Source organism: Curtobacterium sp. GD1 (assembly GCF_020882855.1).
GTDB lineage: Bacteria > Actinomycetota > Actinomycetes > Actinomycetales > Microbacteriaceae > Curtobacterium.
Genome location: NZ_JAFEVQ010000031.1, coordinates 1 through 42,509, shown reverse-complemented (window position 1 = coordinate 42,509; position 42,509 = coordinate 1). Strand labels below are relative to the sequence as shown.

Genomic DNA, 42,509 nt, shown 5'->3' with positions numbered 1-42,509 from the left:
GCCCCCGCCTCCGTCACCGCCCACGCCGTGGACGCCACCGCCGGCCTCGCCCTCCGCCTCACCGTCGAGATGCTCCCCTCCGGCCTCGTCCGCACCCGCGCCGCCGTCACCAACACGGCCGCCGGCACCTACACCGTCGACGACCTCACCCTGGCCCTCCCGGTCCCGTCGCACGCCCGCGAGGTCCTCGACTTCGCCGGCCGCTGGGGCAAGGAGCGCACCCCGCAGCGCCGCGAGCTCGTCGTCGGCACCCACGAGCGCGAGGGCCGGAAGGGCCGGACGGGCGCCGACGCCGCCACGGTCCTGAGCGTCGGCGTCCCCGGGTTCGGGTTCGCCCACGGCGAGGTCTGGGGCGTGCACACGGCGTGGAGCGGCAACCACCGGCACCTCGCGGAACGCCTCGCCACCGGCCGCCAGGTCGTCGGCGGCGGCGAACTCCTGCTCCCCGGCGAGGTGCGCCTCGGCACCGGGGACAGCTACGAGGGACCGTGGGTGTACGCCGCGTACGGGGACGGCCTCGACGACCAGGCCCGCCGCTTCCACCGGTGGCTCCGCAGCCGCCCGCAGCACCCGAGGACGCCCCGCCCGGTGACGCTCAACGTCTGGGAGGCGGTCTACTTCGACCACGACCTCGCCCGGCTGACCGACCTGGCCGAGCGCGCCGCACGGCTCGGGGTCGAGCGGTACGTGCTCGACGACGGGTGGTTCCGGCACCGTCGCGACGACCACGCGGGCCTCGGCGACTGGTACGTGGACGAGGACGTCTGGCCGGACGGCCTCGGTCCGATCGTCGACCGGGTGCGGGCGCTCGGCATGCAGTTCGGCCTGTGGTTCGAGCCCGAGATGGTCAACGAGGACAGCGACCTCGCCCGAGCCCACCCGGAGTGGATCCTGCAGGCGGACGGACGCCTGCCGGTGCGGTCCCGGGACCAGCAGGTGCTGAACCTCGCGATCCCCGAGGCGTTCGCGTACCTGCTCGAGCGGATGACCGCGATCATCGGCGAGCACGGCGTCGACTACGTCAAGTGGGACCACAACCGCGACCTCGTCGAGGCGGGGCACCTCGGCGGCGGCGCAGCGGTCCACGAGCAGACCCTGGCGGCGTACCGGCTCATGGCGACGCTGAAGGAACGGTTCCCGGCGCTCGAGATCGAGTCCTGCTCGTCGGGTGGCGCCCGCGTGGACCTCGGCGTGATCGAGCACACCGACCGCGTCTGGGTCTCGGACGACATCGACCCGCTCGAGCGCCAGCAGATGCACCGGTGGACGCAGCAGCTCCTGCCCCCGGAACTGCTCGGCTCCCACGTCGCGAGCGGCCGGAACCACACGACCGGCCGGGTGCACGACCTGGCGTTCCGTGCCGGGACCGCGATCGTCGGGCACTTCGGCATCGAGTGGGACCTCGCGCAGGCGACGGACGCCGAGGAGACCGCGCTCGCCGAGTGGATCGCGCTCCACAAGGAGTGGCGGGGGCTGCTGCACGGCGGCGACCTCGTGCGCGTCGACGAGGTCGACGAGACCCGGCTCGTGTCCGGCACGGTCGCCGCCGACAAGCGGCAGGCGCTGTTCTTCTTCGTCAGCACCGGCCGGTCCGAGGTGTCTGGTACCGGCCGCGTCACCTTCCTCGACCTCGACCCGGACACCGCGTACCGGGTCGACCCGGTCGTGGTCGGCGCCGGGCACGGCATCGTGCCGCCCCCGTGGTGGTCGGGAGACCGGGTGTTCCGTGGGCGCGCGCTCGAGACGGTCGGCCTGCAGCCGCCGCTCGTGCCGGCCGACTGCGTGGTGCCGTACCGGCTCACGGCCGTCTGACGGCAGCGGGTCCGGCCACCGCCCAGGAGGCGCGGCTCGGCCCGGCAGCGTCCGCCCGGTCGCGGGGGCGGTGCCGACGTGCCGCTAGGCTTCCGGTCATGCCGCACCCTGGACACGCGACACGTGCGACCCCGGTCTGGGCACTCAAGCTCGCGGTCGTCACCGGACTGGTGGGGGTGGCAGGCGGCATCGCCGGCATCTCGGTGTGGCTCGCGCTGCAGCTCATCCAGTTCGTCGCGTTCGGGTACCCGTTCGGCGGCCACCTCGAGGCCGCAGACGCACCGAGTGCGCTGAACCGCTTCCTCGCCCTCGTCGCCGCCGGCCTCCTGACCGGCGTCGCCTGGTGGGCGCTCCGACGCTGGGGCCGCCCGGTCGTCTCCGTGCCCGCGGCCGTCGGCGGGAAGCGGATGCCCGCCCTCGCGACGGTCGCGAACGCGGGCGTGCAGATCCTGGCCGTGGGCCTCGGCGCCTCGATCGGCAAAGAAGTGGCGCCGCGCGAGATCGGGGCGTGGCTGTCCCAGCTCGTGACGGCACGGGCCGGCCTGACCGCCCGCGAGACGAAGATCCTCGTCGCCTGCGGTGCCGCCGCCGGCCTCGCCGCGGTCTACGACGTCCCGCTCGGGGGCGCCCTGTTCGCGGTCGAGGTGCTGCTCGGCGAGCTCACCTTCGCGACCGCGCTGCCGGCCTTCGCGACGAGCGCGGTCGCGGCGTTCGTGGCACGCCTCGTGATCCCGGACGAGGTGCTCTACCACGTGCCGGCGATGCACCTCTCGCCGTCGCTCCTCGTCTGGGCGGTGGTCGTCGGGCCGGTCCTCGGGTTCGCGGGCGTCGGCTTCGTGAAGCTCACGAACCGGCTGCAGGGCCTCGCGCCGAAGGGGTGGCGGCTCATCGTCGTGCTGCCGGTCGTCTTCGCCATGGTCGGACTCATCGCCGTGCCCTTCCCCGAGATCCTCGGCAACGGGCGGGCGCTCGGTGTCCTCGCGATGAACGCCTCGCTCGAGGACGGCTCCGTCGCCGGGCTCTCGCCGATCCTGTTCCTGCTCGCGCTCGGGGTCATCCGCACGATCACGACCTCGGCCACGATCGGTGCCGGGGCCGTCGGCGGCACGCTCACCCCGTCGATCGCGATCGGCTCCGCGGTCGGCGGTGGACTCGGTGGCCTCTGGCTGCTGCTCTGGCCGACCGACGGGCCGAGCCTCACGGCGTTCGCGTTCATCGGCGCCGCGGCCTTCCTCGCGACGACGATGCGGGCGCCCTTCACGGCCCTCGTGCTCGTCGTCGAGTTCACCCAGCAGGGGACCGACATCCTCATCCCCTCGCTCCTGGCGGTGTCCGGGTCGGTCGCCGTCGGCTACGTGCTCGCCCGCCGACGCAGCGCGCAGATGGTGTGAACACTTCGTCACGATCCGACACACCTGACGGGCCACCGGCCTACGATCGGCCGCACGACGGGGCACCGGGCTCCGTACCGGCGACGAGGAGCAACCGATGGCGGGGTTCGACGACATCACGAAGAAGGCCCAGGACTTCCTGCAGGACAACAAGGTCCAGGACGCCCTGAAGAGCGAGAAGGCCGAGGACATCAGCGACAAGGTGCTCGGCGGTGTCGCCGACGCGGTCAAGAAGGCCACGGGTGGCAAGTACGACGACAAGATCGACGGCGCCCGTGACGCGGCGGACAAGCAGATCGGCAACGAGTGACGCGGTTCCCGCGCACCGCACGGACGGCCCCGGACCACGTGTCCGGGGCCGTTCGCCGTCAGCGGTACCCGTCCGACTGGACTCCGGGCCGCGAGCAGACCACCATTGTGTGGTGACTGTCGTGGCGCCCAACCAACCGCTCACCGAGTCCGAGGTCGAGGCGATCAAACGGGACTTCCCGATCCTCCAGCAGGAGGTGAACGGGTTCCCCCTCGCCTACCTCGACTCCGGGGCCACCGCCGAACGACCCCGCCAGGTGCTCGACGCCGAACGACGCTTCCTCGAGCACGACAACGCCGCCGTGCACCGTGGCGCGCACACCCTCGCCGCGCTGAGCACCGACGCGTACGAGGACGCCCGGGCCACCGTCGCCGAGTTCGTCGGGGCGGCATCATCGTCCGAGGTCGTGTGGACCGCGAACGCCACCGACGCCCTCAACCTCGTGGCGTACGGCATCGCGAACGCGAGCCGCGGCCGTGGGGGACCGGACGCCGAGCGCTTCCGCATCGGACCCGGCGACGAGGTCCTCGTCACCGAGGCCGAGCACCACGCCAACCTCGTCCCGTGGCAGGAGCTCGCCGCGCTGACCGGTGCGACGCTCCGCTGGGTCCCCGTCGCGGACGACGGCACCTGGACGGCCGAGGACGCCGTCGCCCTGGTCTCCGACCGCACGAAGGTCGTCGCCTTCGCCCACGTCTCGAACGTCACGGGCATGGTCGCCCCGGTGTCCGCCGTCGTCGCGGCCGCCCACGCGCAAGGTGCCCTCGTCGTCCTCGACGCCTGCCAGTCCGCACCGCACCGGCCGCTCGACGTGCAGGCGCTCGGCGTCGACTTCGCGGCGTTCTCCGGGCACAAGATGCTCGGGCCGAACGGCATCGGCGTGCTCTGGGGCCGCCACGAGCTGCTCGACGCCCTGCCCCCGTTCCGGACCGGCGGCTCGATGATCACCACGGTGACGATGGAGCGCACCGACTTCATGCCGGCACCCGAGCGGTTCGAGGCCGGCACCCAGCCCGTGTCGCAGGCCGTGGCGCTCGCCGAGGCGGTCCGCTACCTGCAGGGCATCGGCATGGAGCGGGTCCGCGCGCACGAGGAGCACCTGGCCGAGCGCATGCTCACCGGACTCGCCGCGATCCCGGGCATCCACGTCGTCGGTCCGCCCGCCGGCGTGCCGCGGTCCGGTCTCGTGTCGTTCGACGTCGACGGCGTGCACGCCCACGACGTCTCGCAGTACCTCGACGCGCAGGGCATCGCGGTGCGCTCCGGCCACCACTGCGCCCAACCGCTGCACCGTCGGCTCGGCCTCGTCGCCACCAGCCGTGCGAGCACGTACGTCTACACGACCGAGCAGGACGTCGACCGGTTCCTCACGGCCGTCGGCGAGGTCCGCGGCTACTTCGGAGCGACCGCATGAGCGCCCTCGACTCCCTCTACCAGCAGGTCATCCTCGACCACGCGAAGGCCCGGCACGGCGACGGCGAGCTGCCCGACTCCGACGCCGAGCACTTCGAGCGCAACCCCACCTGCGGCGACGAGATCACCGTGCGCGTGCGCCTCGAGCCCGGCACCGACCGCATCGCCGGTCTCGCGTGGCAGGGCGACGGCTGCTCGATCTCGATGGCGTCGGCGTCGGTCCTCACGGACATGGCGGTCGGTCGCACGGTGCCCGAGCTGCTCGCGCTCACCGAGGAGTTCCGCACGATGATGCGGTCCCGCGGTGCGGGCGAACCCGACGAGGACGTGCTCGAGGACCTCGTCGCGTTCCACGGCGTCTCGAAGTTCGTCATGCGGGTCAAGTGCGGGATGCTCGCGTGGGTCGCGGCCGAGGCCGCCGCGCGCGAGGCGACCACGCGCTCCTGACGCGACCGGTCTGCGGTCCAGGAGGCACGATGCGGGCCCGCACCGTCCCTCCCGGACCGCAGTCCCACGTCACGGTTCGTCACCTTCCGCCGTCCGCCCCGGGACGGCACGTACCGTCACGCCCGTGAGCACGAGCAGCGAGCACCGTCAGATCCGGTTCAACGCCTTCGACATGAACTGCGTGGCGCACCAGTCCTCCGGGCTCTGGCGGCACCCGCGGGACCGGTCCCGGCACTACAACGACCTGTCGTACTGGACCGACCTCGCGCAGCTGCTCGAGCGGGGCAACTTCGACGGGATCTTCATCGCCGACGTGCTCGGGACGTACGACGTCTACGGCGACTCGAACGAGGCCGCGCTCCGCACCGGGTCGCAGGTCCCCGTGAACGACCCGATCCTGCTCGTGTCCGCGATGGCGTCGGTGACCGAGCACCTCGGCTTCGGGATCACGGCGGGGACCGCGTACGAGCACCCGTACCCGTTCGCCCGACGCATCTCGACGCTCGACCACCTCACGAAGGGCCGCATCGGCTGGAACGTCGTGACCGGGTACCTGCCGAGTGCCGCGCGGAACATGGGGCAGACCGACCAGCTCTCGCACGACGACCGGTACGACGTCGCCGACGAGTACCTCGAGGTCCTCTACAAGCTGTGGGAGGGCTCGTGGGAGGACGACGCCGTGGTCGAGGACCGCGAGACCGGCGTCTTCACCGACCCCGCGAAGGTCCACCCGATCGAGCACCACGGCACGCACTTCGACGTCCCGGGCATCCACCTGTCCGAGCCGTCGGTCCAGCGGTCGCCCGTGATCTACCAGGCCGGGGCCTCACCGCGCGGCATCCGGTTCGCGGCCGAGAACGCCGAGGCGGTGTTCGTGGGCGCACCGACCGTCGAGCAGCTCGCGTCGACCGTGCGGAAGGTCCGTGACGCCCTGGAGGCTGCTGGTCGCGACCGGTACGCCGCCCGCGTCTACACGTTGCTCACCGTCATCACCGACGCCACCGACGAGCTCGCCCAGGCCAAGTACGAGGACTACCTGTCCTACGCCTCGGAGCTCGGTGCGCTCGTGCTCAACTCCGGCTGGATGGGCGTCGACCTGTCGCAGTGGGACCTCGACGAGCCGCTCGGCGACGTCGAGTCGAACGCGATCCAGTCCGCGGCGGCGAACATCGCGGCGGCCACCGGGTCCGACGGGTCGAAGTGGACGATCCGGGACCTCGCCCGGCACACGGCGATCGGCGGCCTCGGCCCGGTCGCGGTCGGCGGCGGGGCGACCATCGCCGACCGGCTCGTCGAGATCCAGGAGCAGACGGACGTCGACGGGTTCAACCTCGCCTACGCGGTGACCCCGGGGACGTGGGAGGACGTCATCGAGTTCGTCGTGCCGGAGCTCCGTGCTCGCGGCGTCTACCCCGAGGGCTACGAGCCCGGATCGCTGCGGCACAAGCTGCACGGCCGCGGTGACCGGCTGCCGGCGGAGCACCGCGGGGCGTCGTTCCGGGTGGGGCAGTCCGCAGCCGTACGCTGAACGGGTGATCGGGTCGTCGTTCGTCGTGCGTGCCGCCGTCGAGGACGAGGTCACCGCGTGCGTCGACCTGTGGACGCGCGCCGTCGCCACCCGTGACGGTGTGCCCGAGTCGGACGCGGTCCGGGAACGCGCCCGGTCGAAGTTCGCGGTGCCCCGCGTCGCGCTCGTCGTGGCGTCGACGGAGCCGGACCGTGGTGCGGCCGCGGCGATCGCCGGGTTCGCGCTCGTCACCGCTCCGGGGACGGGGCGTCCGGGGGACCCGGAGGACGCGGCCTACCTCTCGCTCCTCGCCGTCGACCCGCGGGCCCAGGGGCACGGACTCGGACGGTCCCTGCTGCTGGGCGCCGTCGCCGAGGCGGGAGCCGCGGGCCACCGCCGAGCCCTGCTGCACGCGCTGGACGACAACGCGCCGGCGCTCCGGCTGTACCGCGGCGCGGGGTTCCGTCCCGTGGGCGCCCCCTTCGCGCACGCGCTGAGCGGGCGGCCGACCCGGGTCTGGATCGCCGACGGCGTCGACGCTGCCGAGGGTGTCGTCGCTGCCGACGACTGACCCGTCAGGACGGCTGAGGCTCCGGCTCCGGCTGGGGAACGGGCAGCGCGTCCGCCGCGCTCGGCCACGGCGCCCACTTCGCCCGTGGTGCGACGAGCAGGTACGGCTGCGGCGTCGGGTAGCTGACGAGTTCGAGCGTCGAGCCCCACGGGGTCCGGGTGTACACGAACCGGTTCCCCTCGCCGACCTCGAGGCCGCGGAGGTCCCGAGGATCCGAGTTGCGGGTGCCCCCGGCTGCCTCGATGCGGGCGAGCGTGCCGTCGAGGTCGTCCGTGTACATCGCGAGGTGCTGCCACCCGAGGTCCGCGGGGTGCACGGGACGGTGCTGGTCCGGTCCGTGGTACTCGAACAGCTCGAGCCCCGGTCCGTCCGGCAGTGCGAGCATCCGCATCGCGCCCTGTGCCATCGTCGACGGGATGCCCAGGTAGCGGTGCGCCTCGGCCGTCGCGTTCGGCTCCTCGGTGCGGCAGCGCATGTCGTACAGCACGACGGCGTCGAACGCCGCCTCGAAGAACGCCGTGGCGGCATCGATGTCCGGCACCGTGACGCCCACGTGGTCGATCCTGATTCCCGCGCTCATGGGCCGATCCTGACATCCGGGCGCCCGCACGTTCCGCCCGGGTGCCGAGGGTGCGGTGCCGATGCGGCTTCCCGCACGCCGCAGACCGGTGAGGTGAGGCTGCCCTCACCGGAAAACCCCTGATCAGGGTAGCCTCACCATGCTGGCGCCGACCCGTGCCGAGTGGCATCCTGGCCCGCATGTCGACCGCTGCGGACCTCGTCCTGCCCTCCACGGACCACGACGCCACGAGCGCCGCCCGGCTCAACTGGCTGCGCGCCGGCCTGCTCGGGGCCAACGACGGCATCGTCTCGGTCGCGGCGGTGCTCGTCGGCGTCGCGGGAGCCGGTGCGGGGACCGGTCCGGTCATCGCGGCGGGCACCGCAGCCCTCGTCGGCGGAGCGGTCTCGATGGCCCTCGGCGAGTACGTGTCCGTCAGTGGTGCCCGTGACGCCCAGCGCACCGGCCAGGCCGCCCACCAGGCCGAGCTCGAGGCGGAGTCGGAGGACGCCGGCACGATCGCCGCCCACTACCGGAGCCTCGGCGTCGACCCGGCCGTCGCGAGCGCCCTCGCCGACGAGCTCGTCCGACCCGAGGTGCGCCGTCGACGGGCAGCGGTCGCGCTCCGCGATGCCGCGGACGAGGTGGTGAGCCCGTGGCGTGCCGCGTGGGTGTCGGCGGCGACCTTCACGACCGGTGCCGCGCTGCCCTTCCTCGCGATGCTCCTCAGTCCCGAGCCCGCCCGCGTGGCGGTGACGGTCGTCGCGGTGCTCGTCGCGCTCGCCGCCACCGGGACGACCGGTGCCACGCTCGGTGGTGCGCCGCGTACGCGGGCGACGATCCGTGTCGTGACCGGGGGAGCGCTGGCCCTGGCCGCGACGTACGCGGCCGGGGCGGTCCTCGGGGCGCACGCGCTCTGAGCCGGCAGACGGCGGTCGGTGTCGGTGTCCGTGTCCGTGTCGGAACGATCGTTCCAGGACGGGCGTCACGACACACGACCGTTACACGGGGGTAACGGGCCGGGCGCAGTGTCTCCGTAGCGTCGTGGCAGAGGCGGGCACCGCTCGCCCTTCCCACTCCTTCGGAGGACGCCATGGCAACAGAGATCCAGCCCCCGGTCGCCGCGCCCCACGCCCCCCGCACGACGACAGCACCCGCCGGTGCCGGCGTCGTCCGCCCCGGGTACGACCCGGCGCTCACCAACGAGGACCTCGCTCCGCTCCGCAAGCAGACCTGGACGAGCTACAACATCTTCGCGTTCTGGATGTCGGACGTGCACTCGGTCGGCGGCTACGTCACCGCCGGGTCGCTCTTCGCCCTGGGCATCGCCAGCTGGCAGGTACTCATCGCCCTGGTGGTCGGCATCCTCATCGTGCAGGTGTTCGCGAACCTCGTCGCCAAGCCGTCCCAGCGCACCGGGGTGCCGTACCCGGTGATCAACCGCGCGGTGTTCGGCGTGCTCGGGGCGAACGTCCCCGCCATCATCCGCGGGCTCATCGCGATGGCCTGGTACGGCGTGCAGACCTTCCTCGCCGCCCAGTCGCTCAACATCGTCTTCCTCAAGTTCATCCCGGCCTCGGCGGGACTCCTCGAGCACTCGTTCCTCGGGCTCTCCGCGCTCGGCTGGATCTCGTACGCCATCCTCTGGGTCGCACAGGGCGCCCTCTTCTGGATGGGCATGGACGCGATCCGGAAGTTCATCGATTGGGCCGGCCCGGCGGTGTACGTCATCATGATCGCCCTCGCGATCTACCTCGTCAGCCGTGCCGGCATCGGGAACATCTCGTTCACGCTGTCCGCCGGTGCGCCGCTGTCGTTCGGCGCGAGCATCCCGGTGATGCTGTCCGCGATCGCCCTCGTGGTGAGCTACTTCTCCGGCCCGATGCTGAACTTCGGCGACTTCTCCCGCTACGCAAAGTCGTTCGACGCGGTGAAGCGTGGCAACCTCTGGGGCCTGCCGATCAACTTCCTGTTCTTCTCGGTGCTCACCGTCCTCTGCGCCAGTGCCACGGTGCCGGTGTTCGGCAAGCTCATCACCGACCCGATCGAGACCGTGCAGGCGATCGGGGCGCCGTTCGCGATCCTCCTCGGCGGGCTGACCTTCGTCACCGCGACCGTCGGCATCAACATCGTCGCGAACTTCATCAGCCCCGCGTTCGACTTCTCGAACGTGGCCCCGCGGAAGATCAGCTGGCGGGCGGGCGGCATGATCGCGGCCGTCGGGTCCGTCCTCCTCACCCCGTGGAACTGGTACGGCAACGACCAGGCGATCCTGTACACGCTGGGGGTCCTCGGCGCCCTGATCGGCCCGCTGTTCGGGATCCTCATCGCCGGCTACTACATCGTCGCGAAGCAGCGCATCGCGGTCGACGACATGTACACGAAGGACCCCGCGGCCCGGTACTGGTACGTCAAGGGCTTCAACCCGAACGCGATCTGGACGCTCGTCGTCACCGGTGCGGTGTCGGTCGCCAGTGCGGTCCTGCCGTCGGCGCTCGGCGTCGTCCCGTGGCTGTCGAACTACAGCTGGTTCATCGGGTGCGCCCTCGGTCTCGTCGTCTTCGTCGGGATGGAGCGCCTCCGTCCGAGCATGCCCGTGCTGGCCGCCGACGACCCGTCCGTCGACGACGGCGCCGCGGTCGGCCGGGCCTGACCGACCGAGCCGTTCAACCCGCACCACCCGCACCACCGGAAGGAACTCGATGCGCATCCGCGTCGTCAACCCCAACACCACCTCCTCGATGACCGCGGCGATCGGCAGCGCCGCCGCCGCGGTCGCCGGGCCCGGGACGATCGTCGAGGCCGTCAACCCCACCATGGGGCCGGCGTCGATCGAGAGCCACTACGAGGAGGCGCTGGCCGTCCCCGGGCTCCTCGAGCAGATCGCGCTCGGCGAGCAGGACGGTGTCGACGCGTTCGTGGTCGCGTGTTTCGGGGACCCCGGGCTCGACGCGGCACGCGAGGTCGCGTCCGGACCCGTCATCGGCATCGCGGAGGCGGCCTTCCACGCCGCCGCGATGCTCGGGCGCCGGTTCGGCGTGGTGACCACCCTGAGCCGGACCACCGGCCGGGCGCACGAACTCGCCGAACGGTACGGGTTCGCGTCGCTCGTGACCGAGGTCCGGGCGTGCGAGGTCCCCGTGCTCCGCCTGGAGGACCCGGACTCGGACGCCCGGGCACTCGTCGTGGAGGAGTGCCGGGCCGTGCTCGCCGGCGGCGCCGACGCCGTGGTGCTCGGCTGCGCCGGCATGGCGGACTTCTGCGCCGAGGTGTCCCGGGCCGTCGGGGCGCCGGTCGTCGACGGTGTCGCGGCGGCCACGGTGCTCGCCGAGTCCCTCGTGCGCCTCGGGCTCACGACCGGGCGACGCGGCGAGTACGCGCCACCCCCGGCCAAGCCGATGGCGGGACTGCTCGCGGGGTTCGAACGCCGGCCGATGGCGGGCGCGACGGTCGGGGCGGGCGCATGACGCGCCTCCAGGGCCCTGCCGGGGACACGACGGCCGCACCCGCACCCGCTGACCTGGTCCTGCGCGCCGGCCGCGCCTGGATCGACGGCGCCTTCCGCCCCGCAGCCGTCGTCGTCCGCGACGGGCGGGTCGATGCCGTCGTGGCCGTGGACGAACCCGTCGACGCCGTCGAGGACCGCACCGTGCCCGACGCGCACGTCCTGCTCCCTGGCCTGGTCGACACGCACGTGCACGTGAACGAGCCCGGCCGCACCGAGTGGGAGGGGTTCGCCTCGGCGACCCGTGCGGCCGCACTCGGCGGCGTCACCACGATCATCGACATGCCGCTCAACTCGATCCCCGCGACGACGACCGTCGAGGCGCTCGAGGTCAAGCGCGCGAGCGCCGCGGGCCGCGTCGCCGTCGACGTCGGGTTCTGGGGCGGTGCCGTCCCGGCGAACGTCGGGTCGCTCGACGGCCTGCACGACGCCGGCGTGTTCGGCTTCAAGTGCTTCACCGCGCCGTCCGGGGTCGACGAGTTCCCGCACCTCGACGCACCGCAGCTGCGCGCGGCGATCGAGGAGGTCGCCCGCATCGACGCCCTGCTCATCGTGCACGCCGAGGACCCCGAGTTCCTGGTCGACCACGCGGCGCTCGGCGGACACTACGAGGACTTCCTCGCCACCCGCCCGGTCGACGCCGAGCGGTCCGCGATCGCCCGAGTGGTCGAGGGTGCCCGCGAGACGGGCGCTCGCGTGCACGTCCTGCACCTGTCGGACGCCGGCGCGCTGCCGATGATCCGCGCCGCGAAGGACGACGGCGTGCGGATCACGGTCGAGACCTGCCCGCACTACCTCGCCTTCGAGGCCGGCACGATCCCCGACGGGGCGACCGAGTTCAAGTGCTGCCCGCCGATCCGCGACGACGCCAACCGCGACGCGCTCTGGGCCGGGGTCCTGGACGGGACGATCGACATGATCGTGTCCGACCACTCGCCGTCCACCGCGGACCTCAAGACCGACGACTGGGGGACCGCCTGGGGCGGGATCGCCGGGCTGCAGGTCGGCTTCCGTGCCGTGTGGACGGAGGCCCTGCGCCGCGGTGTCGCGCTCGAGCAGCTGCTGCCGCACTTCACGACCGGCCCGGCGGCACTCGCCGGCTTCGCCGACCGCGGGCGCATCGCGCCGGGCGCACTCGCGCACTTCGCGGTGTTCGACGCGTCCGCCTCGGCGGTCGTCGACGTGGCCGGGCTCGCGCACCGCAACCCCGTCTCGGCGTTCGCCGGCCTGGAGGCGCGGGGCAGCGTCACCGAGACCTGGTTGCGCGGGCGACTGGTCGCGACCGCGGACGGCGGCGTCACGTCCGTCAGCGGAGCGCTCGTCGACCGACCCGTGCTCGCGGGAACACCGCTGTAACGATCGTTCCGATACGATCTCCACCGGAACGAGAGGACCGAACATGCTCCCTGTGAACCCACCCGCCCGTCTGCTCATGGGACCGGGGCCGATCACCGCCGACCCGCGGGTGCTCCGTGCCCTGTCGACCCCGCTCGTCGGGCAGTACGACCCGTGGATGACCACCACGATGAACGAGACGCAGGAGCTGTACCGGCGGGTGTTCGGCACCACGAACGAGGCGACCGTCCTCGTCGACGGCACCTCCCGCGCCGGCATCGAGGCGGCGCTCGTCTCCCTGCTCGCCCCGGGGGACCGCGTGCTCGTGCCGGTGTTCGGGCGCTTCGGGCACCTGCTCGCCGAGATCGCCGGGCGTGCCGGGGCCGAGGTCCACACGATCGAGACCGAGTGGGGGCAGGTGTTCACCCCGTCGGCGATCGAGGACGCGATCGCGCGGGTGCGCCCGAAGGTCCTGGCGATCGTGCAGGGCGACACCTCGACCACGATGAACCAGCCGCTCGACGAGCTCGGAGCGATCTGCGAACGGTACGGCGTGCTGTTCTACACGGACGCGACCGCCACCGTCGGGGGCAACCCGCTCGAGGTCGACGCCTGGGGCATCGACGCCGTGAGCGCGGGGCTGCAGAAGTGCCTGGGCGGACCGTCCGGCAGCGCGCCGCTCACCGTCTCGCCGCGGGCCGTCGCTGTGCTCGACCAGCGTCGCAGCGTCGAGGCGGGCATCCGCGAACCCGGGGACGAGGTCGCCGACGAACCCATCCGGTCGAACTACCTCGACCTCGCGATGATCCTCGACTACTGGGGGCCGCGACGGCTCAACCACCACACCGAGGCCGCGTCGATGCTCTACGCCGCGAACGAGTGCGCCCGGATCCTGCTCGAGGAGGGCCGCGACGCCGTGGTCGCACGGCACGAGACCGCCGGTCGCGCGATGACCGCCGGCGTGCAGGCACTCGGGCTCGGCGTCTTCGGCGACCTCGGGCACAAGATGCACAACGTCGTCGCGGTCGAGATCCCGTCGGACGTCGTCGGCGACCAGGTCCGCGCCGCGATGCTCGACGACCACGGCATCGAGATCGGCACGTCGTTCGGGCCGCTGCACGGACGGGTCTGGCGGATCGGCACCATGGGCTACAACGCGCGCAAGGACACCGTCGTGACGACCCTCGCCGCGCTCGAGCACGCCCTGCGCCGGGCCGGGCACGCGGTGCCGTCCGGCGGTGGCGTGGACGCGGCGCTCGACGTCTACGCCGGCGCAGGCGTCGTCGCTGCCGGGGTGTCGGCGTGAGCGCGCCGTCCGTGGTCCGGGCCTCCGCGACCGCCACCGCAGACGCGACGCTGATCGCCGGGTGGTGCGACGAACTCGCGACCGTCACCGAGGAGCCCGGCCGGATCACCCGCGTCTACCTCTCGCCGGAGCACGCACGGGTCAACGCGATCGTCGCCGGCTGGATGCGCGACGCCGGCCTCAGCACCTGGCAGGACGCGGCGGGCAACCTGCACGGCCGCGTCGACGGTGCGACCCCCGACGCCCCCGTGCTGCTGCTCGGGTCGCACCTCGACACCGTGGTGGACGCCGGCCGGTACGACGGGATCGTCGGGGTCCTCATGGCGATCCGGACGGTGGCGCGTGTGACCGCCGACGGCCCGCTCCCCGTCGCGCTCGAGGTCATCGCGTTCTCCGACGAGGAGGGCACCCGCTTCGGCAAGGCGCTGCTCGGGTCCTCCGCGGTCGCCGGTGTCTGGGACGAGTCCTGGTGGGACCTCGCCGACGGCGACGGAGTCACCCTCCGCGACGCCTTCACCCGCTTCGGGCTCGACCCGTCGCGCGTGCACGAGGCCGCGGTCGAACCGTCGGTGCTCGCCGGCTACCTCGAGGCGCACATCGAGCAGGGACCGTACCTCGAACAGGCCGGTCAGGCGCTCGGCGTCGTCACGAGCATCGCGAGCGCGCGGCGGTTCACCGTCGAGGCCGTCGGCGAGGCCCGGCACGCCGGCGGTACCCCCTACGACCGACGGCACGACGCGCTGCTCGCCGCCGCCGAGGCCGCCCTCGCCGTCGAACGGATCTGCCGGGCGTCGCAGCACGTCGGCACGGTCGGCACCATGACCGTCGAACCCGGTGCCGTGAACGTCGTCCCGGGGCTGGCACGGTTCTCGGTCGACCTGCGCGGGGAGTTCGACGAGGGACGCGACGCCGTGTGGGACGAGATCACGAAGGCGTTCGCGCTCATCGGGGAACGCCGTGGCGTCAGCGTCGAGCCGACCGAGGTCCACCGTGCGCCGGCGGTGTTCTGCGCACCGCGGCTGATGGACGCCGTCCGGGCGGGCATCGAGTCGACGGGGGAGCCCCGTCCGATCGAGCTGTTCTCCCGCGCGGGACACGACGCCATGTCGCTCGGGCTCGTGACCGATGTCGCGATGCTCTTCCTCCGCAACCCGGACGGCATCAGCCACCACCCCGACGAGTTCGTCTCCACCGAGGACATCGCCCTCGGGCTCGACGCGCTCGCGGTCGCGGTCGGACGGGTGGCCGCAGCGTGAGCACCGCGGGCCTCGACGTCCGGGCGCGCATCGACTCGGTGTGGGAGCAGCTGTCCCCGGCCGAGCGCCGCGTCGCCGCGATGGTGCGCCACGACCCCGAACTCCTGCTCGTCGGGACGTCAGCCGAGCTCGCCGCCGAGTCGGGCACCTCGAAGGCCACGGTCTCCCGGCTCGTCCGGTCGCTCGGCTTCCAGGACGCCGCCGAGGTCCGGCAGAACCTGATGTCGGCACGGGGCTCCGGCCTGCCGTGGGCCGCCGAGGACGCGGCGCACGTCGACCAGCGCGCCGTCGAGTCGCGCAACCTCGACGCCGCGTTCGCCTCGCTCGCCCGGGCCGACCGTCCCCGTCTCGCCCGGCGGATCGTCCGCGCGCGGCGGGTGCTCGTGGCGGGGGAGCGCGGGGCGTACCCGATCGCCCTCCAGCTGCGCGCCCAGCTCGCGCAGGTCCGACCGGACGTCCGCATCGGCCCGGCCCCGGGGCAGCGCCTCGGCGAAGAGGTGGCCGACCTCGACCGACGCGACCTCGTCATCATCGTCACGGTGCGCCGGCACGCCGCCGGCATCGGCAAGCTCGTGCGGCACTGCGTCGCCAGCGGCGCGGACGTCGTCGTCCTGGGCGACCCGACCGCGGCGGTCATCGCGGCCCCGGCGGCCACGGCGATCCTCTGCCCGGTGGACTCCCCGTCGGCGTTCGACTCGATGGCGGCGCTGTTCGCCGTCGTCGCCGCGGTCGCGAACGACGTGTACGAGGCATCCGGCCCGGGCGGGCGTGCACGGGTGGACGCGGTGGCGCAGGCCTACGACGCGCTGGGGGAGCTCGCCGCGCCCTGACCCGTGCCGTCGCCGCGCTCGTCGTCGCCGGCACCGCCGCGCTCGTCGGCGAGTTCGGCCGCCAGCGAGGCGTTGCGCTCCCGGATCAGCCGCGGCAGGTACCGGGCCAGCGCGAGCCGCTCGGCGACGACCCCGAGCACCCCGAGCGGTGCGCGGAACTCGATCTCGTCGACCATCCGCGTGCCGCCGGCCGACGGCTCGAACCGGTGCTCGTGCCGGAACCGGGCGAACGGTCCACGCACCTGTTCGTCGACGAACCGGTGGGGCGCCTCCAGGGCCGTGATCCGACTCGTCATCCGCCACACGATCCCGAAGTGCCGCGCGCGCCACGTGACGGACTCACCGAGCCCGATCGTGCCGGCCGTGGTGCCCGCGACCGCGCGCTCGTCCGTGGCGGCCATGGACCGCTCGTGCGCGCCGATGTCGAGCGACAGCGCGAACGCGCGCTCCGGCGGGACAGCGAGGTCGGTGACGACCCGGAACGTGACGGTCACGACGTCGGCCAGTCCGGTCGGACGGATCGGTCGTCGTCGCGCAGGACGGCTGCCAGCAGCTGGTCGTGGCGCCGGCCGTGCTGGAGCACCGCGGACCGCTGACGCCCTTCGAACCGCATGCCGAGCCGCTGCGCGACGGCGATCGACGCACGGTTCTCCGCCATCGCCCGCCACTGCACGCGCGCGAGCCCGAGCCCGTCGGGAGCCGGCGCGAACGCCCACTGCAGCACGCGGTCCGCCGCCTCGGTCACGAAGCCGTGCCCGCGGGCGTCCGGGTGGGTCGCGTACCCGATCTCCGCGCCGCCGCCGGCGAACCCGAAGAGCCCGACGGTACCGAGCAGCCGTGGGTCGTCGGCACGGCGGAGGGCGAACTCGTAGCGGGTGTCCGACGCCCAGCCGTCCTGCACCACGGCCGTGAGCCAGTGGCGGGCCTCGGCGTGACCGTACGGTTCGGGCATCGGGATGAACGCCACCACGTCGGGATCGGTCGCGTAAGCGACGACGTCGTCGGCATCGGTGAGCTCGGGGACCGAGAGGACCAGCCGCTCGGTCCGCAGCGTGACGGGGTCCATGGGGCGAGCCTAGCGACGGCGGTCGTCGCGGTAGCGTCGTGGCCATGACGTTCGACGCGCTCCCGTTCCCGGTCATCGACGGACACAACGACCTGCCCTGGGAGCGGCGCGAGACCCACGACTCCGGGATCGAGGGCATCGACTCCGAGCAGGGGTCCCTGCACACCGACCTGCCGAAGCTCCGTGCCGGCGGGGTGGTCGGGCAGTTCTGGTCGGTGTTCGTCCCCACCGACGTCCCCGATCCCGTCCGCGCGACGCTGCAGCAGGTCGACCTCGCGCACCGGATCATCGAGCGGTACCCGGAATCGCTCGCCCTCGCCCGGACCGCGGCCGAGGTCGTCGCGGCCGTCGACGCCGGGCGCACCGCGTCGCTCCTCGGCGCCGAGGGCGGCCACTCGATCGGTGACGACCTGGCGGTGCTCCGCGACCTCGCCCGGCTCGGGGTCCGGTACATGACCCTCACGCACAACGACGACACACCCTGGGCCGACTCGGCCACCGGCTCCCACCCGCACGGCGGCCTGACCGACCGTGGGCGCGAGGTCGTGGCCGAGATGGAGCGGATCGGGATGCTCGTCGACCTGTCGCACACGTCGCCGGAGACCATGCGCGACACCCTCGACGTCGCCACCCGGCCCGTGGTGTTCAGCCACTCGTCGACGATCGCGGTGAACGACCACCCGCGGAACGTCCCGGACGACGTGCTCGCCCGCCTGCGCGACAACGGCGGTGTGGTGATGATCACCTTCGTGCCGAAGTTCGTGTCCCGGGCGTGGGCCGACTGGGAAGACGCCGGTTCGGTGGGGGAGCCCCCGCTCGTCACGGTGTCGGACGTGGCGGACCACGTCGAGCACGCGCGCGAGGTCGCCGGCGCGGCGCACATCGGGCTCGGCGGCGACTACGACGGGACGCCCGTGCTGCCGCCGGACCTGCGGGACGTGTCGCGGTACCCGGTGCTGGCGGCGGAACTGCAGCGTCGTGGCTGGGGCCCGGAGGACCTGCGTGCCCTGGCCGGGGGCAACGTGCTGCGGGTGCTCGCGGCGACGGACGAGCGGTTCGCGCGGACGGCGCACGTGCGCTGACCGGCGGCCCGGTCAGCCGTAGGTGGGGTACTGCGGCCAGCCCTCGGGACTGTCCTCCCAGTCCTGCTGCCGCCCGTACACCGTGCGGTCCATGATGTGCGGCACCGGCAGGATCGCCTCCGTCCCGCGCGCACCGGTCGCGTAGGTCAGGTACGGCACACCGTCGCGCAGCAGGTAGTACGAGTACCCGGGCACCGGGCCGTCCCAGTCGTCGCTGTGCACGGTCCAGCCCCAGTCGTCGTGGTAGCTCGTCGCGTCGGACGACACCCACGTGTGCGGCCACCCGTGCTGCTGCCGCCAGGCCTCGAGCCGCTCGATCGGCCCCTCGGAGACCATCGCGAACGCGATCCCCTCGTCGTCGAGGCGGCCCATGTCGGCGGGCAGGTTGTCGACGGCCCACGTGCAGCTCGGGCAGCCGGCGTCCCAGTCCCGTCCGTACATGACGTTCTGCACGAGGAGCAGGTACTTCCCGGCGAACAGCTCCGTCAGTCGCACGGGACCGTCGGGACCGGTGAACTCGTAGTCGTCGACGCGGACCATCGGGAGCCGTCGGCGCGCGGCCGAGACGCGGTCGCCGTGGCGGGTGAGTTCCTTCTCGTCGCGCACCTGCGCGGCGAGCGCCGTGTCGAACGCTGCGCGGTCGACGACGGGTGGCGTGGCGTCGGGTTGCTGCTCCTTGGACATGGCGACCTCCTCGTCGTTGCGGCGCACGGTACGCGCGTCGCGGTCGCGGCGTGACGGACGGGAGGCGCGGCGCGCGCCCGGTGCGCAGCACGCGTCACGCAGGCAGCACCATCCGGGGTCCGATCGCTAGGATCGCAGCGCACGCCGTGCCTCCAGGGCGGAGGCACGCGACCTGACCCGAAGAGGACGGTACCGATGAGCGGCACGATCCACGACAACATCTCGCAGGCGTTCGGGAACACGCCGCTGGTCCGGCTGAACCGCCTCCCGAAGGAGGGCGGCGCCGAGGTCCTGGCGAAGCTCGAGTTCTACAACCCGGGTGCGAGCGTGAAGGACCGGCTCGGCGTCGCGATCATCGATGCGGCCGAGGAGTCCGGCGAGCTGCAGGCCGGCGGGACGATCGTCGAGGGGTCCTCCGGCAACACGGGCATCGCGCTCGCACTGGTCGGCGCGGCTCGCGGGTACCGGGTCGTCGTCACGATGCCCGAGACGATGAGTGTCGAGCGTCGCGCCCTCATCCGCGCGTACGGTGCCGAGATCGTCCTCACCCCGGGGCCGGAGGGCATGAAGGGCGCGGTGTCGAAGGCGGAGCAGATCGTCGCCGAGACGCCCGGCGCGATCCTGGCCCACCAGTTCGAGACGCCGGCGAACGCGGCCATCCACCGGAAGACGACGGCGGAGGAGATCCTCCGCGACACCGAGGAGCACGTCGACGTGTTCGTCGCGGGCGTCGGCACGGGCGGCACGATCACCGGTGTCGGCCAGGTCCTCAAGGAGCGCGTGCCCGGTGTGCAGATCGTCGCGGTGGAGCCGAAGGACTCGCCGCTGCTGACCGAGGGCAAGGCCGGTCCGCACAAGATCCAGGGCATCGGTGCGAACTTCATCCCCGAGGTCCTCGACCAGTCGGTCATCGACGAGGTGTTCGACGTCGAGCTGGACGACGCGCTCCGGGTCGCCCGCGACCTCGGCACGCAGGAGGGCATCCTCGCGGGCATCTCGTCCGGCGCGATCATCCACGCCGCGATCGAGATCGCCGCGCGTCCGGAGAACGCGGGCAAGCGGGTCGTCGCGATCGTGTGCGACACCGGCGAGCGCTACCTGTCGACGGTCCTCTTCGAGGGACTCACTGCGTGAGTCGTCCCGCCCGACGAGGCGTGCTGCGGACCGTCCGGGAGGACCTGGCCGCAGCACGCCGCGGTGACCCCGCGTCCCGTGGCGACCTCGAGAACGCGATCGTCTACTCGGGACTGCACGCCGTCTGGACCCACCGACTGACGCACCGGCTCTGGATCGCCGAGGGCCTGCCGGGATCGCGGTTCGCGGCCCGGGTCCTCGCGCAGGTCGCCCGGTCGGTCACCGGCATCGAGATCCACCCCGGTGCCCGCATCGGCCGCCGGTTCTTCATCGACCACGGCATGGGGGTCGTCATCGGGGAGACCGCGGTGGTCGGCGACGACGTCGTGCTCTTCCACGGGGTGACCCTCGGCGGCCGCGGGGGCGACCACGGGCCCGGAGCTCGTCGGCACCCGGCGGTGGGGGACCGCGTCGTGCTCGGTGCCGGGTCGTCGCTCATCGGCGCGATCACGGTCGGCGCGGACTCCGTCGTCGGCGCGAACACGGTGGTGACGAAGGACGTCCCACCGGGGTCGGTCGTGACGGGTGTCGCCGGGACGGCCCGCCCGCGCTCGGGACACGAGGGCGTCCCGCCCCTCTGACGGGTCGGGGTCAGCTCTTCTCGCAGGCGATCCCGTCGCCGTCGGCGTCCATCTTCTTGTTCGCCGCGTACAGCGCGTCGTCCTTCTTCACCGTGCCCTTGAGTGCCCGGTACGTGACCTTGCCCTTCGAGGTGACGCGGTTCTTCGTGACGGACTTCTTCGCGATCCCGCCCGAGTACACCTTCTGCACGGCGGTGCAGTTCTTGTAGACGGTGGGGGCGGCCTGCGCGGTCGAGGCGCCGCCGACGACGGCGGTGGCAGCGAGCACGGCGGTGGCGGCGGCGATGCTGAGGGTTCGGGTGATGTGCACGGCCTGAGGATAGTTCGGAACCGGGGCCTGCACGCACCCCAGAACGAGGTGCACCGTCGGCGGTCCGGTGCATGCTGGAGCACATGGACGGCGAGACGCTGCACGAGGTCGCGATCCGCACCGCGATGGCCCTGCCCGCGGTGGCGGAGACCCAGCCCTTCGGTGAAGGCGCGTTCGTCTACAAGGTCGTCGGCAAGATGTTCGTGATGACGTCCGAGCTCCGCGGCGTGCCGATCGTGAACCTCAAGTGCGCGCCGCCCCACGGTGCCGCCCTGGTGCGCGACCACGCCGAGATCACCCCGGGCTGGCACATGAACAAGCAGCACTGGATCACGCTGTCGCCCGGGGACGGCATCGACGAGACCCTGGTCGAGGACCTCGTCGGCAACGCGTACGACCTCGTCGTCGCGAAGCTGCCGCAGGCGAAGCGCCCGATCGACCCGGTGCGCCGGACGCAGCAGGACTGACCAGGGCACGGCGGACCGCCCGCACTCAGGCGGTCGCGCGCGCCAGGACCTTCGACACGTCCCGGACGACCTTCGGCGCGAGCCCACCCGTCCCCGGGCCACCAGGACCCGTCCCGCGCCCCGACGACAGCACGGCCTGCGCCTGCTCGGGCGTCAGGCCCGCGAAGAGCTGGCCGATCGTGACGCCGTGGTCCGGTCGGTGGGTGACGACGACCGGGTCGCCGGCGGACACGGGCCCGGACCGCACCACGCGGAGGTAGGCGCCGGGGCGGCCCTCCTCCGTGAACCGCTTGACCCACTTGTCCACCCGCATCCGGCGGGCGAAGGTGCCGCAGGGGATCCGCGGGATCGTGACCTCGAGCTCGAGGGTCTCGCCGATCCGCCAGCGTTCCCCCGTCACGGCGCCGGTGACGTCGACGCCCGTCGTGCGCAGGTTCTCGCCGAACAACCCCGGCGGGACGTCCCGGTCGAGCAGGTCCGCGAAGTACGCCGCGTCCTCGTCCGCGTAGGCGTACACCGCCTGGTCCTCGCCGCCGTGGTGCTTCCGGTCCGCCTGCACGTCGGCGTACAGCCCGAGCGGACGGACCCGGACGGGGCCGTCGACGGGGCGCTTGTCGATCGCGGTGACCCCGATGGTGCCGGAGTCGGGCAACAGGCGGTCGACGCGGCAGACGGCGGTGACGAGGGACATGCCCCCAGCCTGCCGCAGAACCCGCGAACGCAGAAGTGTGACGATCCGGCTGTCCGTTCCGTCCCATCGGTGAGCACCCCGATGGAGGACCCCGTCATGACCGACACCGCACCCACAGCACGCCTCGCGACCACCGCGCTCGTCCGCGTCGGGCACGAGCACGTCCTGGCGCAGGCACGCGTCCGGTCGCTGTCCGCGCGGCCCGTCGGCCCGATGAAGGTCCGCCGCACGCACGGACACCCGGCCCACACGGCCTAGCGGCACGACGGCACCGCACTCAGGAACCCCCGACCCCACACCAGTAGAAGGAAAGCGTGCACCACCAGCCCCTCACCGACCTCGACGACGCCGTCCTCGCTGGTCGATCGTCCGACGGCGACGTCCGGGCGTTCGAGGTCCTCATCCGGCGCCACACCCCCCTGCTCCGTGCCTACGCACGCCGGACCCTCGGCTCGACCGACGAACTCGACGACGTCGTGCAGGAGACGTTCATCACCGCCTGGAACCAGCTCGACACGCTCCAGGACGGCGCCCGGGTCAAGGCGTGGCTCATGCGCATCCTCAGCCGGAAGTGCATCGACCGCATCCGGGCCCGGCGGTTCCACGACGACGTCACCGAGCTCGAGGTCGAGGCACCGGCGGAGGACGCACCCGAACGCGTCGCCGAGGCCCGCTCCCGCGAGGAAGCGGTCGAGACGGCGCTCGCCGAACTCCCCGAGGCGCAGCGCCGCACGTGGGTGATGAAGGAAGTGCTCGAGTACTCGTACGAGGCCATCGCGGAGGAACTGGACCTCCCGACCTCGACCGTCCGGGGACTGCTGTCCCGGGCGCGCAAGAACATGATCCGTCTCATGGAGGGATGGCGATGACCGAACCCGATCCCGTCCGGCTCGACTCCCTCGAACCCGACGACCTCGACGGCCACACGATCGACGAGCTGGCCGACTACCTCGACGCCGGCATGCAGCCGGCCGACCCGAGCATCGACCACTCCGCCGCGTGCCAGAACGCCCTCGCCGCCATCGTGCGGCTCCGGCAGTCCTCGCTCGGCTCGCTCGAGGCCGCTGCCGAACAGGAAGCACCCGCCGACGAGTCGTGGATCAGCGGCGTGCTCGCGAACATCTCGCTCGAGGCACGCGCCGGCCGTGACGTCCCGCTCCGCCCGGCGGCGCCCACCGAACGCCCGGTCATGACCGAGGGCGCCATCCGCTCGCTCGTCCGGACCGCCGGCGACGCGGTGCCCGACGCCCTCATCGCGCGCTGCACGCTCGAGGGGGACGTCACCGAGCTCGGTGCCCCGGTGCGCATCGTCGTCGAGATCGCCGTCCGCGCGGGGTCGACGATCCAGCGCGTGGCGTCGGACATCCGCGAGACCGTCGCCGAGGTCCTCGCGACCGAGACCGACCTGCTCGTCGAGTCCGTGGACGTCGTGGTGCGCGACCTGCTGCCACCGTCCGACGACGAGCCGGACCCCGACGCCGAGGAGGAACGAGCATGAGCAGCCACGACGAGACCTTCGCCGCGATCGAGGCAGCGGTCGTCGCGGTCCCCGGGGTCGCCGAGCTCTACCGGGCACGCCCGACGCTCGGCAGCGCGGTCGGTGCCGCCAAGAACCTCGCGACCCGCACCACGGTCGCGCGCGTGGTGCTCGACGACGACGTGCTCCGCATCGTGATCGGGACCGACGGTTCCGTCCCGGCACCCGAGACGGCACGCGCGGCACACCTCGCGGCGCTCGCCGCAGCGACCGAGCACGGCCTGCCGCTCAGCCGGGTCGACGTGCGGATCGCGCGCGTCGGCTGACGCACCCGCCTGCGGTTCGGGAGGGACGTCGCGGGCCCACGCCGCGCCTCCCGTCCGTCAGCCGGTCACCGTCACGGGCCCCGCTCACGCGCGCCCGCGGGTCACGGTCGCCGGTCGGCGACCTCCAGCACGACGACCACGGCGGCGACGAGCAGTGCCGTCGCCACGAGGGACACCGACGGCACGGCGGTGCTCGCGAGCACCGCGAGCGCGAGTGCCACGACGACGACGTTCCAGCCGAGGCTGAGGGACGGCCGGAGCGCCAGCGCCCAGATCGACAGCACGAACAGCGCGACCGGCACGGCGATCGTGGCGGCGACGGTCGCGTGCGACAGGTCGGCCTCGCCCGCGTCGGCGCTCACCGCGACCTCGATCCCCGCCGGGAGTGCCCCGGCGGCGGCGAAGACGAGGTAGTGACCGTAGCCGAACAGGAGCGCGGTCGGCAGGGACCGGATGTGGTCGTGCTGCTCGCGGGAGAAGTAGATCCACCACAGCCCGGCGACGATCACGAGCCCGCACGCCGCCAGCACGAGGAGCGACCCGAGGTGGTCGGCGTGCGCGATGCCGTCGATGACCGCGTTCGCCGAGGCCACGAGCCCCTCGCCGAGGACGATCAGCGTGAAGAGGGAGTACCGCTCCGCGATGTGCCGGGTGTGCCACGGGGTGGTCTGCGTGCCGGCCTCCGCGAACGGCGGGACGAGGACCTCGAGCAGGATGAGCACCGGGATCACACCCCACGAGACGCCGTCCGGCAGCAGGAGCGCGAGCACCCAGAGCACCTGCACGACGACGATGCCGCCGGCGTACCGGAGTGCGGTCCGCCGGTACTCCGACGACGACGCGGCGACCCGGAGCCACTGCCCGACGAGGGCGAGCCGCATGATGACGTAGCCGAGCACGACGACCGTGGTCGACCCCTCGACCATCGCGGCGTGCACCCCGGCGGCGAGCACGAGCACCCCCGCCATCTGCACGAAGGTCATCACGCGGTAGAGCCAGTCGTCGGTGTCGAACGAGGTGGCGAACCAGGTGAAGTTGAGCCACGCCCACCAGATCGCGAAGAAGACGAAGGCGTACGCGAGGACGGCCGACGAGACGTGCCCCTCGACCTCGATCTCGTGCAGGTTCGTCGCGGCGAACCCGACGGCGACCACGAAGACGAGGTCGAAGAGGAGCTCGAGGGGGCTGGCCGCGCGGTGTGCCTCGGTGGGGTCGCGGGGTGCCATGCGGCGGAGTCCGATGGTGGTCACCTGCGTATGCCTACACGACGAACGACCCCGGGTGCAGGACCCGGGGTCGTTCGTCGTGCGTGCCTGGCGTCGGCTCAGTAGAAGTTCGACGCCTGCGAGTGCGACCACGCGGCGCACGGGGTGCCGTACGCGTCGCTGATGTACTGCAGGCCCCAGGTGATCTGGGTGGTCGCGTTCGTCCGCCAGTCGGACGCGATCGTGGCCATCTTCGACCCGGGGAGCGCCTGCGGGATGCCGGTCGCGCCGCCGTTCGCGTTGACGGCCTGGTAGTTCCAGCCGGACTCCTTGGTCCACAGGTTGTCGAGGCACTGGAACTGGTCGGAACCCCAGCCGTACTTCGACGAGGCGAGCGAGCTGGCGGTCGCCTTGGCGCCCTCGACCGTGTTCGCGGCGGCCTGCTTGCGCGCGGCCTCGGCGGCTGCTGCCCGTTCTGCCGCGGCGCGCTTCGCTGCGGCGGCAGCGGCGGCCTTCGCGTCGGCGTCCTGCTTGTCCTGCGCGGCGCTGGCGTCCGCGACCGCCGTCGTGGCGTCGACCGTCGAGGAGATCCGCGAGGTCAGTGCCGCGCCGGAGAGCTTCCGGTAGTCGTCGAGCGCGTCGATGCGGCGCTCGAGGACGCCGGTGTCGGTCTTCTCGTTCGCCGAGTCGGCGATCGTCTCCGCCGTGGCGATGGTCGCCGCGGCCTGGGCCCGGTCGAGCGCGGTCCCGGCGAGTGCCGGTGCCGCGGTCGCGCTGGCGGTCGGCATGCCGAGGGCCTCGCCGATCGCGGGCTGCGTGCCGACGGTGGCGATGCCTCCGGCGACCGCGAGGACGGCGGCCCCGCCCACGATGAGCGTGGTGGGGCGGCGGAGCGCGCGGCGGAGGCGCCGGTTGGGGGAGTTCAGGGCCTCACGTCGGGTCGAGGCGGTGGTGGTGGGGAGGTCGGTGTTGCGTCCTGTCATCGATTCCGGTGGTCGGCCGGCTCGTGGTGCGTGACTCGTGACGCTGCACGCGGGGTGGGGGAGCGCGCAGGGGTGCGGATGAACGAGACGTCCGTCGTCAGGAGTTCGCGAGCCGGGGGAGGACCGGACGGTGGTGTGGGGCCCGTCCGTCCGCCGACGGGCGACCGTGGGGTGGCCGCCGCTGGGCGAAGCCGCCACGATGACCGGTGTTGCTGGGTGCACCGTCCAGTTTGTCTGGCAGAACCGTCCGTCCACCCGTTGGTAACGGTTCGGTAACGGGCCGATCAGGCCCGGGAGGTGTGAGCTTCCTGGGTGCGCTCGCCCTGTGCGACGCGTTCGAGGGCGTCGAGCGCGGCGGCGATGGCGTCGACGTCGGTGTCGGGCAGTTCGGCGATGAGCTCGGCGACGATGCCGGTGCGGGTGGAACGAGCTCGCTCGACCGCTGCGATGCCCTCGGGGGTGGCCGTCACCATGAACGCCCGACCGTCCCGGGGGTCCGCCTCGCGCTCGATGAACCCGCGCTGCTCGAGCTCGGTCAGGATGCGGGTCATCGTCGGCTTCGTGACGACCTCGATCCGCGACAGGTCGCCCGGGCGCAGGGGGCCCTCACGCTGGATCGTCGCCAGCGCCGAGACGATGCCGTACCCGAGCGAGGCCGAGTCCGTGCGGGCCCGCCGGTTGATCCGGCCGACCGCCGCGGCGAGGCGCGCGGCGATCTCGGTACGGTCCGGCTGGCGGTGGCTCATACGGTGCTCCGGGTCGCTCGACGGGGTGGTCGGGGCGATGCTACCGGCTCGTCGGACGGTGTGACTGGGAGCGTCGCGCGGGTCGCCGCGCTGTCGCCGACCGCCGTGGCGGACGGGGCACGCCCGCCTCGCGAGGGCGAGACGGGCGTGTTCCTGTATGGGCGTTCAGGCGGGGTCAGCGTTTCTCGCCGGGGAGCAGGTGGATCGCCTCGGTCGCGAGCTCCGCCTCGATGTTGTCCCCGGACGCGGTGGCCTCACGCAGACGGCGGAAGTCGGCCGTCATCTGGTCCCAGTCGACGAGCTCGTCGAGGTTCGGCAGCCGCAGTCGGAACGCGAGGCCGTCCATGGTGTCCCGGCAGACACGCTGGAGGTTCTCGTTGCCGCACTCCTCGACGTAGCGGGCGAACACGGCGAGGGCGTCACGGTTCACCGCGGCGACGTCGTGCGACTCGTAGTCCGCGATCGTGGCGTCGAGCTGGGCGAGGATCTTCTTCTTCGCGCTCGCACCGAGGCGCGGGACCGCCAGCCGCACGACCCCGCCGAACAGGACGCCCAGGGTCTGCAGCGCCTCGACCACCTCGGTCGGGTCCGGCGTGGTGACGCGGGTGTAGCGGTTCGGCGCCATCTCGATCAGGCCGGCGCGTGCGAGCTGGCTCAGTGCTTCGCGGATCGGCGTGCGGGAGACGCCGAGCCAGGCGATGAGCTCGTCGTCGTTGAGCCGCTCGCCGGGCTCGAGCGTGCCGTCCATGATCGCGGCGTGGATCTTGAGCCGGACGGTGTCGCGGAGCAGCTGGTGCTCGGTCGGTGCACTGCTGGGGACCGGCATGCGGGTTCCTCCGGGATCGTGGCGTCGGCGGGCGTCCCACCGGTCGGTGCGGACGCACGGTTCACCGTACCTGATATGTGAACGGTGTCCCTGTCGGCTCGGAGCGTGTCAGTCGTGGGGGTGGAGCAGCCGGAGGGTCACCGGGTCCTCGGTGCCGTCGTACCAGCGGTCGAGGACGGCCCGGAACGGCTCCGGGTCGGCGGCGGCCGCGGCGAACAGGGTCATGGACGACCGGAGCTTCAGCGCGTCGATGCCCCCGAGCAGGTCGTCGGCGGTCCGGGCCGGGGCGGACTCCGCCGCACGGGTCGCCTCGAGCAGCCGCGGGCCGAGGACGGGGTGGTCGAGGTACGCCCGGGTCTCGTCGAGGCCGTCGAGTGCGTACCGCTGCGCGGTGGGCGAGCGGCCGAGCCCGGCGAGCTGGGGGAACACGAACCACATCCAGTGCGACGACTTCCGGCCGCGCCGCAGCTCGGCGAGCGCGGTGTCGTGCACACCGTGCTGCGCGCGGACGAACCGGTCGAGGTCGAACCGGTCCGTGCCGTGCTGGTCGGTGCCGTGCTGGTCGGTGTCGTGCGGATCGTCGCTCACCGGACCTCGTCTCCCCAGGCGTAGCGGACGGTCGTGCCGTCCACGACGAGCAGCGAGTCGGGTTCGCGGTCGAGGAGCCCGGGCATCCCGACGGCGTCGGGCAGGTCGCCGCCGAGCCGCTCGAGCCGTGCCGACCGGATCGTCAGCGGCGGGTGCTGGCGCTGCCAGAACAGCGTCTGCGCGAGGTGCCGGGCGTGGATGCCCTGTCGGGTGGTGAGGTCCGTCGCCAGCCGGTCGTCGACGACGTCACCGGCCACGACCCGGACGGTGGCGTCGTGGCGGGGTCGCACCGCGCCTCCCGGCCCACCCGTGCTGCCCGGCCAGACCGGACCGCCGGGCCACGCTGCACCGGACCCTGGTCCGCCCCGGCGTCCGCGGAGCCAGCGGACCGGGTGGAGGGAGCGTGCCGGGTGCCGCACCGACCGGTAGGACAGCGTGTCCCCACGCCGTCGAGCCCGCGCGTGCGCGAACGTGTACGGCACCCCGAGCAGGGCGTGCGCCGCCACGATCGCGGGCACGTTCGCGGTGTCGACCGTGCGGTAGGCGACCCCGCGGCGACCGCGGTCGTCGACGGTGAGCACCTCGATCGTCACCTCGGTCATCGAGCCGAGGCGGCCGGACGGCGGGAACGGCGGCACCCGGGTCTCGCGGAAGACGTACGCCGTCAGGCCGGCCCACGCGCTCCCGTCGACGACGTCGGGGCGGGTCCCGCGCGGCACCAGGCGCGCGAGCGACTCGGGGTCGTGGCGCCAGTGCGCGAAGACGACGTCCTCCCAGGCGTGCACCGTCACCGGTCGGTGCAGCAGGGGGACCGCGGCTCGGTCCCGCGCGGGCTCGGTCACCGTCGTGGCGCGTGCCGGCCGACGCGCACGGCCCAGGCGACGAGGGGCGCCTGCAGCGGCAGGCGGAGCACCGACACGAGCCGCATCGCCCGCGTCGACCGCGGGCTGTCGAGCAGGTCGTTCGCCATCTTCACGTTCGCGGGGAAGACGGCGAGGAACAGCGCGGCGGCGGCCCAGCCCGCGGCACGGCGGGTGGCCGGGATCGCCAGGCCGGTCGCGATGCCGAGCTCGGCGGCGCCGGACGCCAGGGTGGTCAGGCGCGGCGGGAGGGCGTCCGGGACGATCCGGTCGTAGCCCCTCGGCCGCAGGAAGTGGGTGACGCCGGCCCCGCCCAGCACGACGGCGAGGAGGGTGGCGGTCCGGGTGGCGCGTCGTGCGCGCTCGCGTCGTCGCATGCGTCCATGGTGCCCGCGGCGCGCTCGGGACGCACGGAGAGTCCTCAGGTCAGCTCAGGTCAGTGCGGTCGCGACGAGGTCGAGGACGACCGTCGCGACGTCGGCCTTGCTGCCGGAGGCCTCGCGGACCACCTCGCCGCCGGGGACGAGCACCTCGACGGCGGTCTCCTCGCGTTCGAACCCCGCGGACCAGCCGACCTGGTTCACGACGAGCATGTCCGCCGGCTTGCGGGCGATCTTGGCGCGGCCGAGCTCGATGCGCGCGGCACGGTCGGGTTCGGTCTCCGCGGCGAAGCCGACGATGATCTGGCCGGTCCGGCGGGACGCGACGAGGTCGGCGAGGACGTCGGGGTTCCGCACCAGCTCCAGCGTCATGCTGTCGCCCTGCGCCTCCTTCTTGAGCTTGTCGGCACGCACCTCGGCGGGCCGGTAGTCGGCCACGGCCGCGGTCATCACGACGACGTCGGCATCGGCTGCTGCGGCGTGGACGGCGTCGGCGAGCTCCAGGGCGGACCCCACCGGCACGACGGTCGCGTCGAGTCCGGCGGTCAACGACGCGTCGACGTTCGCGCTCACGAGCGTCACGGCCGCGCCGCGTCGGGCCGCGTCGGCGGCGATCGCGACGCCCTGACGACCGCTCGAACGGTTGCCGACGAACCGGACCGGGTCGAAGGGCTCGCGCGTGCCGCCGGCGCTCACGACGACGCGGACGCCGGCGAGGTCGCCGAGCTCACCGCGGGCGCCGGTGGTCCCCGCCTTCTCGGCGGCGGCTGCGGTCGGCGGGAGGGCGGTGTCGGTCGGGAGGCGCGGGTCGTCCCCGTCGCCGCGACCCGCGTCCGTCGGGTGGTCCGCGCCGGTCCGGCCGGCCGGCGCCGGATCGTCCAGCACCGCGAGGGCGCCGGCGACGATGTCCTCGGGCTCCGCCATCCGGCCGATCCCCGCGTCGTCGCCCGTCAGGGCCCCGACCACCGGGCCGACGAACCGGACGCCGCGCTCCCGCAGGGTCTGGACGTTCGCCCGGGTCGCGCGGTGCTCCCACATCTGCGGGTGCATCGCGGGAGCGACGACGACGGGCGCCTCGGTCGCGAGCAGTGTCGTGCCGAGCAGGTCCCCGGCGAGCCCCGCGGTCATCCGGGCGAGCGCGTCCGCGGTGGCGGGGGCGACGACCACGAGGTCCGCCCGGCGCCCGAGCGAGACGTGGCGCACCTCGGCGACGTCCTCGAACACGCTCGTGGTGACCGGGTTGCGGCTGAGCGCCTCGAGGGTCGGCAGCCCGACGAAGCGGAGCGCGCCCTCGGTCGGGACGACGTGCACGTCGTGTCCCCGCTTGACGAGGTCGCGGACCACGCCGACGGCCTTGTACGCGGCGATGCCCCCGGTGATCCCGACGACGACGGTCAGACGGCGCTCTGCTGCTGCGTTCACACCGGTCACGCTACCCGGCACGTCGTGCGAGGATCGATCCCATGTGCACCGTCGTCGTCCGCGTCGACCCCGGGTCCGAGTGGCCCGTCACGATGCTCGCCATGCGCGACGAGTCGCCGGAGCGGCCGTGGGACCCGCCGGCCGCCTGGTGGCCCGAGCGCGACCCGTCGATCCGCGGCGTCCGCGACCGTTCGGCGGGCGGGGCGTGGCTCGCGGCGTCCGACGGTGCCGGGCTCGCGGTCGTGCTCAACCGGGGCGAACCGGTGCCGAGCGACGACGGCACGTGGACCACCCGCGGGGTCGTCCCGCTCGACGCGGTCACCGGGGCGCTCCCCGGCCACGACGGCACCCTGCCCACGACGCGCGCGTTCAACCTCGTGCGGGCGACGGCCGACGGCGCCGAGGTCACGACCTGGGACGGCACCGAGGTCCGGACGACCGCGCTCGGCCCCGGCGTGCACATGGTCACGCACGGCGAACCGGACGACCCCGCGGCGCCGCGCATCGGGCGGTGGCTCGACGCCTTCCGTGCCGTGGACGCTCCGGTCGGGCCGCCGGTGCTCGGCCCCTTCGACGAACTGCGGGCGGCCGACGCCGGTGCCGACGCCGGCGACGGGTGGGGCGGCTGGTTCGGACTGCTCGCCGGGTCGGCGTCGCTGCCGGCCGACGACCCGGACGCGATCCTCCGGGACGCGCACGAGCCGGACGGGCACTTCGCGACGCTGTCGATCGTCGCCGCGGCGGTCGCCCCCGGACGTACCGTCCTGCAGCACGCGCGGCTGACCGAGCCCGGCCGGTTGGACGGTTCGGTCGAGCTGCACCGCGCCTGAGCGCACCCGCAGCGCGCACCCGCAGCCGGTCATGGCCGGAGCGCGTACCTTCACCGTTCGTGACCACCGCAACCCGGAGCGTGCTCGCCGTCCTCACGGCGGTCGTCGTGGCCGTCTCCCTCGGGGCGTGCGCCTCGAGCCCGCCGGCCGCTGCCGACGCGACGCCCCACCCGACGGCGACGACCCGCCCCTGGGACCACGCCGCGGGTGTCGGCGTGGTGGTCGTCGGCGACTCGATCAGCGGCGGGCACGGCCTCACCACCGCCGAGGCGTGGCCGGCCATCGTCGCGGACGCCCAGGGCTGGTCGCTCACGAACCTGTCGTGCGACGGCGCAGGCGTGGCCGCCCTCGGTGACGACGACGACTGCGCGAGCGACTACGCGACCATCGTCGGGCGTGCGGTCGACCTCCGTCCCGAGGTCGTCCTCGTGCAGGCGAGCTCGAACGACCTCGGACTCGACACCGCCGAGGTCCGGAGCGCCACCGACCAGGTCGTCGACGAGGTGCACCGTCGGCTGCCGCACGCGCGCCTCATCGGCCTCAGTGCCATCTGGAACCAGGACGCCCCGCCCGCGCAGCTCGCGTCCATCTCGGGGGCGCTCCGGCACGCCCTCGCTCGCGAGGGCGGCACCTACGTCGACATCGGCGAGCCGCTGCGGGGGCACCCGACGTGGATGCAGTCCGACGACGTGCACCCGACCGTGCGCGGACAGCGGGCCATCGCGGCGGCGGTGACGGCCGCGTTCGAACGCGACCACGTGCGGTTCTGACGGCGGACGGGCGGGGACGAGCCGCGCCTCCTGGACCGTCCGACCCGCCGACTCAGACGGGCGGGGTGGTCCCGGTGAGGTCCTCGGCGACCGCCCAGAGGGAACGCGCCAGGTCGGCCTTCCGTGCCGACCCGGGGATCGACACGGTCGTGGTCGGCCCGACGAGCCCGAACGGCCCCGACGGTCCGTAGTACGCCCCGCCGACCGCGTTCGGCCCGACCGCGGCGTACAGCAGCGGCTCGGAGCCCTGCTCGACGTCCTGCGTGAAGGGCAGTGCGCGGTTCGAGGACCGGACCGGCTTCGACCGACCGAGCGACCGCCCCGCCGACTGCAGGTTCGTCCGGGTGTAGCCGGGGTGCGCGGCGGTGCTCACGAGCGGCCAGTCGAGCTCGACCGACAGCCGGTGCAGGTGCAGCGCCAGCAGCAGGTCGGCGAGCTTCGACTGCGCGTACGCCCGCCAGCCGTTGTAGCCGCGCTCCCACTGCAGGTCGTCGAAGCGGATCCGGCCGGGGATCGCCGCGAGGCTCGACATCGTGGCGACCCGGGCGTCCGGCGAGCGCAGCAGCGTCGGGAGCAGCAGGTTCGTCAGGGCGAACGGGCCGAGGAAGTTCGTGCCGAACTGCAGCTCGAAGCCGTCGACCGTCTCGAACCGCTTCGGGGGCGCCATCACCCCGGCGTTGTTCACGAGGACGTCGAGCGTCCGGTCGTCCGCGGCGATGCCCGCGGCGAACCGTCGGACACTCGCGAGGTCGGCGAGGTCGAGCTCCCGCACCTCGACGTCGGCACCGGGGTGCGCCGCACGGATGTCGGCTGCGGCCCGGTCGCCCTTCGCGGTCGTGCGGACGGCGAGGACGACGGACGCGCCGGCTGCGGCCAGGCGGGTGGCGGTCTCCTTGCCGGTTCCGCTGTTCGCGCCGGTGACGACGATGCGGCGGCCGGTCTGGTCGGGGATCTGCGGCATGGGCGTGACCGTACTCCGCCGGGGGTGCGGATCCGGTGCGAGGGTGCTAGATTGATGCGAACGCATGAACATGCAGATGCATGGACGTGCGCTCGGGAGGACAGGACACCATGAGCAACGCATTCGGCACCGACCGCCCCTCGGACGTGCCACCGCCCGCACCCGAACGGATCGGCCCCGTGCAGCTCGGCCTCGACACCTTCGGCGACGTCACCGAACTGCCCGACGGCAGCGTCAAGTCGGACGCCCAGAGCATCCGCGACGTCGTCGACCAGGCCGTCCTCGCCGACCAGGTCGGCCTCGACTTCATCGGCGTCGGCGAGCACCACCGTGCCGACTTCATCGTGAGCGCCCCCGAGGTCGTCCTCGCCGCGATCGCCGCCCGGACCTCCTCGATCCGGATCGGGTCCGCCGTCACCGTGCTCTCGTCCGACGACCCCGTGCGCGTGTACGAGCGCTTCGCCACCGTCGACGCGATCTCCGACGGTCGTGCCGAGGTCATCCTCGGCCGCGGGTCCTTCACCGAGTCCTTCCCGCTCTTCGGGTACGAGCTCTCCGACTACGAGGTCCTCTTCGAGGAGAAGCTCCAGCTCTGGGCAGCCCTCCGCGGCGGCGACGCGGTCACCTGGTCCGGCACGAAGCGCGCCTCGCTCGTCGACCAGGACGTCTACCCGAAGCTCGAGCACGGCCCCATCCCGACCTGGATCGGCGTCGGCGGGTCCCCGCAGTCCGTCATCCGTGCGGCGTCGTACGGTCTGCCGCTGTTCCTCGCGATCATCGGCGGACAGCCCGCGCAGTTCGCGCCGTTCTCGCGCCTGTACCGCCAGGCGCTCACGCAGCTCGACCTGCCGCAGCAGCCGATCGCGATGCACTCGCCCGGGTTCGTCGCCGCCACCGACGAAGAGGCGGCCGAGCGCTACTGGCCGTACCACAAGGCCGTCACCGACCAGCTCGGTCGGGAGCGCGGCTGGCCGCCCCTGGACGTCGCCGGCTACCGTGCCGGGCTGTCCGCGGGCGGGTCGCTCTACGTCGGGTCGCCGGAGACGGTCGCCCGGAAGATCGCGCGGAACATGCGGATCCTCGGCGTCTCGCGGTTCGACATGCGGTACGCGACGGGGCGTCTGCCGCACGAGGACATGATGCGGTCGATCGAGCTCTACGGCACGCAGGTCGCGCCGCGGGTGCGCGAGCTGCTCGCGGCGCCGGTGCCGGTCGCGTAGGCGCTGGGTCGACCGCGGGGGGTCGGCCGGGTCGGCCGCGGCGCCGCGGCCGGGTCGGCCGGGTCCGTTCGGGTCCGTCCGGCGGGCCAGGAGGCGCGGCTCGGCCCGTCCGCGCCGCTCACGGGGTCGCCGGGTACGGTCCAGGGCATGTCGTCACGTCCCGCTGCACTCGAACGTCGGTTCCGTGGTCGGATCATGGGCGTCGGCACGACCTCGGGCATCCGCATCGTGGTCGGCATGTGGGAGCGCTCGCCGTTCGGAGCCTTCACGGACGTCTTCCTCGAGCTGCCGGACGGCTCCTCGGTGCTCCTCGCGCCCGACGAGATCGTGGCCGCGTACGTCTCCGGGACCTACCGGTTCGACACGGTCTCGGTCGTCGACGTCTCGGCTCGCCGGACCGCCAGGGGACTCGAGCTGTCGGCGGGCGCCCTCGAGGTCTCCATCGACGTCGGCACGATCTCCCCGCTCGGGAGGGTGCTCCGCATCGTCCCCAAGCAGATCGCCCGCGACCCCCGGTGGCTCGCCGCGATCGACCCGGTCGCACGGCTCGTCGCACCCGGGTCGGGGACCGCGGGGTCGGCGGGCAACGGACGTCGCGAGTACTACGGCGTGACCGGGGCGCACGACGTCACGGGCGTGCGGGGGACCTGGGCGGGGGAGTCGCTCGGGTCGTTGGCGCCGCTCGACCCGCCCGTGGCGTTCGGGTTCGCCTCGATGCCGCGGATCCCGCAGGTCGTCGACGTCGAGACGACCATCCGCGAGCCGGTCTGAGGCGCGGCGCGCGTCCGGGTCCCACCGCGTTTCCGACGTTCCGCCAGTCGATCTGCTCGCGTGGTGTCGCTCGTTGCGCACGCATCCGATGCTCGTGCATGCTCCGACATCCCACCCGTCGATCGACGTGCGGAACGTCGAACCCCGCACGCGCCCGCGCCCGCGCCCGCACGGCCCCGCAGCCCCGTCCGCCGGACGCGCTCAGCGTCGAGGGGCAGACTGGCCGGAACGGACAGCGCCCCGAGGGCCGGCCGCACGTCGAGCACAACGGGGCGCACGACGCGAGAGGAGCACCATGACCGACACAGAGGCAGACCAGCGCGCAGCCATCTCGGACATCGTCCACGGAGCCCACACGGCACTCCTGACGACCGTGAGCGAGGACGGCCAGCTCCACGCACGGCCCCTCGCCGTGCAGGACAAGGCGTTCCACGGCACGCTCCGCTTCCTCGTGCAGGACGGGAGCGAGAAGGTCGAGGACATCGCCCGGAACCCCCACGTCAACGTCGCGATCGAGTCGCAGGGCGGGTACCTGTCGATCGCCGGGACCGCGACGGTCAGCCGGGACGACTCCGTCATCGACGAGCTGTGGTCCCCGTTCGCCGAGGCCTGGTTCCCGGACGGCCGCGAGGACCCCTCGATCCGACTCCTCACCGTCGAGGGCGACTCGGTCGAGTACTGGACGCAGGACACCGGCCCGGTCGGCAGCCTCGTGCAGACCCTCAAGGCCGCCATCGGCAAGCAGAGTCAGCCGGACACCGGCGACCACGGCACGATCGAGCTCTAGCGCCGAAGGCGTACGCCCGGCAACACGCCCGGTCCCCGCACACCGCGGGTGCCGGGCGTCGTCCGTGCGGTCACGGCGGGCCGAGCAGCCAGAGCACGGCGACGAGCACCGGCTGCCCGAGGACCGCGCAGACCACCAGGGTCCACCGCATCCACGGCTTCGCCACGAGCTCCGGCGACCCGAACAGTGGCGCGAGCGGCATCAGGAGCCGGGGCGTCGAGGCCATCGGCAACGACACCGCGAAGACGTAGAGCGCGTACGAGGCCGAGAAGACCACGGTCGTGAACCCGAGGCGCCGGGTCGACCGACGCAGCAGCCAGACCGGGTACGACACGAGCAGGAACACCACGATGAGGATCCCGCCCACGCCCAACCACCGGCCGGCGATGAGGAACCACGGCGTGAGCGGCATGAAGTCCACCCGCCCGATGAAGTTCACCCACCAGGACATCTCGGTCTCGAGGTAGGCGTTCGGCGACCCGGTCACGTGCGCGGCGATGAGCGGCCACGCGAACCCGGCGACCACCATCACGACGCCGGCGGCCACGACCCGCACGCGCTCCGCCACGGGGAACGCGTCGAGCGAGCGGACCCCCTCGGTCCGACGTGCTCGGATCCACCGCACCAGTGCGACGACCCCGAGGACGAGCGGGATCGCCAGGGCTCCGGGCCGGGTGAACGCGGCGACGACCCCGAGCACCGTGAGGAGCCCGTACCGCCGACGGTCGAGCGCGAGGAGCGCCCCGAACACGAGGGCGAGGAACATGCTCTCGGCGTACCCGACCTGCAGCAGGAACGACAGCGGACCGCACGTGAAGAAGAAGACCGCCCACATGGCCGCCGCCGACCCCGCACGGTCGCGGACGAGCCGGTGCAGCAGGTAGGTGGCGAGGAGTCCGGCGAGGAGTGCGATCGCCGGTGCGCCGACGTCGAACGGGACACCGGTCGACGCGGTCAGCATCCGGATCGTGAAGGGGAACGCCGGGAGGAACGCCCACGCGTTCTGCGCGACGTGGCCCGCGGCGTCGAGCGGCAGGGTCGTCGGGTACCCGTGCACCGAGATCTGCTCGTAGTACTGCCCGTCCCACGCCGTCAGGAAGTTGAGGAAGCCGTGGTCGTTGCCCCAGATCGCGTTCTCCGGCAGGGCGCGCCCGATGAGCGGGAACGCGAGCGCCAACCAGAACGTCGACACGATGCGCCCGCCGGTCCACACCAGGAGCACGGCGGCCCACGCCGGCAGGGCGGTCGCGAGGTCGAGGACACGGCGGCGTCCGCTCGCGATCGACTCCGTCAGGGTCCCGTCCAGGCGGCTCACCGCGGCGCTCCGCGGTGTTCGGGCATGGCAGAGGGCACGGTACGAGCGTAGACGGCGATTGCCTGGGTGTTCCTCACGGCTCGGCTCGGGAGGCGCGACTCGCGTTCTGCAGACCGGAACGAGCCCGACGGACGGTCGGGTCCGGCGCGGGGCGCTCACCTAGCCTGGGAGCGTCGTCCTCCGGCCGCGACGGCGCGGTCGGTGCCGTGGGCGACGTCCGACCGACCCCGATCGACACCGAGGAGCACCGTGCCGAACAAGACCGCCATCGTGACCGACAACGCGCCGAAGCCCGCCGGCCCGTACAGCCAGGGGATCGTCGCGAACGGCTTCCTCTACACCGCCGGCTTCGGCCCGCAGGACCCGGCCACGGGCGAGATCGCCGACGACGTCGCCGGTCAGACCGCCCAGGTGCTCGCGAACGTCGCCGCCGTCCTGGCCGAGCACGGCGCCACGCTCGACGACGTCGTGAAGTCGACCGTCCACCTCGAGCACTCCGACCGCGACTTCCCCGCCTTCAACGAGGAGTACGCCAAGCACTTCTCGCAGCCGTACCCGGTCCGCACCACGGTGCAGTCGCACCTGGCGAACATCCTCGTCGAGATCGACGTCGTGGCGGTGCTCCCGACGGCGGAGTGACCCGGCCGGCCCCGGCGTGATCGCTCGGCGTGCTCGCTGAGCGAAGCCTCATCGACCCCCGGTGCGCGCATCCGACGGACGGCTCCACGTCGTCCGGCGGATGCCGGCACCGGGGGTCGCGTGCGTCAGGACGCCGTCGGTGAGCACCGGAACTCCCGCGACGAGGACGTCGTCGACGCCCTCGGCCAGCAGCATCGGCTCGGCGTACGTCGATCGGGCACGGACGCGCTCGGGGTCGACGACGACGAGGTCGGCGATCCACCCGGGCGCGACGGCGCCGCGGTGCCCGAGTCCGAAGCGCTCGGCGGGCAGGGTCGACAGGTGCTGCTGGACCTCCCACCACGTGAGCAGCCCGGGCTGTGCGTAGTCCCCGAGGTACCGCGCGAAGGTGCCGTACGCACGGGGGTGCGGGTGCGTCCCGACGAAGATGCCGTCGGACCCGCCGGTGTGGCCGCCGGACCGGAACAGCTCCGCCAGCTGCTCGGGCGTCCGCGGGTGCGGCACCCGCATCACGACCGTGACCTGCAGGTCCGAGTCGACCAGGACGTCGAGCGCGAGGTCGACCGCGTCCGTCCCGGTGGCGGTGGCGGCCTCGGCGAGGGTGCGGCCCTGCAGCGCGTGGAACTCGGGCGCGGGGACGTGCGACAGCGTGATCTGCTCGGCCCAGCCCGGTCCGAGGTCGGCGCGCCCGAGGACCCGTTCGAGCACCGCGGCGCGGACGGCAGCGCGCCCGCCGTCCACTGCGAGCGCCCGGGCGAGGTCGTCGGTGCCCGGCCGGGCCAGGCCCGCGGGCAGGAGCAGCATCGACAGGATCGTGCAGCCGCGCGAGTACGGGTAGGCGTCGAACGACAGCGGGGCGCCCTGGGCCTCGGCGTGGGCGAGCTCCGCCAGCGCGAGGTCGACGGGAGCGTGGAGGTGCGAGACGTGGGCGCGGCCGCCGCCGGCGCGCACGATCCGGACGACCTCCTCGATGCCGGCGCCGGCGTTCGTCTCGTAGCCGCCGCGCATGTGGGTCACGTAGGTGCCGCCGGCGGCCGCGGACTCGGCGGCGAGGGCGGCGATCTCCGCGGTGCCGGCGTGGAGTCCGGGGACGTAGTCGAGGCCGGTCGCGAGCCCCACGGCGCCGTCCGTCATGCCCTGCCGCACGAGGGCGCGCATGGCCTCGAGCTGGCCGGGGCCGGCCGGGGCCGGGTCGTCGCCCGTGACCTCGTGCCGGACGGTGCCGGCAGGCACGAGGGTGGCGACGTTCAGCGCGGTCGTGCCGTCGTACGTCGCGAGCAGCCCCGCGATGCCGCCGCCGCGGTAGGTCGGGTGGGGACCGTCGATCGCCGCGAAGTACCGTGCGGCGTAGGAGCCGTCGCCCGGTGCCGGCCCGACGCCGTCCTGTCCGGTGACGATCGTCGTGACGCCCTGCCGGAGGAGGGCGAGCTGCACGGTCTCGTCGAACACGAGGGACCCGGCGTGGGAGTGCGCATCGACGAACCCGGGCATGACGAGCCGCCCGGTGCAGTCGATCACCGTGGCGTCGGCCCCGGCCCGGAGGCGCTCGCCCGGACCGCCTCGCTCGGCGACCAGTCCGTCGCGGACGAGGACGTCCGACCGGTGGGCCGAGCCGTCGGTGTCGACGACGGAGCCGCCGGTGAGCAGGACCTCGGACGTCACCGTGCGAGCCCCGCGACGAGTCGCTCGGCGCGGGTGCGGAGGCCGTCCAGATCGCCGGTCGTCAGGGCGTCACCGACGAGCGGCGAACCCAGGCCGACGGCGACGGCGCCGGCCGCCAGGTACTCGGACGCGTCCTCGACGCCGATGCCGCCCGTGGGGATGACGTCGACGAAGTCGAGCGGGGCGAGGACCTGCTTGAGGAACGCGGGGCCGCCGAGCTGTGCGGCCGGGAACACCTTGACCGCGCGCGCCCCGAGCTGCCAGGCGCGGACGATCTCGGTCGGGGTGGCGGCGCCCGGGTACCAGCCCAGACCACGCTCGTGCGCCCGTTCCCCGATGTCCGCGTCGAGGTGCGGGCTCACCGCGAACACGGCACCCGCGGCGGCGGCCTCGTCGAGCTGTCGTGGTTCGAGGACCGTGCCGACGCCGATCGACGCGCCCGTGCCGTAGCGCTCGGCGGCCCAGGCGATGGCCTCCCGCCAGCGGGGCGTGTTGGTCGTGATCTCGATCGCCCGGACCCCGGCGTCGACCAGTGTCGCGACGACGTCCTCGACGTGCTCACCCGTCCCGCCGCGCAGGATCGCGATCGCGGGGCCGGCGGCGTGCCGGTGGCGGACGCGGGGAGCGGCGGACGGGTCGGTGCTGGTGGTGTTCGTCATGGTCTTCGTTCCTCGCCTCAGCGGTCGACGCGGTCGTGGACGGCGTGGTCGACGTCCGTGGGGGTGGTCGGGTCGTGCAGCGCGGCCGGGTCCGGACGGCGCCAGTCGCTCTCGACCGTGCAGGCGAGCGCACCGGCGTCGGCGGCACGGTCGAGCGCCTCGGCCGTCGTGGCTCCGCCGAGGGTCGCCGCGAGCCAGCCCGCGACGAAGGCGTCACCGGCACCGACGGGGTCGACGACGCGCACCGGGGTCGCCGGGCGCCGCAGGAACGCACCGTCCACCGACGCCACCGCGCCCCGGGAGCCGAGCTTGACGACGGCACGACCCCGGCCGAGGGCGGCGAGCTCGTGCGCGAGCGTCTCGTCGTCGCCCTCGTCGTCGCCGAGTCCGAGCACGAGTCGGGCCTCGTCGTCGCCGGCGAAGACGATCGATGACCGTGCGGCGACGGCCCGGTAGCGGGCGCGGGCGGTCTCGGCGTCGATGAGCTTGGGCCGGTGGTTCACGTCGAAGGACACCGGGACCCCCGCGGCGTCCGCGCGGTCGAGCGCGGCCTCGACGGTGGCCCTGGCGTCCTCGGAGAGGGCGAGGGTGATGCCCGTGACGTGCAGGAGCGCGGCGCGTTCGACGGCGCTCGCCGGCAGGTCGCTCGCCCGCAGCGCCGACCCCGCCGAACCCCGGCGGTGGTAGGTCACCCGCGTGCGTCCGTCGGCCAGGCGCTCCTTCATCATGATGCCCGTCGAGCGGTCCGGGTCCGGCACCGCGACGACGTCGACACCCGCGCTCCGGACGTCGCGCGTCACGCGGTCCCCGGCGGGGTCGGTGCCGACGCGGCCGATCCACGTCGTCGGGACACCGGCGCGCACGAGGCCGATCGCGACGTTGCTCTCGGCTCCGCCGGTGTCGACCCGCATGTGCTCGAGGTCGGGGACCGCACCCGTGTCCCCGCCGGTGAGGAGCAGCATCGTCTCCCCGAAGGTCAGGACGCGGCCGGTCACCGGGTGCCCTTCGCCAGGGCGAGCTGGGCGGAGGAGGAGCCGAGCGCGACCGAGATCTCCAGCGCGGTCCGGACGACGCCGTCGCCGAGTTCGCGGACGGCCGCGGCGGGGAACCGGGAGGCGAGCCCCGAGATGCTCATCGCGCCGACGACCTGGTTCGCGTGGTCGAGCACGGGCGCGGCGACGCAGCGGATGTCGGGCTCGTTCTCGCGGTCGTCGATGCCGTAGCCACGGCCGTGCGTCCGGTCGATCTCGGCGCGCCAGCGGTCGTCGTCCACGATGGAGTGCTCGGTCATCGCCGTGGCCGGTTCCGCGAGCACCCGGTCGAGCAGCTCCGGCTCGCCGAACGCCACCATCGCCTTGCCCGAGGCCGTGTTCCGCATCGGCAGTCGGTTGCCGATCCGCGACCCCATCCGGACGGTGCCCCGCGTCTCGACCTTGTCGACGTAGACGATGTCGGTGCCGTCCGGGACGACGAGGTGGCAGGTGAGCCCCGTGCGTTCCGCGGTCCGCCGGAGGAACGGTGCTGCGGCGGCGCGGAGGTCGATGCCCTCGAGGTAGCTCTGCCCGAGCAGCAGCGCTCCGAGCCCGAGGGTGAAGCCGGCGTCCGGGGTGCGGCGCAGCAGGTCGTTCTCGAGCATCGGGGCGGTCAGCCGGAGCACGGTCGACTTCGAGGTGCCGAGCTCCGCGGCGAGCACCGTCAGTGACACCGACGGCTCGCCGTTCCGGGTGCGGTCGGCGATGCGGTCGAGCAGCCGCAGCCCGCGTCGGAGCGACAGGGCGGCGTTCCGTGCCGGAGCGTCCTCGGTGGAGGGGGCGACGGGGGTGGT

The 42,509-nt window shown here is 73.4% G+C and carries 48 protein-coding genes; 28 read left to right on the top strand and 20 right to left on the bottom strand.

The genetic code is table 11. The features are described 5' to 3' along the window. From JSX79_RS15320 to JSX79_RS15290, 7 genes are all read left to right on the top strand, one after another. On the top strand, positions 1-1,812 hold a 1,812-nt coding region (locus JSX79_RS15320; RefSeq protein WP_229086931.1), incomplete at its 5' end, for an alpha-galactosidase. A 98-nt stretch (positions 1,813-1,910) separates the two neighbouring features. Further along, on the top strand, positions 1,911-3,203 hold the full coding sequence (locus JSX79_RS15315; RefSeq protein WP_229086930.1) for a chloride channel protein: 1,293 nt from the start codon (positions 1,911-1,913) through the stop codon (positions 3,201-3,203). A gap of 97 nt (positions 3,204-3,300) precedes the next feature. After that, positions 3,301-3,513, top strand: a complete 213-nt coding sequence (locus tag JSX79_RS15310; protein ID WP_070418268.1) for an antitoxin — start codon at positions 3,301-3,303, stop codon at positions 3,511-3,513. A 121-nt stretch (positions 3,514-3,634) separates the two neighbouring features. Next, a complete protein-coding gene (locus JSX79_RS15305; RefSeq protein WP_229086935.1) occupies positions 3,635-4,927 on the top strand; it encodes a SufS family cysteine desulfurase in 1,293 nt (430 codons plus the stop codon). After that, positions 4,924-5,373, top strand: a complete 450-nt coding sequence (gene sufU / locus JSX79_RS15300; RefSeq protein WP_229086928.1) for a Fe-S cluster assembly sulfur transfer protein SufU — start codon at positions 4,924-4,926, stop codon at positions 5,371-5,373. Before JSX79_RS15305 ends, sufU begins: the two co-directional genes overlap by 4 nt. A gap of 124 nt (positions 5,374-5,497) precedes the next feature. After that, positions 5,498-6,901 carry an LLM class flavin-dependent oxidoreductase gene (locus tag JSX79_RS15295; protein WP_071294584.1) on the top strand — a complete coding sequence of 468 codons (1,404 nt, stop codon included), beginning with the start codon at positions 5,498-5,500 and terminating at the stop codon, positions 6,899-6,901. Between the two features lie 4 nt (positions 6,902-6,905). Next, entirely contained in the window at positions 6,906-7,451 is a 546-nt protein-coding gene (locus JSX79_RS15290; protein WP_229086926.1) for a GNAT family N-acetyltransferase, read from the top strand. Between the two features lie 4 nt (positions 7,452-7,455). Here the strand turns inward: JSX79_RS15290 and JSX79_RS15285 are convergent, their stop codons facing one another. Then, positions 7,456-8,031, bottom strand: a complete 576-nt coding sequence (locus tag JSX79_RS15285) for a VOC family protein (RefSeq protein ID WP_083295244.1) — start codon at positions 8,029-8,031, stop codon at positions 7,456-7,458. Between the two features lie 179 nt (positions 8,032-8,210). Here JSX79_RS15285 and JSX79_RS15280 point away from each other — a divergent pair, with 179 nt between their 5' ends. The 7 genes from JSX79_RS15280 to JSX79_RS15250 all read left to right on the top strand — a co-directional run bounded on the left by JSX79_RS15280 (position 8,211) and on the right by JSX79_RS15250 (position 16,242). Continuing rightward, positions 8,211-8,930 carry a VIT1/CCC1 transporter family protein gene (locus JSX79_RS15280; RefSeq protein WP_229086924.1) on the top strand — a complete coding sequence of 240 codons (720 nt, stop codon included), beginning with the start codon at positions 8,211-8,213 and terminating at the stop codon, positions 8,928-8,930. Positions 8,931-9,103: 173 nt separating this feature from the next. Beyond that, entirely contained in the window at positions 9,104-10,663 is a 1,560-nt protein-coding gene (locus JSX79_RS15275; protein ID WP_229086922.1) for an NCS1 family nucleobase:cation symporter-1, read from the top strand. Between the two features lie 49 nt (positions 10,664-10,712). After that, positions 10,713-11,477, top strand: a complete 765-nt coding sequence (locus tag JSX79_RS15270) for an aspartate/glutamate racemase family protein (RefSeq protein WP_070418276.1) — start codon at positions 10,713-10,715, stop codon at positions 11,475-11,477. After that, positions 11,474-12,871 carry an allantoinase AllB gene (gene allB / locus JSX79_RS15265; protein WP_229086920.1) on the top strand — a complete coding sequence of 466 codons (1,398 nt, stop codon included), beginning with the start codon at positions 11,474-11,476 and terminating at the stop codon, positions 12,869-12,871. The genes JSX79_RS15270 and allB overlap by 4 nt, the downstream gene beginning before the upstream one ends. A gap of 43 nt (positions 12,872-12,914) precedes the next feature. Beyond that, complete coding sequence (locus JSX79_RS15260; protein ID WP_092386216.1) at positions 12,915-14,156, top strand: alanine--glyoxylate aminotransferase family protein; 1,242 nt, start codon at positions 12,915-12,917, stop codon at positions 14,154-14,156. Next, positions 14,153-15,412, top strand: coding sequence for an allantoate amidohydrolase (locus JSX79_RS15255; RefSeq protein WP_092386218.1), 1,260 nt, complete (start codon positions 14,153-14,155; stop codon positions 15,410-15,412). Before JSX79_RS15260 ends, JSX79_RS15255 begins: the two co-directional genes overlap by 4 nt. Next, positions 15,409-16,242: a MurR/RpiR family transcriptional regulator gene (locus JSX79_RS15250; RefSeq protein WP_229086918.1), complete on the top strand. Its 834-nt coding sequence runs from the start codon at positions 15,409-15,411 to the stop codon at positions 16,240-16,242. Before JSX79_RS15255 ends, JSX79_RS15250 begins: the two co-directional genes overlap by 4 nt. Here the strand turns inward: JSX79_RS15250 and JSX79_RS15245 are convergent. Further along, positions 16,209-16,736 (bottom strand): SRPBCC family protein, encoded by a 528-nt coding sequence (locus tag JSX79_RS15245; RefSeq protein ID WP_229086916.1) that lies wholly within the window; start codon positions 16,734-16,736, stop codon positions 16,209-16,211. The genes JSX79_RS15250 and JSX79_RS15245 overlap by 34 nt on opposite strands. Then, positions 16,733-17,308, bottom strand: coding sequence for a GNAT family N-acetyltransferase (locus JSX79_RS15240; RefSeq protein WP_229086914.1), 576 nt, complete (start codon positions 17,306-17,308; stop codon positions 16,733-16,735). The genes JSX79_RS15245 and JSX79_RS15240 overlap by 4 nt, the downstream gene beginning before the upstream one ends. A 44-nt stretch (positions 17,309-17,352) precedes the next feature. On the opposite strand from JSX79_RS15240, the gene JSX79_RS15235 reads away from it, so the two are divergent. After that, positions 17,353-18,390, top strand: a complete 1,038-nt coding sequence (locus JSX79_RS15235) for a dipeptidase (RefSeq protein ID WP_229086913.1) — start codon at positions 17,353-17,355, stop codon at positions 18,388-18,390. 12 nt (positions 18,391-18,402) lie between these two features. Here JSX79_RS15235 and JSX79_RS15230 read toward each other — a convergent pair whose 3' ends face one another. Then, the gene (locus tag JSX79_RS15230) at positions 18,403-19,074 is read right to left on the bottom strand and encodes a DUF899 family protein (RefSeq protein ID WP_229086911.1); all 672 of its coding nucleotides are present in this window, start codon (positions 19,072-19,074) and stop codon (positions 18,403-18,405) included. A 195-nt stretch (positions 19,075-19,269) separates the two neighbouring features. On the opposite strand from JSX79_RS15230, the gene cysK reads away from it, so the two are divergent. Continuing rightward, positions 19,270-20,208, top strand: a complete 939-nt coding sequence (gene cysK, locus JSX79_RS15225) for a cysteine synthase A (protein ID WP_229086910.1) — start codon at positions 19,270-19,272, stop codon at positions 20,206-20,208. After that, positions 20,205-20,789 carry a serine O-acetyltransferase EpsC gene (gene epsC / locus JSX79_RS15220; protein WP_229086908.1) on the top strand — a complete coding sequence of 195 codons (585 nt, stop codon included), beginning with the start codon at positions 20,205-20,207 and terminating at the stop codon, positions 20,787-20,789. Before cysK ends, epsC begins: the two co-directional genes overlap by 4 nt. A gap of 10 nt (positions 20,790-20,799) precedes the next feature. Here the strand turns inward: epsC and JSX79_RS15215 are convergent, their stop codons facing one another. After that, positions 20,800-21,099, bottom strand: coding sequence for an excalibur calcium-binding domain-containing protein (locus JSX79_RS15215; RefSeq protein WP_139201839.1), 300 nt, complete (start codon positions 21,097-21,099; stop codon positions 20,800-20,802). A gap of 83 nt (positions 21,100-21,182) precedes the next feature. Here JSX79_RS15215 and JSX79_RS15210 point away from each other — a divergent pair, with 83 nt between their 5' ends. Further along, positions 21,183-21,566, top strand: coding sequence for an MmcQ/YjbR family DNA-binding protein (locus JSX79_RS15210; protein WP_071294602.1), 384 nt, complete (start codon positions 21,183-21,185; stop codon positions 21,564-21,566). A 25-nt stretch (positions 21,567-21,591) separates the two neighbouring features. Here the strand turns inward: JSX79_RS15210 and JSX79_RS15205 are convergent, their stop codons facing one another. Beyond that, positions 21,592-22,257, bottom strand: a complete 666-nt coding sequence (locus JSX79_RS15205; protein WP_229086906.1) for an MOSC domain-containing protein — start codon at positions 22,255-22,257, stop codon at positions 21,592-21,594. Between the two features lie 69 nt (positions 22,258-22,326). Here JSX79_RS15205 and JSX79_RS15200 point away from each other — a divergent pair, with 69 nt between their 5' ends. From JSX79_RS15200 to JSX79_RS15185, 4 genes are read left to right on the top strand one after another with little or no spacing between them, the layout of a single operon-like run. Continuing rightward, positions 22,327-22,515: a hypothetical protein gene (locus JSX79_RS15200; RefSeq protein WP_229086904.1), complete on the top strand. Its 189-nt coding sequence runs from the start codon at positions 22,327-22,329 to the stop codon at positions 22,513-22,515. A gap of 56 nt (positions 22,516-22,571) precedes the next feature. Beyond that, entirely contained in the window at positions 22,572-23,126 is a 555-nt protein-coding gene (locus JSX79_RS15195) for an RNA polymerase sigma factor (protein ID WP_229086902.1), read from the top strand. Continuing rightward, positions 23,123-23,755 (top strand): hypothetical protein, encoded by a 633-nt coding sequence (locus JSX79_RS15190; protein WP_071302884.1) that lies wholly within the window; start codon positions 23,123-23,125, stop codon positions 23,753-23,755. The genes JSX79_RS15195 and JSX79_RS15190 overlap by 4 nt, the downstream gene beginning before the upstream one ends. Continuing rightward, positions 23,752-24,060, top strand: coding sequence for a hypothetical protein (locus JSX79_RS15185; RefSeq protein ID WP_070418287.1), 309 nt, complete (start codon positions 23,752-23,754; stop codon positions 24,058-24,060). The genes JSX79_RS15190 and JSX79_RS15185 overlap by 4 nt, the downstream gene beginning before the upstream one ends. 101 nt (positions 24,061-24,161) lie before the next feature. Here JSX79_RS15185 and JSX79_RS15180 read toward each other — a convergent pair whose 3' ends face one another. The 8 genes from JSX79_RS15180 to JSX79_RS15145 all read right to left on the bottom strand — a co-directional run bounded on the left by JSX79_RS15180 (position 24,162) and on the right by JSX79_RS15145 (position 31,046). Then, a complete protein-coding gene (locus tag JSX79_RS15180) occupies positions 24,162-25,310 on the bottom strand; it encodes a low temperature requirement protein A (protein ID WP_229086900.1) in 1,149 nt (382 codons plus the stop codon). Positions 25,311-25,384: 74 nt separating this feature from the next. Beyond that, a complete protein-coding gene (locus JSX79_RS15175; protein ID WP_229086898.1) occupies positions 25,385-26,248 on the bottom strand; it encodes a phospholipase in 864 nt (287 codons plus the stop codon). Between the two features lie 284 nt (positions 26,249-26,532). Next, positions 26,533-26,994, bottom strand: a complete 462-nt coding sequence (locus tag JSX79_RS15170; RefSeq protein ID WP_070418288.1) for a MarR family winged helix-turn-helix transcriptional regulator — start codon at positions 26,992-26,994, stop codon at positions 26,533-26,535. Between the two features lie 175 nt (positions 26,995-27,169). Then, the gene (locus tag JSX79_RS15165; RefSeq protein ID WP_071294568.1) at positions 27,170-27,820 is read right to left on the bottom strand and encodes a GntR family transcriptional regulator; all 651 of its coding nucleotides are present in this window, start codon (positions 27,818-27,820) and stop codon (positions 27,170-27,172) included. 108 nt (positions 27,821-27,928) lie between these two features. Next, positions 27,929-28,408: a DUF1810 domain-containing protein gene (locus tag JSX79_RS15160; RefSeq protein WP_229086896.1), complete on the bottom strand. Its 480-nt coding sequence runs from the start codon at positions 28,406-28,408 to the stop codon at positions 27,929-27,931. Continuing rightward, on the bottom strand, positions 28,405-29,250 hold the full coding sequence (locus JSX79_RS15155) for a DUF2071 domain-containing protein (RefSeq protein ID WP_229086894.1): 846 nt from the start codon (positions 29,248-29,250) through the stop codon (positions 28,405-28,407). Before JSX79_RS15155 ends, JSX79_RS15160 begins: the two co-directional genes overlap by 4 nt. Further along, positions 29,247-29,645 carry a hypothetical protein gene (locus JSX79_RS15150; RefSeq protein ID WP_071294565.1) on the bottom strand — a complete coding sequence of 133 codons (399 nt, stop codon included), beginning with the start codon at positions 29,643-29,645 and terminating at the stop codon, positions 29,247-29,249. The genes JSX79_RS15155 and JSX79_RS15150 overlap by 4 nt, the downstream gene beginning before the upstream one ends. Before the next feature lie 54 nt (positions 29,646-29,699). Further along, the gene (locus tag JSX79_RS15145) at positions 29,700-31,046 is read right to left on the bottom strand and encodes a phosphopantothenate--cysteine ligase family flavoprotein (RefSeq protein WP_229086933.1); all 1,347 of its coding nucleotides are present in this window, start codon (positions 31,044-31,046) and stop codon (positions 29,700-29,702) included. Between the two features lie 65 nt (positions 31,047-31,111). Here JSX79_RS15145 and JSX79_RS15140 point away from each other — a divergent pair, with 65 nt between their 5' ends. After that, on the top strand, positions 31,112-31,900 hold the full coding sequence (locus tag JSX79_RS15140; protein WP_229086892.1) for an NRDE family protein: 789 nt from the start codon (positions 31,112-31,114) through the stop codon (positions 31,898-31,900). 59 nt (positions 31,901-31,959) lie between these two features. Continuing rightward, positions 31,960-32,670 (top strand): SGNH/GDSL hydrolase family protein, encoded by a 711-nt coding sequence (locus tag JSX79_RS15135; RefSeq protein ID WP_229086890.1) that lies wholly within the window; start codon positions 31,960-31,962, stop codon positions 32,668-32,670. Positions 32,671-32,722: 52 nt separating this feature from the next. Here the strand turns inward: JSX79_RS15135 and JSX79_RS15130 are convergent, their stop codons facing one another. Further along, on the bottom strand, positions 32,723-33,631 hold the full coding sequence (locus JSX79_RS15130; RefSeq protein WP_092386238.1) for an SDR family oxidoreductase: 909 nt from the start codon (positions 33,629-33,631) through the stop codon (positions 32,723-32,725). A gap of 110 nt (positions 33,632-33,741) precedes the next feature. Between JSX79_RS15130 and JSX79_RS15125 the strand changes: the two genes are divergently transcribed. From JSX79_RS15125 to JSX79_RS15115, 3 genes are all read left to right on the top strand, one after another. After that, positions 33,742-34,851, top strand: a complete 1,110-nt coding sequence (locus tag JSX79_RS15125) for an LLM class flavin-dependent oxidoreductase (protein ID WP_083295248.1) — start codon at positions 33,742-33,744, stop codon at positions 34,849-34,851. A gap of 147 nt (positions 34,852-34,998) precedes the next feature. Further along, complete coding sequence (locus JSX79_RS15120) at positions 34,999-35,622, top strand: hypothetical protein (protein WP_229086888.1); 624 nt, start codon at positions 34,999-35,001, stop codon at positions 35,620-35,622. A 295-nt stretch (positions 35,623-35,917) separates the two neighbouring features. Further along, complete coding sequence (locus JSX79_RS15115; protein WP_229086886.1) at positions 35,918-36,409, top strand: pyridoxamine 5'-phosphate oxidase family protein; 492 nt, start codon at positions 35,918-35,920, stop codon at positions 36,407-36,409. Positions 36,410-36,479: 70 nt separating this feature from the next. Here the strand turns inward: JSX79_RS15115 and JSX79_RS15110 are convergent, their stop codons facing one another. Then, positions 36,480-37,724 (bottom strand): hypothetical protein, encoded by a 1,245-nt coding sequence (locus JSX79_RS15110; protein WP_229086885.1) that lies wholly within the window; start codon positions 37,722-37,724, stop codon positions 36,480-36,482. Between the two features lie 249 nt (positions 37,725-37,973). Between JSX79_RS15110 and JSX79_RS15105 the strand changes: the two genes are divergently transcribed. Continuing rightward, entirely contained in the window at positions 37,974-38,363 is a 390-nt protein-coding gene (locus JSX79_RS15105) for a RidA family protein (RefSeq protein ID WP_070418297.1), read from the top strand. Positions 38,364-38,411: 48 nt separating this feature from the next. Here the strand turns inward: JSX79_RS15105 and JSX79_RS15100 are convergent, their stop codons facing one another. From JSX79_RS15100 to JSX79_RS15085, 4 genes are all read right to left on the bottom strand, one after another. Beyond that, on the bottom strand, positions 38,412-40,025 hold the full coding sequence (locus JSX79_RS15100) for an amidohydrolase family protein (RefSeq protein WP_229086884.1): 1,614 nt from the start codon (positions 40,023-40,025) through the stop codon (positions 38,412-38,414). After that, positions 40,022-40,684, bottom strand: a complete 663-nt coding sequence (locus tag JSX79_RS15095; RefSeq protein WP_229086883.1) for a bifunctional 4-hydroxy-2-oxoglutarate aldolase/2-dehydro-3-deoxy-phosphogluconate aldolase — start codon at positions 40,682-40,684, stop codon at positions 40,022-40,024. Before JSX79_RS15095 ends, JSX79_RS15100 begins: the two co-directional genes overlap by 4 nt. A 17-nt stretch (positions 40,685-40,701) precedes the next feature. Next, positions 40,702-41,679: a sugar kinase gene (locus JSX79_RS15090; RefSeq protein ID WP_229086882.1), complete on the bottom strand. Its 978-nt coding sequence runs from the start codon at positions 41,677-41,679 to the stop codon at positions 40,702-40,704. Continuing rightward, positions 41,676-42,509 (bottom strand): IclR family transcriptional regulator (locus JSX79_RS15085; protein WP_229086881.1); only part of this gene is annotated, 834 nt, incomplete at its 5' end. The genes JSX79_RS15090 and JSX79_RS15085, both read right to left, overlap by 4 nt.

What these genes read in the sequence shown, in the direction of transcription:
- JSX79_RS15315 (WP_229086930.1), top strand. Translation starts at nt 1,911, where the DNA reads ATGCCGCACCCTGGACACGCGACACGTGCGACCCCGGTCTGGGCACTC.
- JSX79_RS15310 (WP_070418268.1), top strand. Translation starts at nt 3,301, where the DNA reads ATGGCGGGGTTCGACGACATCACGAAGAAGGCCCAGGACTTCCTGCAG.
- sufU (WP_229086928.1), top strand. Translation starts at nt 4,924, where the DNA reads ATGAGCGCCCTCGACTCCCTCTACCAGCAGGTCATCCTCGACCACGCG.
- JSX79_RS15285 (WP_083295244.1), bottom strand. Translation starts at nt 8,031, where the DNA reads ATGAGCGCGGGAATCAGGATCGACCACGTGGGCGTCACGGTGCCGGAC.
- JSX79_RS15280 (WP_229086924.1), top strand. Translation starts at nt 8,211, where the DNA reads ATGTCGACCGCTGCGGACCTCGTCCTGCCCTCCACGGACCACGACGCC.
- JSX79_RS15275 (WP_229086922.1), top strand. Translation starts at nt 9,104, where the DNA reads ATGGCAACAGAGATCCAGCCCCCGGTCGCCGCGCCCCACGCCCCCCGC.
- JSX79_RS15270 (WP_070418276.1), top strand. Translation starts at nt 10,713, where the DNA reads ATGCGCATCCGCGTCGTCAACCCCAACACCACCTCCTCGATGACCGCG.
- allB (WP_229086920.1), top strand. Translation starts at nt 11,474, where the DNA reads ATGACGCGCCTCCAGGGCCCTGCCGGGGACACGACGGCCGCACCCGCA.
- JSX79_RS15260 (WP_092386216.1), top strand. Translation starts at nt 12,915, where the DNA reads ATGCTCCCTGTGAACCCACCCGCCCGTCTGCTCATGGGACCGGGGCCG.
- JSX79_RS15240 (WP_229086914.1), bottom strand. Translation starts at nt 17,308, where the DNA reads ATGGACCCCGTCACGCTGCGGACCGAGCGGCTGGTCCTCTCGGTCCCC.
- JSX79_RS15235 (WP_229086913.1), top strand. Translation starts at nt 17,353, where the DNA reads ATGACGTTCGACGCGCTCCCGTTCCCGGTCATCGACGGACACAACGAC.
- JSX79_RS15230 (WP_229086911.1), bottom strand. Translation starts at nt 19,074, where the DNA reads ATGTCCAAGGAGCAGCAACCCGACGCCACGCCACCCGTCGTCGACCGC.
- cysK (WP_229086910.1), top strand. Translation starts at nt 19,270, where the DNA reads ATGAGCGGCACGATCCACGACAACATCTCGCAGGCGTTCGGGAACACG.
- JSX79_RS15210 (WP_071294602.1), top strand. Translation starts at nt 21,183, where the DNA reads ATGGACGGCGAGACGCTGCACGAGGTCGCGATCCGCACCGCGATGGCC.
- JSX79_RS15205 (WP_229086906.1), bottom strand. Translation starts at nt 22,257, where the DNA reads ATGTCCCTCGTCACCGCCGTCTGCCGCGTCGACCGCCTGTTGCCCGAC.
- JSX79_RS15190 (WP_071302884.1), top strand. Translation starts at nt 23,123, where the DNA reads ATGACCGAACCCGATCCCGTCCGGCTCGACTCCCTCGAACCCGACGAC.
- JSX79_RS15185 (WP_070418287.1), top strand. Translation starts at nt 23,752, where the DNA reads ATGAGCAGCCACGACGAGACCTTCGCCGCGATCGAGGCAGCGGTCGTC.
- JSX79_RS15175 (WP_229086898.1), bottom strand. Translation starts at nt 26,248, where the DNA reads ATGACAGGACGCAACACCGACCTCCCCACCACCACCGCCTCGACCCGA.
- JSX79_RS15170 (WP_070418288.1), bottom strand. Translation starts at nt 26,994, where the DNA reads ATGAGCCACCGCCAGCCGGACCGTACCGAGATCGCCGCGCGCCTCGCC.
- JSX79_RS15165 (WP_071294568.1), bottom strand. Translation starts at nt 27,820, where the DNA reads ATGCCGGTCCCCAGCAGTGCACCGACCGAGCACCAGCTGCTCCGCGAC.
- JSX79_RS15150 (WP_071294565.1), bottom strand. Translation starts at nt 29,645, where the DNA reads ATGCGACGACGCGAGCGCGCACGACGCGCCACCCGGACCGCCACCCTC.
- JSX79_RS15140 (WP_229086892.1), top strand. Translation starts at nt 31,112, where the DNA reads ATGTGCACCGTCGTCGTCCGCGTCGACCCCGGGTCCGAGTGGCCCGTC.
- JSX79_RS15130 (WP_092386238.1), bottom strand. Translation starts at nt 33,631, where the DNA reads ATGCCGCAGATCCCCGACCAGACCGGCCGCCGCATCGTCGTCACCGGC.
- JSX79_RS15125 (WP_083295248.1), top strand. Translation starts at nt 33,742, where the DNA reads ATGAGCAACGCATTCGGCACCGACCGCCCCTCGGACGTGCCACCGCCC.
- JSX79_RS15120 (WP_229086888.1), top strand. Translation starts at nt 34,999, where the DNA reads ATGTCGTCACGTCCCGCTGCACTCGAACGTCGGTTCCGTGGTCGGATC.
- JSX79_RS15115 (WP_229086886.1), top strand. Translation starts at nt 35,918, where the DNA reads ATGACCGACACAGAGGCAGACCAGCGCGCAGCCATCTCGGACATCGTC.
- JSX79_RS15095 (WP_229086883.1), bottom strand. Translation starts at nt 40,684, where the DNA reads ATGACGAACACCACCAGCACCGACCCGTCCGCCGCTCCCCGCGTCCGC.